The 57,671-nt window shown below is 62.7% G+C and carries 49 protein-coding genes and 1 tRNA gene (1 of these 50 running past the window's edge); 27 read left to right on the forward strand and 23 right to left on the reverse strand.

Translation table 11 applies throughout. The features are described from left to right. The 9 genes from NKG95_RS18555 to bglA all read left to right on the forward strand — a co-directional run. A protein-coding gene (locus tag NKG95_RS18555) for an ABC transporter permease (RefSeq protein WP_023718452.1) crosses the window boundary here: on the forward strand, positions 1-392 show its 3' portion. Its footprint begins 691 nt before the window's first position; the window shows 392 of its 1,083 coding nt (coding positions 692-1,083); the start codon falls outside the window, past its left edge; its stop codon occupies positions 390-392. Then, positions 389-1,177, forward strand: a complete 789-nt coding sequence (locus NKG95_RS18560; RefSeq protein WP_023718451.1) for an ATP-binding cassette domain-containing protein — start codon at positions 389-391, stop codon at positions 1,175-1,177. The genes NKG95_RS18555 and NKG95_RS18560 overlap by 4 nt, the downstream gene beginning before the upstream one ends. A 166-nt stretch (positions 1,178-1,343) precedes the next feature. Next, positions 1,344-3,812, forward strand: coding sequence for a glycogen/starch/alpha-glucan phosphorylase (locus tag NKG95_RS18565; RefSeq protein ID WP_023718450.1), 2,469 nt, complete (start codon positions 1,344-1,346; stop codon positions 3,810-3,812). A 145-nt stretch (positions 3,813-3,957) separates the two neighbouring features. After that, complete coding sequence (gene glgB / locus NKG95_RS18570; protein WP_353041829.1) at positions 3,958-6,171, forward strand: 1,4-alpha-glucan branching protein GlgB; 2,214 nt, start codon at positions 3,958-3,960, stop codon at positions 6,169-6,171. Positions 6,172-6,206: 35 nt separating this feature from the next. Further along, on the forward strand, positions 6,207-7,472 hold the full coding sequence (glgC, locus tag NKG95_RS18575; protein ID WP_352717089.1) for a glucose-1-phosphate adenylyltransferase: 1,266 nt from the start codon (positions 6,207-6,209) through the stop codon (positions 7,470-7,472). A gap of 3 nt (positions 7,473-7,475) precedes the next feature. Continuing rightward, the gene (glgA, locus tag NKG95_RS18580) at positions 7,476-8,921 is read left to right on the forward strand and encodes a glycogen synthase GlgA (protein WP_352814739.1); all 1,446 of its coding nucleotides are present in this window, start codon (positions 7,476-7,478) and stop codon (positions 8,919-8,921) included. A 3-nt stretch (positions 8,922-8,924) separates the two neighbouring features. Beyond that, entirely contained in the window at positions 8,925-10,553 is a 1,629-nt protein-coding gene (locus NKG95_RS18585; RefSeq protein ID WP_353041830.1) for an alpha-D-glucose phosphate-specific phosphoglucomutase, read from the forward strand. A gap of 253 nt (positions 10,554-10,806) precedes the next feature. After that, positions 10,807-12,813 carry a glycogen debranching protein GlgX gene (glgX, locus tag NKG95_RS18590; RefSeq protein WP_353041832.1) on the forward strand — a complete coding sequence of 669 codons (2,007 nt, stop codon included), beginning with the start codon at positions 10,807-10,809 and terminating at the stop codon, positions 12,811-12,813. After that, complete coding sequence (gene bglA / locus NKG95_RS18595) at positions 12,803-14,431, forward strand: beta-galactosidase BglA (protein WP_353041834.1); 1,629 nt, start codon at positions 12,803-12,805, stop codon at positions 14,429-14,431. The genes glgX and bglA overlap by 11 nt, the downstream gene beginning before the upstream one ends. 13 nt (positions 14,432-14,444) lie before the next feature. Here the strand turns inward: bglA and NKG95_RS18600 are convergent, their stop codons facing one another. Genes NKG95_RS18600 through NKG95_RS18610 form a run of 3 tightly spaced genes read right to left on the reverse strand, consistent with a single transcriptional unit; the run spans position 14,445 to position 16,882 of the window. Beyond that, positions 14,445-16,229 carry a pilus assembly protein TadG-related protein gene (locus NKG95_RS18600; protein WP_353041836.1) on the reverse strand — a complete coding sequence of 595 codons (1,785 nt, stop codon included), beginning with the start codon at positions 16,227-16,229 and terminating at the stop codon, positions 14,445-14,447. 1 nt (position 16,230) lies between these two features. Then, positions 16,231-16,710 carry a TadE/TadG family type IV pilus assembly protein gene (locus NKG95_RS18605; protein WP_353041838.1) on the reverse strand — a complete coding sequence of 160 codons (480 nt, stop codon included), beginning with the start codon at positions 16,708-16,710 and terminating at the stop codon, positions 16,231-16,233. After that, the gene (locus tag NKG95_RS18610) at positions 16,691-16,882 is read right to left on the reverse strand and encodes a hypothetical protein (protein ID WP_353041840.1); all 192 of its coding nucleotides are present in this window, start codon (positions 16,880-16,882) and stop codon (positions 16,691-16,693) included. The genes NKG95_RS18605 and NKG95_RS18610 overlap by 20 nt, the downstream gene beginning before the upstream one ends. Positions 16,883-17,090: 208 nt before the next feature. On the opposite strand from NKG95_RS18610, the gene NKG95_RS18615 reads away from it, so the two are divergent. The 4 genes from NKG95_RS18615 (at position 17,091) to NKG95_RS18630 (ending at position 22,505) form a co-directional block, all read left to right on the forward strand. Continuing rightward, entirely contained in the window at positions 17,091-18,683 is a 1,593-nt protein-coding gene (locus NKG95_RS18615; RefSeq protein WP_353023468.1) for a peptide ABC transporter substrate-binding protein, read from the forward strand. A gap of 166 nt (positions 18,684-18,849) precedes the next feature. After that, positions 18,850-19,773 carry an ABC transporter permease subunit gene (locus NKG95_RS18620; RefSeq protein WP_353041842.1) on the forward strand — a complete coding sequence of 308 codons (924 nt, stop codon included), beginning with the start codon at positions 18,850-18,852 and terminating at the stop codon, positions 19,771-19,773. Further along, positions 19,766-20,884 (forward strand): ABC transporter permease, encoded by a 1,119-nt coding sequence (locus NKG95_RS18625; protein WP_352814747.1) that lies wholly within the window; start codon positions 19,766-19,768, stop codon positions 20,882-20,884. The genes NKG95_RS18620 and NKG95_RS18625 overlap by 8 nt, the downstream gene beginning before the upstream one ends. A 1-nt stretch (position 20,885) precedes the next feature. Continuing rightward, a complete protein-coding gene (locus tag NKG95_RS18630) occupies positions 20,886-22,505 on the forward strand; it encodes an ABC transporter ATP-binding protein (protein WP_353041844.1) in 1,620 nt (539 codons plus the stop codon). Positions 22,506-22,575: 70 nt separating this feature from the next. Here the strand turns inward: NKG95_RS18630 and NKG95_RS18635 are convergent. Further along, a tRNA-Pro gene (locus NKG95_RS18635) sits at positions 22,576-22,652 on the reverse strand. 205 nt (positions 22,653-22,857) lie between these two features. On the opposite strand from NKG95_RS18635, the gene NKG95_RS18640 reads away from it, so the two are divergent. Then, positions 22,858-24,372, forward strand: coding sequence for a phosphomannomutase/phosphoglucomutase (locus NKG95_RS18640; protein ID WP_502905906.1), 1,515 nt, complete (start codon positions 22,858-22,860; stop codon positions 24,370-24,372). 15 nt (positions 24,373-24,387) lie between these two features. Beyond that, a complete protein-coding gene (locus NKG95_RS18645; protein ID WP_023718436.1) occupies positions 24,388-26,658 on the forward strand; it encodes an AGE family epimerase/isomerase in 2,271 nt (756 codons plus the stop codon). Here NKG95_RS18645 and betB read toward each other — a convergent pair. From betB to NKG95_RS18675, 6 genes are read right to left on the reverse strand one after another with little or no spacing between them, the layout of a single operon-like run. After that, positions 26,622-28,085: a betaine-aldehyde dehydrogenase gene (gene betB / locus NKG95_RS18650; RefSeq protein WP_023718435.1), complete on the reverse strand. Its 1,464-nt coding sequence runs from the start codon at positions 28,083-28,085 to the stop codon at positions 26,622-26,624. The two genes, NKG95_RS18645 and betB, sit on opposite strands and share 37 nt — an antisense overlap. Before the next feature lie 57 nt (positions 28,086-28,142). Beyond that, complete coding sequence (gene betA, locus NKG95_RS18655) at positions 28,143-29,795, reverse strand: choline dehydrogenase (RefSeq protein WP_353041847.1); 1,653 nt, start codon at positions 29,793-29,795, stop codon at positions 28,143-28,145. Positions 29,796-29,798: 3 nt separating this feature from the next. Then, a complete protein-coding gene (locus NKG95_RS18660) occupies positions 29,799-30,806 on the reverse strand; it encodes a pyridoxal-phosphate dependent enzyme (protein ID WP_502913966.1) in 1,008 nt (335 codons plus the stop codon). Beyond that, on the reverse strand, positions 30,806-32,335 hold the full coding sequence (gene betC / locus NKG95_RS18665) for a choline-sulfatase (RefSeq protein ID WP_353041851.1): 1,530 nt from the start codon (positions 32,333-32,335) through the stop codon (positions 30,806-30,808). The genes NKG95_RS18660 and betC overlap by 1 nt, the downstream gene beginning before the upstream one ends. Beyond that, on the reverse strand, positions 32,332-32,922 hold the full coding sequence (gene betI / locus NKG95_RS18670; RefSeq protein ID WP_023718431.1) for a choline-binding transcriptional repressor BetI: 591 nt from the start codon (positions 32,920-32,922) through the stop codon (positions 32,332-32,334). The genes betC and betI overlap by 4 nt, the downstream gene beginning before the upstream one ends. 43 nt (positions 32,923-32,965) lie before the next feature. After that, on the reverse strand, positions 32,966-33,145 hold the full coding sequence (locus tag NKG95_RS18675) for a hypothetical protein (protein WP_353041852.1): 180 nt from the start codon (positions 33,143-33,145) through the stop codon (positions 32,966-32,968). Between NKG95_RS18675 and NKG95_RS18680 the strand changes: the two genes are divergently transcribed. Both NKG95_RS18680 and NKG95_RS18685 read left to right on the forward strand, forming a co-directional pair. Then, complete coding sequence (locus tag NKG95_RS18680) at positions 33,144-34,310, forward strand: acetyl-CoA acetyltransferase (protein WP_353041854.1); 1,167 nt, start codon at positions 33,144-33,146, stop codon at positions 34,308-34,310. The genes NKG95_RS18675 and NKG95_RS18680 overlap by 2 nt on opposite strands. Before the next feature lie 130 nt (positions 34,311-34,440). After that, positions 34,441-35,445, forward strand: a complete 1,005-nt coding sequence (locus NKG95_RS18685; protein WP_353041856.1) for an asparaginase — start codon at positions 34,441-34,443, stop codon at positions 35,443-35,445. On the opposite strand, the gene NKG95_RS18690 is transcribed toward NKG95_RS18685, so the two are convergent. Beyond that, positions 35,438-36,814 carry a TIGR03808 family TAT-translocated repetitive protein gene (locus tag NKG95_RS18690; protein ID WP_353041857.1) on the reverse strand — a complete coding sequence of 459 codons (1,377 nt, stop codon included), beginning with the start codon at positions 36,812-36,814 and terminating at the stop codon, positions 35,438-35,440. The two genes, NKG95_RS18685 and NKG95_RS18690, sit on opposite strands and share 8 nt — an antisense overlap. Before the next feature lie 122 nt (positions 36,815-36,936). On the opposite strand from NKG95_RS18690, the gene NKG95_RS18695 reads away from it, so the two are divergent. Beyond that, positions 36,937-37,410, forward strand: a complete 474-nt coding sequence (locus tag NKG95_RS18695) for a GreA/GreB family elongation factor (protein WP_023718427.1) — start codon at positions 36,937-36,939, stop codon at positions 37,408-37,410. Here NKG95_RS18695 and NKG95_RS18700 read toward each other — a convergent pair. From NKG95_RS18700 to NKG95_RS18715, 4 genes are all read right to left on the reverse strand, one after another. Beyond that, positions 37,407-37,796, reverse strand: a complete 390-nt coding sequence (locus NKG95_RS18700) for a type II toxin-antitoxin system death-on-curing family toxin (protein WP_353041859.1) — start codon at positions 37,794-37,796, stop codon at positions 37,407-37,409. The genes NKG95_RS18695 and NKG95_RS18700 overlap by 4 nt on opposite strands. Next, positions 37,793-38,014 (reverse strand): AbrB/MazE/SpoVT family DNA-binding domain-containing protein, encoded by a 222-nt coding sequence (locus NKG95_RS18705; RefSeq protein ID WP_095496758.1) that lies wholly within the window; start codon positions 38,012-38,014, stop codon positions 37,793-37,795. The genes NKG95_RS18700 and NKG95_RS18705 overlap by 4 nt, the downstream gene beginning before the upstream one ends. Positions 38,015-38,087: 73 nt before the next feature. Further along, complete coding sequence (gene scpA, locus NKG95_RS18710) at positions 38,088-40,211, reverse strand: methylmalonyl-CoA mutase (RefSeq protein WP_353041861.1); 2,124 nt, start codon at positions 40,209-40,211, stop codon at positions 38,088-38,090. Then, complete coding sequence (locus NKG95_RS18715; RefSeq protein WP_353041863.1) at positions 40,208-41,650, reverse strand: methylmalonyl-CoA mutase subunit beta; 1,443 nt, start codon at positions 41,648-41,650, stop codon at positions 40,208-40,210. The genes scpA and NKG95_RS18715 overlap by 4 nt, the downstream gene beginning before the upstream one ends. 276 nt (positions 41,651-41,926) lie before the next feature. On the opposite strand from NKG95_RS18715, the gene NKG95_RS18720 reads away from it, so the two are divergent. Further along, complete coding sequence (locus tag NKG95_RS18720; protein ID WP_353041865.1) at positions 41,927-43,471, forward strand: helicase HerA-like C-terminal domain-containing protein; 1,545 nt, start codon at positions 41,927-41,929, stop codon at positions 43,469-43,471. A gap of 320 nt (positions 43,472-43,791) precedes the next feature. Here NKG95_RS18720 and NKG95_RS18725 read toward each other — a convergent pair whose 3' ends face one another. Next, on the reverse strand, positions 43,792-44,355 hold the full coding sequence (locus NKG95_RS18725; RefSeq protein WP_353041867.1) for a TetR/AcrR family transcriptional regulator: 564 nt from the start codon (positions 44,353-44,355) through the stop codon (positions 43,792-43,794). Positions 44,356-44,465: 110 nt separating this feature from the next. Here NKG95_RS18725 and NKG95_RS18730 point away from each other — a divergent pair, with 110 nt between their 5' ends. Both NKG95_RS18730 and NKG95_RS18735 read left to right on the forward strand, forming a co-directional pair. Next, positions 44,466-45,254, forward strand: coding sequence for an SDR family NAD(P)-dependent oxidoreductase (locus NKG95_RS18730; protein WP_352776311.1), 789 nt, complete (start codon positions 44,466-44,468; stop codon positions 45,252-45,254). Between the two features lie 61 nt (positions 45,255-45,315). Continuing rightward, the gene (locus NKG95_RS18735; protein ID WP_353041868.1) at positions 45,316-46,410 is read left to right on the forward strand and encodes an alkene reductase; all 1,095 of its coding nucleotides are present in this window, start codon (positions 45,316-45,318) and stop codon (positions 46,408-46,410) included. Between the two features lie 411 nt (positions 46,411-46,821). Here NKG95_RS18735 and NKG95_RS18740 read toward each other — a convergent pair whose 3' ends face one another. Together NKG95_RS18740 and NKG95_RS18745 are read right to left on the reverse strand one after the other, a co-directional pair. Beyond that, entirely contained in the window at positions 46,822-47,646 is an 825-nt protein-coding gene (locus NKG95_RS18740; RefSeq protein ID WP_352856192.1) for a L,D-transpeptidase, read from the reverse strand. Between the two features lie 174 nt (positions 47,647-47,820). Further along, complete coding sequence (locus NKG95_RS18745) at positions 47,821-48,483, reverse strand: haloacid dehalogenase type II (RefSeq protein ID WP_353041869.1); 663 nt, start codon at positions 48,481-48,483, stop codon at positions 47,821-47,823. Between the two features lie 151 nt (positions 48,484-48,634). Between NKG95_RS18745 and NKG95_RS18750 the strand changes: the two genes are divergently transcribed. From NKG95_RS18750 to NKG95_RS18765, 4 genes are all read left to right on the forward strand, one after another. After that, positions 48,635-49,513, forward strand: coding sequence for a branched-chain amino acid aminotransferase (locus NKG95_RS18750; RefSeq protein WP_353041870.1), 879 nt, complete (start codon positions 48,635-48,637; stop codon positions 49,511-49,513). Between the two features lie 108 nt (positions 49,514-49,621). Beyond that, positions 49,622-50,218 carry a superoxide dismutase gene (locus NKG95_RS18755; protein WP_023718413.1) on the forward strand — a complete coding sequence of 199 codons (597 nt, stop codon included), beginning with the start codon at positions 49,622-49,624 and terminating at the stop codon, positions 50,216-50,218. Positions 50,219-50,392: 174 nt separating this feature from the next. Further along, positions 50,393-50,836 carry a c-type cytochrome gene (locus NKG95_RS18760; RefSeq protein ID WP_353041871.1) on the forward strand — a complete coding sequence of 148 codons (444 nt, stop codon included), beginning with the start codon at positions 50,393-50,395 and terminating at the stop codon, positions 50,834-50,836. A 9-nt stretch (positions 50,837-50,845) separates the two neighbouring features. Beyond that, positions 50,846-51,796, forward strand: a complete 951-nt coding sequence (locus NKG95_RS18765) for a cytochrome c (RefSeq protein ID WP_353041872.1) — start codon at positions 50,846-50,848, stop codon at positions 51,794-51,796. 12 nt (positions 51,797-51,808) lie between these two features. Here NKG95_RS18765 and NKG95_RS18770 read toward each other — a convergent pair whose 3' ends face one another. The 3 genes from NKG95_RS18770 to NKG95_RS18780 all read right to left on the reverse strand — a co-directional run bounded on the left by NKG95_RS18770 (position 51,809) and on the right by NKG95_RS18780 (position 55,152). After that, positions 51,809-52,192 (reverse strand): SET domain-containing protein, encoded by a 384-nt coding sequence (locus NKG95_RS18770; RefSeq protein ID WP_023718410.1) that lies wholly within the window; start codon positions 52,190-52,192, stop codon positions 51,809-51,811. A gap of 142 nt (positions 52,193-52,334) precedes the next feature. Beyond that, complete coding sequence (locus NKG95_RS18775) at positions 52,335-52,961, reverse strand: LysE family translocator (RefSeq protein ID WP_352848204.1); 627 nt, start codon at positions 52,959-52,961, stop codon at positions 52,335-52,337. Between the two features lie 79 nt (positions 52,962-53,040). Beyond that, a complete protein-coding gene (locus tag NKG95_RS18780; RefSeq protein ID WP_353041874.1) occupies positions 53,041-55,152 on the reverse strand; it encodes a S9 family peptidase in 2,112 nt (703 codons plus the stop codon). 115 nt (positions 55,153-55,267) lie between these two features. On the opposite strand from NKG95_RS18780, the gene NKG95_RS18785 reads away from it, so the two are divergent. Beyond that, a complete protein-coding gene (locus NKG95_RS18785; RefSeq protein WP_023718408.1) occupies positions 55,268-55,639 on the forward strand; it encodes an SH3 domain-containing protein in 372 nt (123 codons plus the stop codon). Between the two features lie 413 nt (positions 55,640-56,052). Further along, complete coding sequence (locus NKG95_RS18790) at positions 56,053-56,478, forward strand: Ros/MucR family transcriptional regulator (RefSeq protein ID WP_023677844.1); 426 nt, start codon at positions 56,053-56,055, stop codon at positions 56,476-56,478. 113 nt (positions 56,479-56,591) lie between these two features. On the opposite strand, the gene NKG95_RS18795 is transcribed toward NKG95_RS18790, so the two are convergent. Further along, positions 56,592-57,020: a SufE family protein gene (locus NKG95_RS18795; RefSeq protein WP_023718407.1), complete on the reverse strand. Its 429-nt coding sequence runs from the start codon at positions 57,018-57,020 to the stop codon at positions 56,592-56,594. 113 nt (positions 57,021-57,133) lie between these two features. Further along, the gene (locus NKG95_RS18800) at positions 57,134-57,502 is read right to left on the reverse strand and encodes a DUF5330 domain-containing protein (RefSeq protein ID WP_023718406.1); all 369 of its coding nucleotides are present in this window, start codon (positions 57,500-57,502) and stop codon (positions 57,134-57,136) included. Positions 57,503-57,671: the final 169 nt, after the last annotated feature.

Raw genomic sequence — 57,671 nt, forward strand, 5'->3', positions numbered from 1 at the left:
GCCGGCATGTCTACGCAGTCGGCGACGACCCGGAAGCCGCGGAACTGTCGGGGGTGCGCGTCAGCCGGATGCTGGTCACGGTCTATACCCTGACCGGCATCATTTGTGCCATCGCCGGCTGGGCCTTGATCGGACGCATCGGATCGGTCTCGCCGCAGGCCGGGCAGTTCGAGAACATCAATTCGATTACCGCCGTGGTGATTGGCGGCACATCACTGTTCGGCGGCCGCGGTTCCATCCTCGGGACCATCTTCGGTGCGCTGATCGTCGGGGTGTTCGCGCTCGGCCTCAGGCTTTGGGGGACAGATCCCCAATGGACGCAATTGTCTGTCGGCGCCCTTATCATCATCGCTGTTGGTATTGACCAGTGGATCAGGAAGATCTCGGCATGAACCAGACTCAGGAACCGATCCTTACCGCCCGCAGCCTGGTCAAACGCTACGGTCGCGTCACCGCCCTCGACAATGCCGATTTCGATCTCTATCCGGGCGAAATCCTTGCTGTCATCGGCGACAACGGCGCCGGCAAGTCGTCGCTTATCAAGGCGATTTCCGGCGCGGTCGTGCCCGACGAAGGCGAGATCCGGCTTGAAGGCAAGCCTATTGCATTCAAATCGCCGATGGAGGCCCGCGAAGCCGGCATCGAGACCGTCTACCAGAACCTGGCGCTGTCGCCGGCGCTGTCCATCGCCGACAACATGTTTCTCGGCCGCGAGATCCGCAAGCCGGGCTTTCTTGGCAGCTGGCTGCGCATGCTCGACCGTCCGGCGATGGAAAAGCGCGCCCGCGACAAGCTGACCGAACTTGGCCTGATGACCATCCAGAACATCAGCCAGGCGGTGGAAACTCTCTCCGGCGGTCAACGCCAGGGCGTGGCGGTGGCGCGCGCCGCGGCCTTCGGCTCGAAGATGGTCATCATGGATGAGCCGACGGCCGCGCTCGGCGTCAAGGAGAGCCGCCGCGTGCTCGAACTGATACTCGACGTCAAACGCCGAGGCCTGCCGATCGTGCTGATTTCACACAATATGCCGCATGTCTTCGAGGTGGCGGACCGCATTCACATTCATCGGCTCGGCCGTCGCCTGTGCGTCATCGATCCGAAGCAGTATACGATGTCCGACGCGGTCGCCTTCATGACCGGCGCCAAGGTGCCGCCGGAGGCGGCGCTGGCGGCCTGAACAAGAACTTGAGGCCCGCCGCTGAGGGCGCGGTGTTTCAATGCCAAATTGCCGCAGGGCAACCCGGCTTGCGGTCGCCTGAATCCATTGAACATCCGGTGGGATGCATTAGCATTGGCGGAGATGGTGAAAGCCGCATGATCCTGGCAACGTCACGAGAGGCAGCATGACGCGCGCGATGACAACCGAAGCTCCTCTGCCCACCCTCGAAAACCCGGATCCCAAGACGCTCGCCGACGAAGTCTTGCAGGCCCTCAAATACAGGGTCGGCAAGGGCACCAACGTTGCAACCCAGTACGATTGGCTCACCGCCTCGATCAAGGTTGTGCGCGACCGCATCGTCGATCATTGGATGCAGGCGACCCAAGAGGCCTACGCCCAGCAGGAAAAGCGCGTCTATTACCTGTCACTGGAATTCCTCATCGGCCGCTTGATGCGCGATGCCTTCTCCAATCTCGGCCTGATGGACAATATGCGCGAGGCGCTGTCGTCGCTTGGCGTCGACCTCGACATCATTGCAGCGCTCGAACCGGACGCGGCCCTTGGCAATGGCGGTCTCGGCCGGCTCGCCGCCTGCTTCATGGAAAGCATGGCGACCGTCGACATCCCCGCGCACGGTTATGGCATTCGCTACGCCAACGGCATGTTCCGGCAGGAAATCCATGACGGCTGGCAGGTGGAGCTGCCCGAGACATGGCTCGATCACGGCAATCCCTGGGAGTTCGAACGCCGCGAACGCTCCTTCGAGGTCGGCTTCGGCGGCTCGGTGGAATCGATCACCTCGAAGGACGGCAGGCTCGAGCGCCACGTCTGGAAGCCGACCGAACATGTTCTGGCCGTTGCTTACGATACGCCAGTGGTTGGCTGGCGGGCCAACCGCGTCAACACGCTGCGTCTGTGGTCCGGCATGCCGGTCGATCCGATCCTGCTCGACAAGTTCAACGCCGGCGATCACATCGGCGCGCTCGCCGAGAGCAACAAGGCCGATGCGCTGTCGCGCGTCCTTTACCCGGCCGATTCCCACAAGGCAGGCCAGGAGTTGCGGCTCAGGCAGGAGTATTTCTTCTCCACCGCCTCGCTGCAGGACATCCTTCAGCGTCATCTCAGCCAGTATGGCGACCTGCAATCGCTGCCCGACAAGGCGGCGATCCATCTCAACGACACCCATCCGGCCATCGCCGTCCCCGAGCTGATGCGCCTGTTGATGGATGTCCACGGCATGGATTTCGACCAGGCGTGGAGCATCACCAAGCGCACCTTCGGCTACACCAACCACACGCTGCTGCCCGAAGCGCTGGAAAGCTGGCCCGTGCCGCTATTCGAGCGGCTGTTGCCGCGCCACATGCAGATCGTCTACGCCATCAACGCCGAGGTGCTGCTCGAGGCGCGCGTCTCCGACCAGTTCTCGGACGAGCAGATCAGCCGCATCTCGCTGATCCAGGAAAATGGCGATCGCCGCGTGCGTATGGGCAATCTGGCCTTTGTTGGCTCGCACTCGATCAACGGCGTCTCGGCACTGCATACGGAATTGATGAAGGAGACGGTGTTTGCCGACCTCCACAGGCTCTACCCGGATCGCATCAACAACAAGACCAACGGGATCACACCGCGGCGCTGGCTGATACAGTGCAATCCCGGCCTCACGGCACTCACCCGAGAGGCGATCGGCGACGGCTTCCTCGACGACATCGACGAGATAAAGCTGCTCGATCCTTTCGCCGAGGACGCTGCCTTCCGCGACAAGTTCGCCGCTGTCAAACGGGCGAACAAGACGAGGCTTGCCAATCTCGTTGCCGACCGGCTCGGCATCAAGGTGGACCCCTCGGCGCTGTTCGACATCCAGGTCAAGCGCATCCACGAATACAAGCGCCAGCTCTTGAACATTCTCGAAGCGGTCGCGCTTTACGACCAGATCCGCTCGCATCCGGAGCGCGACTGGATGCCCCGCGTCAAGTTCTTCGGCGGCAAGGCGGCGCCCAGCTATCACAACGCCAAGCTGATCATCAAACTTGCCAACGACGTCGCCCGGGTCATCAACCGCGACCCGGCGGTGCGCGGCTTGCTGAAAGTGGTGTTCGTGCCGAACTACAATGTCAGCCTAGCCGAGATCATGATGCCGGCCGCCGATCTTTCGGAGCAGATATCGACCGCCGGCATGGAAGCGTCCGGCACCGGCAACATGAAGTTCGCGCTGAACGGCGCGCTGACCATCGGCACGCTCGACGGCGCCAATGTCGAGATCAAGGAATGCGTCGGCGACGACAACATCTTCATCTTCGGCCTGACCACCGATGAGGTCGCCGAGCGGCGCAACAATGGTTACGATCCGCGCGCCGTAATCGAGGGATCGCCTGAATTGGCGCAGGCGCTTGCCGCGGTTTCGTCCGGGGTCTTTTCGCCTGACGATCCGGACCGTTATCGCGACCTGATCAACGGCCTTTACCAGAGCGACTGGTTCATGGTCGCTGCGGATTTCGATGCCTACGCCGCCACCCAGCGCGACGTCGATGCCGTCTGGCGCAACAGCCCGGACTGGTACGCCAGAGCCATCCGCAATGTCGCCCGCGTCGGCTGGTTCTCGTCCGACCGCACGATCCGCCAATATGCGAAAGACATCTGGCACGTGCCCGCCTGATGTGATTGCATGAGACCAGGAACAATGTGGCCCTAGTGGAGTGATTTGACCTTCGCATCCCTTGGAAGGTCAGGCGGCCTGCGACTGTCGAATTCAAAACTTCACTAGAAACACGCACTTGGTGCCCGAGGAGGGACACTGCCTGATGAGCAAGCCGCGCGCGACCGTTGCGACAAGCGGGCCGGACGGACTGGCGCCAGCCGGCGATGTCGCGGCGATTGTCGCCGGCACGCATGGCGACCCGTTCTCCGTGCTTGGCGTGCATGAGGCGGGGAAGGGCTTTGTCGGCCGCTGCTTCGTCCCTCATGCCGAGTCCGTCACCGCCTATACGCTGACCGGCAAGAAGGCCGGCGAGCTGTCGAGACGCGACGATCGCGGCTTCTTCGAGGGCAAACTGTCGCTGCGCAAACGCCAGCCGCTGCGCTATCACGCCAGGAACGCCGGCGGCGACTGGTGGCTGACCGATCCATATTCCTTCGGCCCCGTGCTCGGCCCGCTGGACGATTATTACATCGCCGAAGGATCGCATCTCAGGCTGTTCGACAAGCTCGGCGCTCATCTCATCGACCATGAGGGTGCATCGGGCGTACATTTTGCGGTGTGGGCGCCCAATGCAAGGCGTGTCTCGGTGGTCGGCGACTTCAACGAGTGGGACGGCCGCAGGCACACCATGCGCGACCGCCGCGATACCGGTATCTGGGAGCTGTTCATTCCCGACATCGGCGCCGGCCGCCCTTATAAATACGAGATCATCGGGCCGGATGGCGTGAGATTGCCGCTCAAGGCAGATCCGTTCGCCTTCAAATCCGAACTGCGCCCGGCTACCGCCTCGGTGACGGCGCTGCCGCCGGTGCATGAATGGGGCGACGAGGCGCACCGGAACTACTGGCGCAATGCCGACCACAGGCGCGAAGCCGTATCGATCTACGAGGTCCATGCCGGCTCATGGCGGCTTCACGACGACGGCAGCTTTCTGTCATGGGACGAGCTCGCCAACCGGCTGATCCCCTATGTGGTCGAGACGGGTTTCACCCATATCGAATTCATGCCGATCTCCGAACACCCCTATGACCCGTCCTGGGGCTACCAGACGACCGGTCTCTATGCGCCGAGCGCCCGCTTTGGCGATCCGGACGGTTTTGCCCGCTTCGTCGACGGTGCCCACCGCGCCGGCATCGGCGTCATCCTCGACTGGGTGCCGGCGCATTTCCCGGTTGACGAACACGGTCTGGCAAAGTTCGACGGCACCGCACTCTACGAACATGCCGATCCGCGCAAGGGCTTCCATCCCGACTGGAACACCGCGATCTACAATTTTGGTCGTCGCGAGGTGGTCTCGTTTCTTGTCAACAATGCGCTGTTCTGGGCAGAGAAATATCACGTCGACGGTCTGCGCGTCGATGCGGTCGCCTCGATGCTTTATCTCGATTATTCGCGCAAGGCTGGTGAATGGATTCCCAACGAGAAGGGCGGGCGCGAGAACCTGGAAGCGGTCAGCTTCCTGCAACGGATGAACAAGGAGGTCTACGGCCACCATCCGGGTGTGATGACCATCGCCGAGGAATCGACCTCGTGGCCGAAAGTCTCGCAGCCGGTGCACGAGGGCGGACTGGGCTTCGGTTTCAAGTGGAACATGGGCTTCATGCACGACACTCTGGAGTATTTCTCCAAGGAGCCGATCTTCCGCAAGCATCACCACAACGACATCACCTTCGGCCTGGTCTACGCCTTCAGCGAGAACTTCGTGCTGCCGCTGTCCCATGACGAGGTGGTGCACGGCAAGGGAACGCTGCTTAACAAGATGGCCGGCGACGACTGGCAGAAATTCGCGACGCTGCGCGCCTATTACGCCTTCATGTGGGGCTATCCCGGCAAGAAGCTGTTGTTCATGGGCCAGGAGTTCGCGCAACGCCGCGAGTGGAGCGAGGCGCGCGCGCTCGACTGGAACCTGCTCGATTTCCGGCTCCACCGTGGTGTCTGGCAGACGGTGCGCGATCTCAACTATCTCTACCGCTCGCGCCCGGCGCTGCATGCCCGCGACTGCGAGCCGGAGGGCTTTTCCTGGCTGATCGTCGATGACAGCGCGAATTCGGTGTTCGCTTGGCTGCGCAGCGCGCCGGGCGGCAACCCGGTCGCCGTCATTTCCAACTTCACGCCGGTGCCGCGCGACAATTACCGCGTGCCGTTGCCGCAGACCGGAAAATGGCGCGAGATCATCAACACCGACGCCACGGACTATGGCGGTTCCGGCAAGGGCAACAGCGGCCTCGTCGAGGCTCGGGCGGAAGGAGGAGGCATTTCGGCGACGATGCTTTTGCCGCCGCTGTCGACGATCATGCTCGAATTCGTCCCGGACTGAGCTATGTCTGGAGCATCTAACCTGGGAGGATAGGAATGGCTGAAATAAAACGAACACAGCCGCTGGCACGCGACGCCATGGCTTATGTGCTGGCCGGCGGCCGTGGCAGCCGGCTCAAGGAACTGACCGACCGCCGCGCCAAGCCGGCGGTCTATTTCGGCGGCAAGACCCGCATCATCGATTTCGCGCTGTCCAATGCGCTCAATTCCGGTATCCGCCGCCTCGGCGTCGCCACCCAGTACAAGGCGCATTCGCTGATCCGCCACCTGCAGCGCGGCTGGAACTTCCTGCGGCCCGAGCGCAACGAGAGTTTCGACATCTTGCCGGCCAGCCAGCGTGTGTCGGAAACACAGTGGTATGAGGGCACCGCCGACGCCGTGTACCAGAACATCGACATCATCGAGGCCTATGGGCCGGAATACATGGTCATCCTGGCCGGCGACCATGTCTACAAGATGGATTACGAATTGATGCTGCGCCAGCATGTAGAGGCCGGCGCCGATGTCACCGTCGGCTGCCTCGAAGTGCCGCGCATGGAAGCCACCGGCTTCGGCGTCATGCATGTCGACACCAAGGACACCATCATCTCCTTCATCGAAAAGCCCGCCGATCCGCCGGGCATTCCCGACAAGCCGGATTTTGCGCTGGCCTCGATGGGCATCTATGTGTTCAAGACCAAGTTCCTGATGGAGCAATTGCGTCGCGATGCGGCGGAGCCCGGCTCCAGCCGCGACTTCGGCAAGGACATCATCCCCTACATCGTCGAACACGGAAAGGCGATCGCGCATCGCTTCGCCAAATCATGCGTGCGCTCGACCGCCGAGAACGAGGCCTATTGGCGCGACGTCGGCACGGTCGATGCCTATTGGGAAGCCAATATCGACCTGACCGACATCACGCCGGAACTCGACCTCTACGACCGCGACTGGCCGATCTGGACCTACGCCGAGTTGAAGCCGCCGGCAAAGTTCGTGCATGACGAAGATGGCCGCCGCGGGTCGGCCGTGTCGTCTCTCGTGTCGGGCGATTGCATCGTTTCGGGCGCTTCGCTGAAGCGAAGCCTGATCTTCACCGGGGCGCGCATCAATTCCTATTCGACGCTGGAGGAGGTCGTCATGCTGCCCGACGTCCATGTCGGCCGCAACGCCAGGCTGAAGCGCGTGGTCATCGATCACGGCGTCAGGATCCCGGAGGGGCTGGTGGTCGGCGAGGATCCTGTCCTCGACGCCAAGCGTTTCCGCGTTTCGGAAAAAGGCATCTGCCTGGTCACGCAGGACATGGTCAACAGGCTGGGATCGTAGTGCATGCAGGTTCTGTCGGTGGCGCCCGAGATCTTTCCGCTGGTCAAAACCGGAGGGCTCGCCGACGTGACTGGCGCCTTGCCCGTGGCATTGGCCGGCAACGGCGTCAACATGCGCACGCTCGTCCCCGGCTATCCTCAGGTGATGGGCGCCTTCAGGAAAAAGAAGGCGGTTCAGCAATATCCATTGCTGCAGGGTGGGAAGGCTTCGGTGCATGCCGTCCAGATCGCCGGGCTCGACCTGTTTGTGCTCGACGCGCCGCATCTTTTCGACCGTCCCGGCGGCCCGTACGGCAACGCGACCGGCGCCGACTGGCCGGACAATTGGCGGCGGTTCGCGGCCTTGAGCCAGGTCGGCGGTGATATTGCTGCCGGCGCCATCTCCGGCTACCTGCCCGATATCGTCCATGCCCATGACTGGCAGTCGGCAATGACGCTCGCCTATATGCGCTACGGCAAGGCGGTCGGCACGCCGTCGATGATCACCGTCCATAACCTCGCCTTCCAGGGCCAGTTCGGCGCCGGCATCTTTGGCGAGCTTGGCCTGCCGGCGGCGGCGATGGCGCTCGACGGCGTCGAATATTATGGCGGCGTCGGCTTCCTCAAGGCCGGCCTGCAGGCCGCCTGGGCGATCACCACGGTCAGCCCGACCTATGCGCAGGAAATCCGCTTGCCCGAATTCGGCATGGGCCTCGACGGCCTGATCAACATGCGCTCCGTCGATCTCCATGGCATCGTCAACGGCATCGATACCGAGATATGGAACCCGGAAACCGACACGCATCTGGTCTCCAACTACACGGCAAAGACGCTTAAGGCGCGAATGCCCAACAAGGCCGCGGTCGAGGACCGTTTCAGCCTCGATCGCGACGATAGCCCGATCGTCTGCGTCGTCAGCCGGCTGACCTGGCAAAAGGGCATGGACATATTGGCGGCGGCCGTCGACGGTATCGTCGCGGCAGGTGCACGGCTGGCAGTCCTTGGGTCTGGCGACGCAGGGCTCGAAGGCGCGTTGCTTGCCGCCGCAGCCCGCCATCGTGGTCGCATCGGCGTCGTCGTCGGCTATGACGAGGGGCTCTCCCACACCATGCAGGGCGGCTGCGACGCCATCATTATCCCGTCGCGCTTCGAACCTTGCGGGCTGACGCAGCTTTACGGCCTGCGCTATGGCTGCGTGCCGGTCGTCGCGCGCACCGGCGGCCTTGCCGACACGGTTATCGATGCCAACGAAGCCGCCATCTCTGCCGGCGTGGCGACCGGCTTCCAGTTTGCGCCCGCCAATGCTGGCGCCCTGCTGCACGCCATCCGCCGCCTTGTCGAAGCGCATGCCAATTCCGCGGTGTGGGCGTCGATGCAGCGGCAAGGCATGAAGGCCGACGTGTCGTGGGACAAAAGCGCCGAAAAATATGTCCAACTCTATCGCTTGCTGCTTTCGAAAAGGGCTGCCTGACTGATGATCCGCACTGTCGCCACAAAACCCTATCCCGACCAGAAGCCCGGCACCTCCGGGCTGCGCAAGAAAGTCCCGGTGTTCCAGCAGGAGCACTATGCCGAGAACTTCATCCAGTCGATCTTCGACGCGCTGGACGGGTTCGAGGGCAAGACCCTGGTGATCGGCGGCGACGGCCGCTTTTATAACCGCGAGGTCATCCAGAAGGCCATCGCCATGGCCGCGGCAAACGGCTTCGGCAAGGTGATGGTCGGGCAGGGCGGTATCTTATCCACGCCGGCCGCTTCGCATGTCATCCGCAAATACAAGACCTTCGGCGGCATCATCCTGTCCGCCAGCCACAATCCGGGTGGCCCGCATGAGGATTTCGGCATCAAATACAATGCCGGCAATGGCGGCCCGGCGCCGGAAAAGCTGACCGACGCGATCTTCGAAAAAACCAAGGCGATTTCGAGCTTCAAGATCGCCGATATCGGACCGGTCGACATCGACACGATCGGCACGGTCAAGGCAGGAGACATGACCGTCGAAATCATCGATCCGGTCGCCGACTATGCCGAACTGATGGAAAGCCTGTTCGATTTCAATGCCTTGCGGGCGCTGTTCAAATCAGGCTTCCGCATGCGCTTCGACGCCATGCATGCGGTGACCGGCCCCTACGCCAAGGAGATCCTCGAAAACCGGCTAGGCGCGCCCAACGGCACCGCTCGCAATTTTATCCCGCTGCCGGATTTCGGCGGCCACCATCCCGATCCCAATCTGGTGCATGCAAAACACCTCTACGACGAGATGATGGGGCCGGATGCGCCCGACTTTGGCGCTGCCTCCGACGGCGACGGCGACCGCAACCTGATCATCGGCAAGGGCATTTTCATAACCCCGTCGGATTCGGTGGCGATGCTCGCTGCCAATGCCCATCTGGCTCCGGGCTACAAGGCCGGGCTGAAAGGCATCGCCCGTTCAATGCCGACCAGCGGTGCTGCCGACCGGGTCGCTGAAAAGCTCGGCATCGGCATCTATGAAACGCCAACCGGCTGGAAGTTCTTCGGCAATCTGCTGGATGCCGGCATGGCGACGATCTGCGGCGAGGAGAGTGCGGGGACCGGCTCCAACCATGTCCGCGAAAAGGACGGGCTGTGGGCCGTGCTTTTGTGGCTCAACATCCTTGCCGCGCGTGGTGAAAGCGCCAGGCAGATCGTCACCGAGCATTGGGCAGCCTATGGGCGCAACTACTATTCGCGCCACGATTACGAGGAGGTCGAGACCGATCGCGCCAATGCGCTTGTCGACGAGCTGCGCGGCAAACTTGGCTCGCTGCCGGGCACCAGCGTGCGCGGCATGACGATCGCCAGCGCCGACGATTTCGCCTATCACGATCCGGTCGACGGCTCGGTCAGCAAGAACCAGGGCATCAGAGTATTGTTCGAAGGCGGCTCGCGCGTCGTCTTCCGCCTGTCCGGCACCGGCACCTCGGGCGCGACGCTGCGCCTTTATGTCGAGCGCTACGAGCCGGACAACAGCCGCCACGATCTCGACACCCAGGAGGCGCTTGCCGATCTGATCGCGGCGGCCGACGACATTGCCGGGATTCGCAGCCATACCGGCCGCGCCAAGCCGAGCGTGATTACGTGAGCTTGGAGCGGCGCGCCTTTCCTTCTCCCCTTGTGGGGTCCGAAGGACGGGGCGAGACCCGTGGCTCGCCCCCGGGCGGTGGATCGGCGCGAAGCGCCGAGACGGATGAGGGGTGTTGGAAGGAATGCCGTCCGCGCCAAGCTGGAGCACCCCTCATCCGTCGCCTTCGGCGACACCTTCTCCCACAAGGGGAGAAGGGGGAGCTAACCTGGCAACGCCTCAAACTGTCTACGACCTGCTGCTGTGAGCGCGCGTGAGCCAACTCGGCGCAACCATCACCAAAGAAGGCATTCGCTTCGCCGTATGGTCCTCGTCGGCTCGGCGCATCTGGGTCTCGATTTTCGACGAGCGAGGAAGGCGCGAGATCGACCGGCTTGAACTGCAGCCCGAGGGCGACGGCGTGCATACGCTTTTTGTTGCCGGTCTCGCCGCCGGCACCCGATACGGGTTCCGCGCCGATGGCGACTACGCGCCGGAACAGGGGCTCTGGTTCGATCCCGACAAGCTGCTGGCCGATCCCTATGCCGTCGAGATCGACAGACCCTATGCCTATGACGGCCGGCTCGCCGCGCGCCGGGGCGAGGGGGGCGACACGGCGTCGCTGATGCCGAAGGCCATTGCCGGCGCCTTGCCGGAACCCTTGCCCGCCTTGCCGCCTCTGTTTAGGCCCGGCGGCCTCATCTACGAGGTGCAGGTGCGCGCCTTCACAAAGCTGCATCCCGACATTCCCGAGAAGCAACGCGGCACCATTGCAGCCCTCGCTCATCCTCCTGTTGTCGAGCATCTGCAAAAACTCGGCGTCGCAGCCGTCGAGTTGATGCCGGTGACTGCATCGATCGACGAACGGCATTTGCCGCCGCTCGGGCTGGGCAACGCCTGGGGCTACAATCCCGTGACCTTCATGGCGCTGGATCCGCGATTGGCGCCTGGCGGTCTGGCCGAGTTGCGCGGAACGGTCGTCGCGCTGCGCGACGCCGGCATCGGCACCATCCTCGATCTGGTGTTCAACCACACCGGCGAAAGCGACCGGCTTGGCCCGACATTGTCGCTGCGTGGGCTCGATAACCGCGCCTACTACCGGCACGAGGCCGACGGCAGGCTGGTCAATGACACCGGAACCGGCAATACCGTCGCCTGCGACCATCCGGTCGTCCGGGAAATGGTCCTCGACACGCTTCGCCACTTTGTCCAGCACGCCGGTGTCGACGGGTTCCGCTTTGACCTGGCGCCGATCCTTGGCCGCGTCGACGGCGTTTTCGACGCCGATGCGCCGCTGCTGAACGCCATTCGCAACGACCCAGTTCTTGCCGACCGGGTGCTGGTCGCTGAGCCCTGGGACATCGGACCGGATGGCTATCAGCTCGGCAATTTTCCGCCGCCCTTCCTCGAATGGAACGACAAATACCGTGATGATATCCGCCGCTTCTGGCGCGGCGACGGCGGCATGATCGGTGCGCTGGCGACGCGGCTTGCGGGGTCGTCCGATGTCTTTGCCAAACCAAGCCAGGCAACGGTCCGCAGCATCAATTTCATCGCCGCACATGACGGGATGACACTGGCCGACATCGTTGCCTATGAACACAAGCACAACGAGGCCAATGGCGAACAGAACCGCGACGGCCACGACGACAACCTGTCCTGGAACAATGGCGTCGAGGGCCAGACCGACGACCAGTCAATCGTTACGGCCCGTTTCGATGACCAACGCGCACTGCTGGCGACGCTCTTTGCCTCGCGCGGCACGATCATGCTGACGGCCGGCGACGAATTCGGCCGCACGCAGCGCGGCAACAACAACGCCTACGCGCAGGACAATGACATCACCTGGCTCGACTGGGCCGGGCGCGACCGGGCGCTGGAGCGGTACACGGCTCTGCTCGCCAAGATGCGTCGTGCCGCGCCGGCGCTTTTGGACGCAAGCTTTCTCACCGGCGAGCCTGCGGCCGGCTCGGAAATAGCTGACGTCGTCTGGCTGAGCGAAACCGGCGTGCCGCTCGACGAAGCAGCCTGGCACGATCCTAGGCGGCATCGGCTGGTCATGGTTCTCGGCGGCGATGAGGACGGTCGCCTTGCCGTGATCATCAATGGTGACCGTCGGGCCTGCATGTTCACGCTGCCGGAACGGGCGGGTTTTCATTGGTGCCCAGCCATCGAAACGGATAGTGGCGATATCTCACGGCCGGTTTTGGGGCGAACGGTCATATTCATGATCGAAAGCAGGGCCGCGCAGGCGGGCGCAGGGGAGAGCCATGATGGGTGACAATGCCGAATGGTGGCGCGGCTGCGTCATCTACCAGATCTACCCGCGCTCCTTCCAGGACACGACAGGCGACGGTAGCGGCGATCTCCTCGGCATCACCTCGAGGCTTGCCCATGTCGCATCGCTCGGTGTCGACGCCGTTTGGCTGTCGCCTTTCTTCAAGTCGCCAATGGCCGACATGGGCTACGACGTTTCGGATTACTGCGCCGTCGATCCGATGTTCGGCACATCAGAGGATTTCGACGCGCTGATTGCCGAGGCGCACCGGCTCGGCCTGAAGGTGATCATCGACCAGGTGTTGTCGCATTCGTCGGATCGGCACCAATGGTTCGTCGAAAGCCGCATGAGCCGTGACAACCCCAAGGCCGACTGGTACGTCTGGGCGGATGCGAAGCCCGACGGCACCGCTCCCAACAACTGGCTGTCGATCTTCGGCGGCCCGGCCTGGGAATGGGACGCGACCCGCCGGCAATATTACCTGCACAATTTCCTCGCCTCGCAGCCGGACCTGAATTTCCACAATCCGCAGGTGCAGGACGCCTTGCTGGAAACGGTACGGTTCTGGCTCGAACGCGGCGTCGACGGTTTCCGGCTGGATACCGTCAACTACTACGTCCACGACCGCTGGCTGCGCAGCAACCCGCCTTTGGCGGAAAGCGTCGCCGGCACCAATACGGCAACCAGCACCTATCTCTATCAGGAACATCTGTTCGACAAGAGCCAGCCGGAAAACCTGGCTTTCCTCAGGCGCTTCCGGGCGTTGCTCGACGAGTATGAAGGCCGCGCCGCCGTCGGCGAGATTGGTGACGAAACCCGTTCGTTGCTGACACTCGCCGCCTACACCGGCGGTGGCGACAAGCTCCAAATGTCCTACACGTTCGACCTGCTTGGCGCGCAATTCTCGGCGGCGCATGTGCGCGGCTGCGTCGAGGCGTTCGAGAGTACGGTGGTCGACGGCTGGGTTTGCTGGGCATTCTCCAACCACGATGTCGTGCGCCATGTCAGCCGCTGGACAAGGCCGGGTGGCGATCCGGACAGCGTGGCGAAATTCTCGATCGTGCTGCTTTCCTGCTTGCGCGGATCGATCTGCCTTTACCAGGGCGAAGAACTCGGGCTGGAGGAGGCCGAACTGGCGTTCGAGGATTTGCGCGATCCTTTCGGCATCCGCTTCTGGCCGGGAATTAAGGGGCGGGATGGGTGCCGCACGCCGATGGTCTGGGAGGCTGGCGCCGACAATGCCGGCTTTTCAACCGGCAAGCCGTGGCTTCCGGTCCCGGCAAGCCATCGCGCCCACGCGGTCGACGTCCAGGATGGCGAGCAAACCTCCGTCCTGGCGAGCTACCGGGCGATGCTGGCCTTGCGCAAGCAGCATCCGGCGCTGGTTCGAGGCTCGATCCGGTTTCTCGATGCCGAGGGCGACGTCCTTGCCTTCATTCGCGAAGGCGGTGACGAAAAGCTGCTCTGCGTCTTCAATTTCGCCGACGAGCCGGCCGGCTGGCAATTGCCGCCGGATCTGGATGTGATAGAGCCGATAGATCTTGGCAGTACTACCGGCGTCTTGCAGGAAGGAGCTCTATCCCAGCCGCCGCTCGGCTGCTTCCTCGGCCGGATCGGCTGATCTCTATTTGATCTTATTGAACGAGTACGGAGCGCCCGCAAGTCGCGCCGACAACCCGCACGTCGGCCTCGCCGACATGCACGCCAAGCGCTGCAAGAACGTTATAAACCAGTGCATCGACAGGCGCCGTCACGCCGTTCAGAACCGTTACCACCGCCGGCTTCACCGTTCCAAGCAGGGCCGTCACGTCCAGCCCGAGGCCCAGCGCATTGACCGAGAGCGACAGCCCGCTGACCAGTGACGTGGTGAGCGATTGCGTCAGGTTCTTCGTCGAAACCGTCTTTATCGTCTTGTTGGCGATATCGGTGCTGTCGAACGTCAATGTGGTCGGATCGTTGTTGGTGATCGCAAGTGCTGAAGAACCCTTCACATCGAGCAGATTGAGGGTGAGCAGCAGGAGCTTCACGCTTACCTGTGCAATCGTGGCATCGGAGAACGATTGCGGATTGCTGAAATCGGCGAAGGCCGATGGGTTGTTGTCGGCGTCGCTGGCGGCAAGGTGCAGCGAGGCCACGCCAGGCTGCGCGGCGATCGAGACCTTGATGCTATCCGGCCGGCCCGTCGGGCAGCTGATGTCGGTTAGTTTGGCTTCCGCATAGGCGACTTCGACATGCAGAGGCAGGTTGACGGACAGCAGACTGATGCCGCCGCCGAGATTGGAATTGCCGATGCCGACTGTGGTGACCAGCTTGATTCGTGTCTGCGCAGTGCGCACCACGGTGCCTTTTTCCCCGACGGCCAGCCAGGGTGAATATTGCATCGGTTCACCGATGGCGACGGCGAGCGTGGTGGAGGTAAGTCCCGGAATAGTGGCGCCGAGATCGACCTGGACCTGGTTTGAGCCATTGGCCAGCGAGGCGGCGGCACCCAGCATGCCCATCGCGCTTGCGTCGACGGAAAAGCCTGGAGACTTTTGTCCGAGGCCGAGCTTGCCGATCGAACCAAGGTCGACAAGATGATTGAGCGGTATCTTGGCCGTGTTGGTAGCCCTCGACGCGATTGTCTGTAGGACAAGTTTGCTGGCGCTGCCCGTCCCCGAAGCATTGGCCATGGCGGTCGCGATCTGGCCTACCGTCGCTTTCGAGGCCAGCACTTCGGAATAGCTGACGCCGGTCAGTTGCAACTGCACCGCAAGGGCATCGACGAACGAAAGCACGTTGACGTCGGCCGAAATCAGCGCGTTGTAGTCCATGACGCTGAGCGAGATGTTTCCGCCCAGCAGCTTACTGAGAAGCGCGTTGAGGATGCCGCCGTTGACGCTGAGAAGCCTGGATCCGACCGAGAACATCGCTTGCGGCGTCATGCTGGCAATGGCTTCGGTGCCGACAACCGGAGTAGGGATGAGCGAACTGGCGAAATACCGGGCGGGGATTTTGTGTAGAGTGACGCGAACGGCGTTGTAAGGCGTTTTACCGGCTTCGAAGCGCTTGTCGACACCGACGGAGGACACCGCTGAGTATCGGCCGCCGGTGACCGACACGACGGTCTTTCCAACCGTGGGAACGATTGTCTGACCTGGCTTTTGAACAATGATGCCGGGCATTCGGTTGTCGCTGAGCGTGGTTACTGCCGCGGCTTCCATATTGTTGATGTTCGACGCCGCGGTGATCGCCGCCAGATCGGTCATGGCCTGGGCTTCCCTGCGCTCCGTGTAGATCGAACCTTCGTCGACAGCGAAGGCCGCCAGCCCCAGCGCGAATGGCGCTATCAGCGCAGTCATGACGGCAAAGTTCGCCTTCTTGTCGCCAACGATGGAGCGAGCGATCCGCCCGATGCCCCTCAGCAAGAACTGCGACATTTCAAATGCCTCCAATCCTGATGGTAGACCTGCGCGAGATCGTGGTTTGCGGCATCGCAAGGCTGGGCAACAGGTTCCAGATCGGCAGGTTGCTGGCATCGTACTGGATCGACACGACGAACTGATTTCCGTCGGCCGTGCTGTCCGTCGCCTGATAGGTCAGCTTGCCGGAATCGACGAACGGGTATCCACTGGCATTGTTTTTGACGAAACTCGCCACCAGCGCCTGGCGCTCGGTTTGGTTCAATCCGGCAATCGCAGTGCGGGCGGCATCGGCGGCGATTTGCTGCAAGGAGTTGCTTGCACCAAAATAGATGCCATATGCAACCATTCCGAGTACGAGCAGGATAAAGATCGGCGAAAGCAGGGCGAACTCGACCGCGGAAGTTCCGGACTCATCTCCAACTTTGCGTAGATTTGTCCTTATTTGGCGCGATATTTTACGCTTTAATGTGACAGTATTACTGTCTATCTTGTTCATTGCCCTTGCCCGTTGGCCATAAAGGTCGATCTGCCGAACCCATCGAAATTTGTAACCCTTGGTTGCCTAAGAACCAATTAATACATTCCGGTAAACTGAAATGATCGGCCAGATTATTTCCAGGATCGGCGTTCTGGCCAGGAAACCCAGCCAAACTCATGGTTTCGATCATTGATTGGCGCTCGCAAAGCGACTGCCCCGGCCCCCTTACTTTGGGTGACCCCGAGAGTCTGTTGAAATAAAAAATCTCCACGTTACTGTTTGGCCACCAGCTGCCGGAAAGGGAACCGGCTGCGCGCTCGAAAGGAACCAACCAATCGGTTTCGGGGCGTCAACACTTAGAGACGTGGCCGAAGGGCGACGTCATTAGGGAGAACTCCATGCTGAAACATGTGCTGAAGGCGACGGTACTCGCCACGACCATGGTCTTGGCCGCCGGTACGTTCTACACGCCGGCTTTCGCCGAAACCGTCTACAACCGCGGAGCCGCCGCCGAAGCGGAGACGCTCGATCCGCACAAGACCTCGACGGTCTACGAAGCCGATATCATACGCGACCTGTTCCAGGGCCTCGTCATGCATGACCAGAAGACGAACCTCATTCCGGGCGCCGCCGAAAGCTGGACGGTGTCCGACGATGGCACTGTCTACACCTTCAAGCTGCGCAAGGACGGCCTCTGGTCGGATGGCAGCCCGGTGACGGCCGACGACTTCGTCTATTCGTTCCGTCGGCTGGAAGATCCGGCCACCGCTGCCGAATACGCTTCCATGCTCTATCCGGTGAAGGGTGCCGAGGAAGTCAACACCAAGAAAGGCAAGCCGGAGGATATGGGCGTCAAGGCGATTGACGCAAATACCCTCGAAGTCACGCTCAAGGCGCCAACGCCTTACTTCCTGGAGATGCTGACCCATCAGGCGACCTATCCGGTTAACAAGGCGTCCATCGAAAAGCTTGGCGCCGACTGGATCAAGGCAGGCAAGCTGGTCTCCAACGGGGCCTTTACAGCGGCGGAGTGGATTCCCAACGACCATCTCAAGCTGGTGAAGAATCCGAAATTCTGGGACGCCGCCAGCGTCAAGTTAGACGTGGTCAACTACATCCCGACCGAGGATCGCTCGTCTGCGATGAAGCGCTTCGAGGCCGGCGAATTCGACAGTTACGGTGACCTGCCGACGGAACAGCTCGCCGATCTCAAGACCAAATTCGGCGACCAGGTCCGTGTCGGGCCATATCTCGGCACCTACTATTATGCGATCAAGACCGACAAGGCGCCGTGGGACAATGTCGAACTGCGCAACGCCATCTCGATGGCGATCGATCGCGACTTTCTCGCCGAAAAAGTCTGGCAGAATTCGATGCTGCCCGGCTATTCGATGGTGCCTCCGGGCATCGAGGGCTACACGCCGGCACTGGCCAAATACGCTGACATGCCGCAGATCGACCGCGAGGATGAAGCCAAGAAAATCCTGGAGAAGCTCGGCTATACGCCCGAGCATCCGTTGAAGATGCAGATCCGCTACAACACCTCGGAAAACCACAAGAACACCGCTGTCGCCATCCAGGAACAGCTGAAGCCGCTTGGCGTCGAGGTCACGCTGCTCAACACCGATACCAAGACCCACTACTCCTTCCTTGAGCAGAAGGGCGACTATGATGTGGCGCGTGCCGCGTGGATCGCCGACTACAAGGATCCGGAAACCTTCCTTGGCATCACCCGCAAGGCCAGCGGCAACAACTATTCGAGCTACGTCAGCCCGAAATACGAAGAGGCCATGGACAAGGCCGCCGCCGCCGGCGGCAAGCCCGAAGAGCGCATGAAGGAACTCGCCAAGGCCGAGCGCATCCTCGTCGACGATGTCGGTAACATCCCGCTTCTCTACTACAGCTACCACGACATCGTTTCCTCGAAGCTGCACGGCTTCGACGACAATGTGATGGACATCCATCCGTCCCGCTTCATCAGCAAGGACTGATCCCTTAGCCAGGCCGCCGCGCAACTCGATGCGCGGCGGCGCTGGTTTGCCATCGCATCGGCCCGGGAACCGGATTCGATTTTCGACAATGTCGGTGCGAAGATTTGAAGGCTAGAGCGCAATCGTCCAGTTGGACGCGCGCTGCTCTGGATCAAGCGGGGCACCGATGCTGCGTTACGTATTTCGGCGGCTGCTGACCGCCATCCCGACGCTGTTCGTCATCGTGACCATAGCGTTCTTCCTGATACGCGTCGCGCCGGGCGGCCCGTTCAACCAGGAGCGGGGCCTGAGCCCCGAGATCAGGGCCAATCTCGAAGCCCAGTTCGGGCTCAACGACCCGCTCTGGCTGCAGTACCTCCATTATTTAGGCAATCTTCTGCGCGGCAATTTCGGCCCCAGCTACAACATGCCGGATTTCACCGTCGGCGAGTTGTTCAGGGAAGGCCTGCCTATCTCGATCCAACTCGGCGCTTCGGCGCTCGTTCTGGCGCTGCTTCTCGGCAGCGTGCTCGGCACTGTTGCCGCGCTCAACCAGAACAAGCTTGCCGACTATTCGGTGATCGCGTTGGCGACCGCCGGCAGCACCATTCCGACCTTCGTCATCGCTCCGGTGATCCAGCTTGTATTCGGATTGACCTGGAAGCTGCTGCCGATCGGCGGCTGGGGCGATGGAGCCGTCATCAATAAGGTCGGCCCGGTGCTGACGCTCGCTCTGCCGCAGATCGCCATCGTCGCTCGATTGATGCGCGGCTCGATGATCGAATCGCTGCACTCGCATCACATCCGCACCGCCCGCGCGCTTGGATTGTCGGAGTGGTCGGTCGTCGTCAAGCATGCGCTGCGCGGCGCCATCCTGCCGATCATCTCCTTCACCGGTCCGGCGGCCGCAGCCCTTCTCACCGGCTCGATCATCGTCGAGACCATCTTCTCTATCCCGGGCATCGGCCGCCATTTTGTCGTTGCCGCACTCAATCGCGACTACACACTGGTGATGGGGACGGTGGTGGTCATCGCGCTCTTCACCATTGTCTTCAACCTGATCGTCGACGTCCTCTATGGTGTCGTTGATCCGAGGGTGCGCTATGACTGATATCGCAGTTGCAGCACCGGTCGTCGGCCGATCCCTGTGGGGGGATGCGTGGGCGCGCCTCAAGGCCAACCGCGCGGCCATGTTCAGCCTCTATTATCTTGCCTTCATCGCCGTCATCAGCGTGTTTGGACCCTCTTTCGTGCCGCACCAATACACCACCATCTATGGCGACTATGTCCGCACGCCGCCGAGCTTCTCCGCCTATCCAAAGGCCGACATGATCGAAGGCGCTCTCGACGAGGCGATCAGGCGTATGCGCGTCGACATCAAGGACTGGCGGCAGGAGGGCAGCCGTGTGTTCGTTACCGTCAGATCGTCCAAGCCGATCGACGACCGCAACATTCGCTACCTTGATCGTTCCGATACCTTCGATGACACAAAGATCGAGAGCAAATCGCCGGACGGTCTCGAAATGGTGATGAGTGCCTCGATCAAGCAGCAATATTTCCTGTTCGGCACCGACAATACCGGGCGCGATCTCCTGTCGCGAACGCTGATGGCCGGGCGCATATCGCTGGCCATCGGCCTGCTTGCCGGCATTGTGGCCGTGGTCATCGGCGTGCTCTACGGCGCCACCGCCGGCCTTGCCGGCGGCAGGGTCGACGAGGTGATGATGCGTATCGTCGATGTGCTTTATTCCTTGCCGTTCATCTTCTTCGTCATCATGCTGGTGGTGTTCTTCGGCAGGAACTTCGTGCTGATGTTCCTGGCCGTCGGCGCCGTGCTGTGGCTCGACATGGCGCGCATCGTGCGCGGACAGGCACTGTCGATCCGCCGGCAGGAGTATGTCCAGGCGGCCGAAGCCATGGGCGTCGGCCAGCGCGGCATTCTGCTGCGCCATGTGATCCCCAATTTGCTCGGGCCGGTGGTGATCTACATGACGCTGCTCGTGCCGCAGGTCATCATCCTTGAGAGTTTTTTATCGTTCCTCGGGCTAGGCGTCCAGGAGCCGATGACCAGCTGGGGCGTGCTGATCTCGGTCGGCGCCCAGAACATCGGCTCGGCCAACTGGCTGCTTCTGTTCCCGGCCTTCTTTCTCGTCTCCACGCTGTTCGCGCTGAATTTCGTCGGCGATGGGCTGCGCGACGCGCTCGACCCGAAGGATCGTTGAGATGGCTGCTTCCGAAACCATCCTCAGCGTCAAAGACCTTCGCGTCCGCTTCCGCACCCTCGACGGTGTGGTGGACGCGGTGAAGGGCATCAACATCCACGTCAAATCAGGCGAAACCGTCGCCGTGGTCGGCGAATCCGGTTCCGGCAAGAGCCAGACGATGATGGCGGCGATGAGCCTGCTCGCCTCGAACGGCGAAGCCACCGGCACCGTCGATTATCGCGGCCGCAATCTTTTGACCTTGAGCAAGCCCGAGCTCAACAAAATCCGCGGCCGCAAGATCAGCATGATCTTCCAGGAGCCGATGACGTCGCTAGACCCGCTCTATTCGATCGGCAACCAACTGATCGAGCCGATCCGCAAGCATCGCGGACTTGGCGCCGTCGCCGCGCGCGAGGAGGCGCTGAAGCTGCTGCGGCTGGTCCATATTCCCGATCCGGAGCGGCGGATGAAATCCTATCCGCATGAGTTGTCGGGCGGCCAGCGCCAGCGCGTCATGATCGCCATGGCGCTGGCCAACGACCCCGACATATTGATCGCCGACGAGCCGACGACCGCGCTCGACGTGACCATCCAGGCGCAGATCCTCATGCTGCTCGCCGAACTGCAGCGCAAGCTCGGCATGGCGATCGTCTTCATCACCCACGATCTCGGCATCGTCAGGCGCTTTGCCGATCGGGTCTATGTGATGCGCTATGGCGAGGTGGTCGAGGAGGGCGAGGCGGAAGCAATCTTCGTCAACCCGCAGCACGCCTACACCAAGATGTTGCTTGCCGCCGAGCCGACCGGCACGAAGGCCCCGCCGCCTCCGAATGCCCCCGTCCTGCTCGAAGGCAGCAACGTCGAAGTGACCTTCAAGATCGGCGGCGGCTTTCTTGGTGGAGAACCGCTGATATTGCGCGCTGTCGATAGCATTTCGATCCGGCTGAAGCGCAACCAGACCATCGGCATCGTCGGCGAATCCGGTTCGGGAAAGTCGACGCTCGGCCGCGCCTTGCTGCGACTCCTGCCCAGCGACGGCATCATCCGGCTTGGCGACCGCGACATCTCCCACGCCGACCGCCAGGCGATGCGGCCGCTGCGGCGCGAATTGCAGCTGGTCTTCCAGGACCCGTTCGGCTCGCTGTCGCCGCGCATGACCGTCGGCCAGATCATCACCGAAGGGCTCCTGGTCCACGAGCCCAATCTGTCGGGCAGGCAGCGCGATCTCCGCGCCGTCGATGCCTTGCTCGAAGTCGGGCTCGACCCGAACACGCGCAACCGCTATCCGCACGAATTCTCCGGTGGTCAGCGGCAGCGCATCGCCATTGCGCGCGCCATGATACTGAAGCCGAAAGTGGTGGTGCTGGACGAGCCGACCTCGGCGCTGGACCGCTCCGTGCAGAAGCAGATCGTCGAATTGCTGCGCAAGCTGCAGGCCGACCACGAACTGTCCTATCTGTTCATCAGCCACGATCTCGCGGTCGTGCGCGCCATGGCCGACTACATCATCGTCATGAAGCAGGGCAAGATCGTCGAGGAGGGGCCGTCCGAGGCGATCTTCAGCAATCCGCAGGCAACCTATACGCAGACACTGATGGCCGCGGCCATCGATGTGACGCGATTTCGCCTGAGCGCATAGCGCGATTGGTCAGAACTGCGGCGGAAGGTGGTTGTTTCGGGAACAAGAACAGCTAAGCCGCTGTTTTTTCTGGTCGGAGTGGCAGGATTTGAACCTGCGACCCCATCGTCCCGAACGATGTGCGCTACCAGGCTGCGCTACACTCCGTGACCAGACCGCGGGCTTATAGCCGCCGCGTTTGGTTACTGCAAGCGCCAATGGCAGCGCTTCCGTCGCATTTCTTTCGCTTTAGCCGCTACGTCATACAGGTTTCAGTTTCCTGTCGCACAAACACGGCTTAAAGGGGCTTCTAGGTAACCGTCCACTTGCCTCGAAGCATCTGATTCAGCCGCCTGGAGTTGCAGCCTTGTCGATGAAGATCGTTAGCGATGTCAGACCAAACACTTTTGAGTTCGAAACCTCGGCGTTGATCAAGCCATCCGGGTTTCGCGAATATGATGCGCGCTGGTGGTTTGGCCATCCCGGCTCGAACGAGCCGCCGGAGCTCAATCTGATCGGCGTCCAGGCGCTCGGCATGGGGCTCGGCACGCTGATCCGCCGTCTGGGTGCCGGACCCGACATCGTCACCGGTCACGATTTCCGCTCTTATTCGCTTGCCATCAAGCTGGCGCTGGTTTCCGGGCTGATGGCCGCCGGCGCGCGGGTCAAGGATGTCGGGCTGGCCTTGTCGCCGATGGCCTATTTCGCCCAATTCGCGCTCGACACGCCGTCCGTCGCCATGGTCACCGCCTCGCATAACGAAAATGGCTGGACCGGCGTCAAGATGGGCGCGGCGCGCCCGCTGACTTTTGGTCCGGAGGAGATGAGCGCGCTGAAGGCGATCGTGCTCTCAGGCGATTTCGACCTTGTCGGTGGCGGCTCCTATGACTTCGTTGCGGATTTCCGCAAAACCTACCTCAACGATCTGACAGCGGGAAAACGTATCTCGAGGAAGCTCAAGGTGGTGGCCGCCTGCGGCAACGGCACCGCCGGGGCTTTCGCTCCCGAGGCACTGGAAAGGATCGGCTGCGAGGTGATCCCGCTCGACGTCGAACTCGATCATACGTTTCCGAATTATAATCCCAATCCCGAAGACATGAAGATGCTGCACGCCATTCGCGACAAGGTGCTGGAAACCGGGGCCGACGTCGGGCTCGGCTTCGACGGCGACGGCGACCGCTGCGGCGTGGTCGACAATGAAGGCAACGAGATCTTCGCCGACAAGGTCGGGGTCATGCTCGCGCGCGACATCTCACACCTCTATCCCGGCTCGACTTTCGTCGTCGACGTCAAGTCGACCGGATTGTTCATGACTGACAAGGTGTTGCAGGGAAATGGCGCGGTCACCGACTATTGGAAAACCGGTCATTCCTATATCAAACGGCGGGTCGCCGAACTCGGCGCTGTCGCCGGTTTTGAGAAATCGGGCCACTTCTTCTTCAATCCGCCGATTGGCCGCGGTTATGACGATGGCCTGGTCACGGCCATTGCTATATGCCAGATGCTGGATCGCAGCCCGCAAAGCAGCATGGCCGACCTCTACCGCGATCTGCCGCTGACGTTCGGCACGCCGACCATGTCGCCACACTGCGCCGACGAGCTCAAATACGGCGTCGTCGAGCGGGTCGTAGGCGATGTTCGCAAGATGAAGGACGAGGGCGCAGTCTTCGCCGGCCAGAAGATCGCCGAGCTGATCACCGTCAACGGCGTCAGGGTCGTGGCGGAGGATGGCACTTGGGGGCTGGTGCGGGCATCATCGAACAAGCCGGAGCTTGTGGTGGTGGTCGAAAGCCCGGTATCGTCCGAGCGGCGTCGCCAGATGTTCGAAGCCGTCGACGCGGTGCTGCGCCGCAGCCCGGAAGTCGGCGCCTACAATCAGACCTTTTGAGCGGGACTTATTTTCATGACCGAACGGATCGTCAGTTTTGTGATGAGCGGCGGCATCGGCTCGCGGCTGTGGCCGCTGTCGCGCGAGGACAATCCCAAGCAGTTCCATGATTTCTCCGGCGACGGCTCGATGCTGGCCAAGACGCTACGCCGGCTGACTGCGCGGCCGGAAGGCGAAACGCCGGTTTTCCTGATTGCCTCGGAAAGGCACGCCGACCGCGTTCATGCCGACATTGCCGGCCACGAGCTTTCCGGCGGCGGCCCGCTGTTCGAGCCGACCGGACGCAACACTGCCGCGGCCGTCGCTTTGGCAAGCCTGCGCACTTTGTCCGAATTCGGCGACAGCCTGGTGCTGGTGGTGCCGTCCGACCATGAGATCGCGACCGCGCAGCAATTCTGGCGGAGCGTCGAGGCCGGCACGGCGGCGGCGCGCGAAGGCAGGCTGGTGGTGTTCGGCATCAAGCCCACCCAACCGGAGACCGGGTATGGCTACATCGAGGTGGCCGGCGAGCGCGATGGCATCTGCGATGTCTCGCGTTTCGTCGAAAAACCCGATCTCGCCACCGCGCAGAGCTATCTTGAGGCCGGCAATTTCTACTGGAACACCGGCATCTTCCTGTTTCGCGCCAGTGCCATGCGCGACGCGTTCATGGCTTTCCAGCCAGACATCTGGAGCGCCACAGAGGCTGCCTACCAGGCTGCGACATCGGATCTTTCCGGCCTCTACATGCCTCTGGAGCTCTATGCCGCCATCCCTTCGACATCGATCGACTATGCGATCATGGAGCGCGCCAGCGGCATCGCCATGGTGCCGGCCGGCTTTCGCTGGAACGATCTCGGTTCCTGGCAATCGCTGCTCGATGTCGGGCCGTCCGACAAGCAGGGCAACGTCATTGTCGGCGACGTCGTCGCCATCGATTGCGAGAACTCCTATATCCGCAGCGACGGCCGCCTGCTGTCGGCCATTGGCCTGAAGGACGTCGCCATCGTCTCGACCGCCGACGCCACTTTCGTCGCGCCGGTCAGCCACAGCCAGAACGTCAAGAAGATCGTCGAGCAGCTCGAAAAGAGCGGCCGCCTGGAGACCAGGTTCACGCCCGCCGACGATCGCGTCATCGAAAGCGGCGCCTGGCAACGCCGCGTGCACCATTGGCTGTTCGAGGAGACGGTGCCGCTGTGGTCGACGATCGGCGTCGATGAGCGCCATGGCGGGTTCCATGAGGCGCTCGGTTTCGACGCCACCCCGCTGATGAAACCCAAGCGCATGCGCACGCAGGCCAGGCAGATCTATGCCTTCGCCGTCGCCAAGGCGCGCGGCTGGAACGGCCCGGCCGATCGGCTGATTAGCCACGGCCTCGAATTCATGGCCAGGAACGGCCGCACCGATAATGGCGGCTGGGTGCGCACGCTCAACGTCGACGGCACCGTCGCCGATGCCGCCGAGGATGCCTATGACCATTCCTGCGTGCTTCTGGCGCTGGCGCATGCCCATATGTGCGGCAATCCGGATGCATTGCGGCTTGGCGAGGAGACCTTTGCGTTCATCGACGCGCATCTCGAGGACGAACGCCTGACCGGCTTCCGCGAGACCTCGAGCGGCGAGGGCGAACGCCGCTCCAACCCGCACATGCATCTGCTCGAGGCGTTTTTGGCCTGGCATCAGGCGACCGGCGAGCGCGCCTATCTTCGCCGCGCCGCGCGCATCGTCGATCTGTTCCGCAGCCATTTCTTCGACCCGGAAAGCTGGACGCTGGGTGAGTATTTCGACAATGAATGGCGGCCAGCCCCTGGCGAGAAAGGCACGTGGACCGAACCGGGCCATCATTTCGAATGGGCCTCGCTGCTGGTCGACTTCGCGGGCCGCAGCGGCCAGAGCGGCTTGACCGGCCTCGCCAGGAAACTCTACGCGTCGGCGATTGCCAATGGCCTGAACCGCGCCACAGGCCTCGCCTACGGCGCCGTCTCGCGGCAAGGGCTGCCGCTCGACCGCGTCTCGCGCAGTTGGCCGCAGGCCGAAGCAATCAAGGCAGCGATCGCGCTGGACGGCTCGGGCGGTCCCGACCTGAAGCCGGAAATCGAGGCGCGTGTCGGCCGGCTGTTCCGCTGGCACATCAATCCGGCACCGCTCGGCCTGTGGATCGACCGCATCGACGAGCGTGGCCGCTCGCTGGCAAGCGAGGTGCCGGCCAGCATCTTCTACCATCTGGTCTGTGCGCTGACGCAGTATCTGGACGGTACGGCCCGCAAGGATCAGTACGGGCTGGCGACATCACCGGTCTCGACGTAGACCGACTTTAGCTGCGAATAGAGTGCCAATGCCGCGAGCGAATTCTCGCGGCCGATGCCGGACTGCTTGAAGCCGCCGAACGGGATTTCGACCGGCGTCAGATTGTAGGCGTTGATCCAGCAGGTGCCGGCCTGCAATTCGGCGATGACACGGTGGGCGCGCGCCAGGTCGCGCGTGAACACGCCTGCAGCGAGGCCGAATTCGGTGTCGTTGGCGCGCTCGATCACCTCGTCCTCGCTGTCGAACTTCAGCACGCTCATGACAGGCCCGAAAATCTCCTCGCGGGCGATGCGCATCGTGTCGGTGACACCGGTGAACACCGTCGGCTCGACGAAGAAGCCGCCCTGAAAACCCTGCAGCGAAGGCACATTGCCGCCGCAGGCGAGCACCGCACCATCCTGCTTGCCGGCCTCGATGTATGAGACGACCTTGTCGTGCTGCGCCTTCGAGACCAGCGGCCCCATCTGCGTGTCCTGGTCGAGCGGGTCGCCGATGCGGATTTTCTTGGTCCGCTCGGTCAGCCTTTCGACGAAACGGTCATGGATGCTGCGCTGCACGAAGACCCGTGTGCCGTTGGAGCAGATCTGACCGGTCGAATAGAAATTGCCGAGCATCGCGCCGCCGATGGCGTTTTCGAGGTTGGCGTCTTCGAAGACGATCAGCGGCGACTTGCCGCCGAGCTCCATCGTCGCGTGCTTCATCTTCGAGCCGGCGAGCGACAGCACCTTGCGGCCGGTCGGCACTGAGCCGGTCACCGAGACTTTGGCGACGACCTCATGGCCGACAAGGCCGGCGCCGACATCGCCAAAACCTTGCACGACATTGAACAGCCCGTCGGGCAGCCCGGCCTCGGTGTAGATTTCGGCGAGCGCCAGCGCTGAAAGCGGCGTGTTTTCCGACGGTTTGAACACCATCGCATTGCCCATGGCGAGGGCGGGTGCGGATTTCCAGCCGGCGATCTGGATCGGGTAGTTCCACGCGCCGATGCCGACGCAGACGCCGAGCGCCTCGCGCCTGGTATAGGCAAAGGGACCGCCGAGATCGACGGCCTCGCCATTAAAGGCGGCGACCGCGCCGCCGAAATATTCGAGGCAATCCGCCGCTGAAGGGGCGTCCGCAACCAGCGTCTCCTGGATCGGCTTGCCGGTGTCGAGCGTCTCGATACGCGCCAAATCGGCATTGCGGGCGCGCAAAATGTCGGCGGCACGGCGCAGTATGCGGCCGCGCTCGACCGGCTTCAGCCGTGCCCAGGCCGGCTGTGCCGCACGCGCGGCTTCGATCGCGAGTTCAAGCACGTTCGGCGTCGCCGAGCGCAGCATGGCAATGGTCTCGCCGGTCGCCGGATAGATGACCGGCAGCGGCGCGCCGCGCTCGTCGTCGATATAGCGGCCGTTGACATAATGCGATGCCGTTGGCTGGGCGCGCATGACTGTTCTCCAATCGTCTTTCGCGGCAGGCGGAATGTGCGTCCGCCGGATCATGGCCTATCTGTCCGACGCCTGCCAGCGCGGATTGATCCATGGTTCCTGGTTGGACGGCGCCAGCGGCGAGCGCCCGAGAACGTGGTCGGCGGCCTTCTCGCCGGTCATGATCGACGGCGCGTTGAGATTGCCATTGGTGACGCGCGGGAAGATCGAGGAATCGGCGACCCGCAGCCCTTCGACGCCGATGACGCGGCATTCCGGATCGACGACGCTCATCGCATCGTCGGCACGGCCCATCTTGCAGGTGCCGCAAGGGTGATAGGCGCTTTCGGCGTGGTCGCGGATGAAGGCGTCGAGCTCGTCGTCCGATTGTACGTGCGAACCCGGCGACAGTTCCTTGCCGCGGTAAGGATCGAAGGCCGCTTGCCCGAAGATCTCACGGGTCAACCGGATGCAGTGGCGGAACTCCGTCCAGTCGTCCGGATGCGCCATGTAGTTGAAGCGGATCACCGGCTTCGATTTGGGATCGGGCGAGCGCAGCGTGACCGAACCGCGCGACTTCGACCGCATCGGCCCGACATGCGCCTGGAAGCCATGCGCCTTCGCCGCCGCCTTGCCGTCATAGCGGACTGCTGCCGGTATGAAGTGATACTGGATATCGGGATAATCGACGCCGGCGCGCGAGCGCACGAAGGCGGCCGCCTCGAAATGATTGGTGGCGCCGAGGCCGGACTTGAAGAACAGCCACTGCGCGCCGATCAATGCCTTCGAGAACGGGTTCAAGATGGAGTTCAGCGTGATCGGCTTTGTCGATTCCTGCTGGATGTAGAGTTCCATGTGGTCCTGCAGATTGCGGCCGACGCCGGGCCGGTCGACAATCACCGGAATGCCGTTCTCTTTGAGGTGCTGGCCGGGGCCGATGCCGGACAGCATCAGGATCTTGGGCGAGTTGATCGAGGACGCGGCAACGATCACCTCACGCCGCGCTCTGACCACCTGAATCCGCTTGCGCGCTTCGATTTCGACTCCGGTGGCGCGTTGATTCTCGATGATTACCCGTCGGGCGAACCCCTTGACCAAGCTGACATTTTTCCGCCTGAGTGCCGGCCTGAGATAGGCGCTCGCCGCCGACCAGCGGCGACCGCCGCGAATGGTCTGCTCCATCGGCCCAAAACCTTCCTGCTTCGCGCCGTTGTAATCATCGGTCAGCTCGAAACCGGCCTGACGGCCTGCCTCGACAAAGGCGCCGTAGAGTGGATTGGTCCGCGAGCCGCGCTGCACAGTCAGCGGGCCGCCATGGCCGCGCCAGCCATTCTCGCCGCCATTGCTGTCCTCCATTCGCTTGAAGTACGGGAGCACGTCTGCGAAGCCCCAGCCGGCCGCGCCCTGTTCGGCCCAATGGTCGAAGTCGCGGGCATGGCCGCGCACATAGACCATGCCGTTGATCGAGGATGAGCCGCCGATGACCTTGCCGCGAGGCGTTGCTAGCACGCGGCCGCCGAGATGCGGCTCCGGCTCGCTGGCAAAGCCCCAGTCGTAGAGGCTCATGTTGAGCGGGATCGACAGCGCCGACGGCATCTGGATCAGCGGCCCGATATCGCTGCCGCCATATTCGATGACGATCACCGAATGCTTGCCGTCCTCCGACAGCCGGTAGGCCATGGCCGAGCCGGCCGAGCCGGAGCCGATGATGACGAAATCCGCTTCAAGCATGGTTCATGCGCGCCCATGGTTTATATGCGCAATGAAATCGGCCAGCGAGACGTTGCCGCCGGTTGCCACTACGAGAACGGTCTTGCCGGTCACGTCGACCTTGCCGCCGAGCAACGCCGCGAGCGAAGCAGCGCCCGAAGGCTCGAGCACCAGCTTCAGCCGCTCGAAGGCGATCCGCATAGCGCGCCGCACCGAAGCATCGTCGACGGTGACGCCGCGAACGCCGGCGGCCTTCGCAGCTGCGAACGGCGCGTCGCCCGGCCGCCGCGACATCAGCCCGTCGCAGATCGATTTCGGCCCGATCGGCATGGTTTCGATGGCGCCATGTGCCAGCGACGAGCCCATGCCGTCAAAACCTTCCGGCTCGACGCCGATGATCTTCGTGGCTGGCGACAGGTAGTGGAAGGCCAGCGAAACACCGCCGATCAGGCCGCCGCCGCCGACCGAGCAGAACAAAAGATCGGCCTCGGTTTGCCTGGCGGCGAGCTGGTCGAGTGCCTCCAGCCCGGCACCGGCCTGGCCGGCGACGATCTCCGGATCGTCGAACGGGTGCAGCAGCGCCAGGCCTTCGCTCGCGGCGATCTCGCGCGCCCTGGCGGCAGCGACTTCCTCACGCGCGCGCTCGCCATGGTCGGTCAGCACGACGTGCGCGCCGTAGCCCGATGTGGCGTCGCGCTTGGCGGCCGGCGCGTCGATCGGCATGACGATGGTGACGGGAATGCCGAGCGCTTGGCCAGCCGCCGCCAGACCTTGCGCGAAATTGCCGGAGGAATAGGCGACGACGCCCTTTTTGGCTTCATCGGGCGACAGCCGCTTCAGCCGCCAATAGGCGCCGCGCACCTTGAACGATCCGGCCCATTGCAGCGACTCGGCCTTGACGAAGACGCGGGCGGCGCCCGTCTCGCGGGCGAGTGCCGCCGATTCCAGCAACGGCGTGATCTGCGTCGCCTTGGAGGTGGCGGCATAGGCCTGCCTGAGATGGTCGAGCGAGGGGACGAGACTGTCTGCCATCATTTGCCTCGCGGAAAGCGCTTCTGCTCTTCGAGCAGGTCGAGGTTCATGTGATTGCGCATGTAGCGCTCCGATGCTTTCTGCAGCGGCTGGAATTCCCAAGGGTAATGGGTGCCGTTGCGCAGCGCCGGGTAGACCACCCAGCGGCGTGCCTGGCTGGCACGCACCGCGGCATCGAACGCCGCCATGTCCCAGCGCTCCCGTACCTTGTCGGTGAAAGCGGCCACCAAAGCCGCATTGGCCGGATCGGCGGCGAGGTTGGTCAATTCCAGCGGATCCGATTCAAGATCAAACAGTTGCGTCGGATCGATCTCGCAATGGATGAATTTGTAGCGGCCCTCGCGCATCGCCACCATCGGCGCGTTCGAGCCTTCGGCTGCATATTCCATCAGCACCGGCGCGGAGCGTTTCCTTCCGTTCAGCAGCGGCAGTAGCGACTGGCCGTCGGTCCACGGCGCAATCGCGCTGATGTCGATGCCGGCGAGATCGCAAAGCGTCGGCGTCACGTCGAGGTTGGAGACCGGCGTGTCGATCAGCCCGGTGTGTATGCTCTTGCCGGCGATCATCAGCGGCACCCGCGCCGAACCTTCGAAGAAGCACATCTTGAACCACAGGCCGCGCTCGCCGAGCATGTCGCCGTGGTCCGAGCAGAACAGGATGACCGTGTCGTCGAGCATGTGCGTGCGCTCGAGCACCGACAGCAACTCGCCGAGCTTGTCGTCGAGATAGGAGATATTGGCGAAATAGCCGCGCCGCGCGCGGCGGATCTGCTCCGCGGTGATGTCAAAGCTATCATAGTCGCTGGCGCGGTAGAGCCGCTGCGAATGCGGGTCCTGCCTGTCGTAGGGAATGAAGCCGATCTCGGGCTCGAGCGCCGGGCAATCCTCGTAGAGGTCCCAGTAGCGCCGCCGTGCGACGTAGGGATCGTGCGGATGGGTGAAGGAAACCGTCAAGCACCAGGGCCGATGTGCGACGTCGTCGGAGACGCGGGCAAGATCGTAGAGCTTCTGCACCGCATGGAAGGCGACCTCGTCGTCATATTCCAGCTGGTTGGTGATTTCGGCAGTTCCGGCACCGCTCACTGAGCCCAGATTGTGATACCACCAGTCGATCCGCTCGCCGGGCTTGCGATAGTCCGGCGTCCAGCCGAAATCGGCCGGATAGATGTCGGTGGTCAGCCGTTCCTCGAAGCCGTGCAACTGGTCCGGCCCGACGAAATGCATCTTGCCAGAGAGGCAGGTGTGATAGCCGGCGGCGCGCAGATGATGGGCAAAGGTCGGGATCGACGAGGTGAATTCGGCGGCGTTGTCATAGACCCCGGTGCGTGACGGCAATTGGCCGCTCATGAATGCGGCCCGGCCCGGCGCGCAGAGCGGCGAGGCGGTGTAGTTGTTGCAAAAACGCGCCGAACGCGCGGCGAGCGCCTTCAGATGTGGCGCGTGCAGGAAGTCTGCCGGCCCGTCTGGAAACAGCGTTCCGTTGAGCTGATCGACCATGACGATCAGGATGTTGGGTCGCTTGGATGTCACTGCTTCTGCCGTCCGCTAAGCTTCATTTCGAGATAGTCCTCAACCAGTGCGATCGCGGTCGCGGCATCGGGCACGCCGTCCTTCAGCGCGCGCCTGATATAGAGCCCGTCGATCAGCGCCGCCGTCGCTTCGGCAACCCGGTCGGCCTCGCTTCTCGGCAGGATGCCGGTCAGCCCGCTGAGCAGATTGGAATGCAGCCGCCGCGCATAGACCTTGAGCAGCCGGCGAAGTGCTGCCGATTTCTGCGCCTCGACATAGAAGGCGAGCCAGGCGGCGATCGTTTCCGGCTGGAACTGGACGTCGGAGAAATTGACCGCGACCACTGCCGAGACGCGCTGGCGCGCCGTGCCGGCCGTGCGAAGCGCGCGCCGCGTATCGGCGGTGAGCCCGCTCAGGATGTGCCGCATCGTCGCCAACAGCAATTCGTCCTTGGCGCCGAAATAATGGTGGGCAAGCGCCGAGGACACGCCGGCGCGCCCGGCGATTTCCGACATCGTGACATCAAGCGAACCGCGCTCGCCGATCGCCGAGATCGTTGCGTCGATGAGCGCCTTGCGGCGCAACGGCTCCATTCCGAGTTTCGGCATTCTTGCTCCGGCCTGTTGGGCAAGTTTATTTTTTATTGACGCATCAATCAACAAAAAATTCAGCCTGATTTGCTGGCAAATGCCAGGCGTTATGACCAGATATCAAGATCAAGCGATTGTGCGGTTCTGGCCCCTTCACGAAACCGGCGGAACGGTTCATCCTTGAACAATGCCGAGCGGCCTCGACATCGCGCAGCCGGGCCTGCAGGATGGAGATCGCCATGACAGCATGCATCGTCGGTTGGGCGCATTCGCGCTTCGGCAAGCTCGAAGGCGAGACGCTGGAGGGCCTGATCACCAAGGTGGCGGTCGAGGCGCTCGATCATGCCGGCATCGGTCCAGATGACGTCGACGAGATCGTGCTCGGCCACTTCAACGCCGGGTTTTCCGCCCAGGATTTCACCGCGAGCCTGGTCCTCCAGGCCGACGACCGGCTGCGCTTCAAGCCTGCGACCCGCGTCGAGAATGCCTGCGCCACCGGCTCGGCGGCGGTCAGGCTAGGCATCCGCGCCATCGACGCCAATGCCGCCCGTATCGTGCTGGTGGTCGGCGCCGAACAGATGACGACGACGCCCGGTCCCGAGATCGGCAAGAACCTGCTCAAGGCCTCGTATCTGCCGGAGGACGGTGACACGCCGGCTGGCTTTGCCGGCGTCTTCGGCAAGATCGCCCAAGCCTATTTCCAGCGCTACGGCGACCAGTCGGACGCGCTGGCGATGATCGCCGCCAAGAACCACAAGAACGGCGTCGACAACCCCTACGCGCAGATGCGCAAGGATTTCGGCTACGAGTTCTGCCGGCAGGAAAGCGAAAAAAACCCCTTCGTCGCCGGTCCGCTGAAGCGCACAGACTGCTCGCTGGTTTCGGACGGCGCCGCGGCTCTTGTCCTCGCCGACACGGCGACGGCGCTGAAGATGCGCCGCGCCGTCGCCTTCCGCGCCAATGAGCATGTGCAGGATTTCCTGCCGATGTCGAAGCGCGACATCCTCGCGTTCGAAGGTTGCGAGCAGGCCTGGAATCAGGCGCTGAAGCAGGCCGGCGTGACGCTCGGCGACCTGTCCTTCGTCGAGACGCATGACTGTTTCACCATCGCCGAGCTGATCGAGTATGAGGCGATGGGCCTGGCCAAGCCGGGCGAGGGCGCCAAGCTGGCCTTGGATGGCGATACGGCGAAAGACGGAAGGCTGCCGGTCAATCCGTCCGGCGGGCTGAAGGCCAAGGGCCACCCGATCGGTGCCACCGGCGTATCGATGCATGTGCTTACCGCCATGCAACTCGTCGGCGAGGCGGGCGGCATCCAGGTGCCGGGAGCAAAGCTCGGCGGCATCTTCAACATGGGCGGCGCGGCGGTCGCCAACTACGTTTCCATTCTCGACCGGATCAGATAAAAGCGGCCCCGCATTACAGCGCGCGCGCCGCTTCGCGCGCGCAAAAGGGCGCTATATCGCTTTGATTTTGCGCATGATCCTTTTGGAAAATTGATTCCGAGTTTCGAGATCATGCGCTAGCGGGGAATTCATGACAAATCCGGTTCTGGTCGAAGTTTTGCGCGGCGCTATCGTCGAGAGCGCGCATCGCGGCGCTGTTGCCGTCTTCGACGCCGACGGCAAGCCTGTCTGGGAGATCGGCGACACGGCACAACCGGTGTTCCCGCGTTCGGCGGTCAAGGCGATCCAGGCGTTGCCGCTGGTCGAGAGCGGCGCTGCCGATGGCTACGGCTTCGGTGACCGGGAGCTGGCACTGGCCTGCGCCTCGCATTCCGGCGAGCCGCCACATGTCGAGCTCGCGAGGGCTATGCTGGCGAAGGCCGGCCTGGACGAGACGGCACTCGAATGCGGCGCGCATTGGCCGTCGAGCCATGGGGCGACGCTGGCGCTTGCCCGCGCCGGCAGCGTGCCGAACGCGCTGCACAACAATTGTTCCGGCAAGCACTCAGGCTTCCTATGCACCTGCGTTCACAGCGGCATCGCCCATCGCGGTTACGTCAAGGCTGGCCATGCTTCGCAGGAGATGGTGCGCGAAGCGATGCAGGCGGTGACCGGTGCTGCCCATGACGCCGATCACCGTCGCACTGACGGTTGCTCGATTCCGACCTATGCCGTGCCGCTGCGCAGCTTTGCGCTTGGCTTTGCCCGCATGGCGACAGGCGCCAGCTTCGAGCCGGTGCGCGCCCGGGCGGCGAAGCGGCTGCTTTCCGCCTGCATGGCCGAGCCGTTTTTCGTCGCCGGCACTGGCAGGTCCGACGTCGCGATGATGGAGGCCGCGCCTGGCCGGATCTTTGCCAAGGGGGGCGCCGAGGGCGTCCATTGTGCCGCCCTTCCAGAGCTTGGCCTTGGCATCGCGCTGAAATGCGACGACGGCGCCGGCCGCGCAACTGAAGTCATGCTCGCGGCCGTGCTGTTAAAGCTTTTGCACGCAGACCAGCCGCTGGCGGCAAAGCTGATCGAACAGGCAAATCCGCCTATCGAAAGCCGGATCGGCGCCAAAGTCGGCGCGCTCCGGCCCACCGCCGCCCTCAACTGACGTGATTGCGCTCGACGGTCAAATGCGCATAGCCGGCATTGCCTGACGCGGCGAGGTCGCCGGTCACCGGCTCGGCCCAGCGCTGGCCGACGATCGCGCCGTTCTGGACTCCGTCGATGACATTGTCGGAGATGATTGCCGTCCCGGCACCTTCGACCACGGTGACGACGATGCCGGTCCCCGCCTTGCGGATGATGTTTCCCGTGGCGATCACATTGCGCATGAACGGTCCCCAGCCGATCTGCATGCCGTAGAGCGGCGCATTCTCAACGACATTGCCGGAAACGGTGGTGTCTGCCTCGACGCTGATGCCCACGCCGAAGCCGGGCGCATCGGCAGGGTAGGGGCCGCTGGTCGACAGGTTGCGGACGATGTTGCCGGAGCAGACCCCCATGCGGCCGCCTTCGTTGAAATTGACGATCGAAATACCGTTCGCAGCACTATCGACGATGTTGTTGCTGATGATGGCGCCTTCGAATGAGAATTCGGAATACACGGCCGTTTCGCCCGAGCGCGAGCAGGTGTTGCCGGTGATCTGCAAATTGCTGGCACTGTTGGCGCGGATAGCCGAAAACGCGCAATCCGAAACAATATTGCCGGAGATGATGACATTGCCGGCGCGGAAGGCATTGATGCCGTTGCCGTTCTGGCCGGTTCCGCCGTTGCGTGCCTGGATGCGTTCGACGCGGTTGCCGCTGACGATGGTACCATCTTCCGCCACCTGCCAGCGGTGCACCAGAATGCCGCCATTGGCGCAGTCGGAGACGCTATTGCCTGATATTTCCAGGCCATCGGCCTCGACCGAATAGATGCCGGCATCGGCCGCACCGGATATCTCCGAGCGCTGGATACGACCCGAGGCGTGTTCGAGTGCCAGACCATTCTTGCCGCTGCCGTTAAGCTGGCAATTGTCGACGACCAGATGGGCGATGCGGCGCAGATCGAGCAGGCCTTGCGTATAATCGCCCATCCAGTGCTTGCTGCCGTCGAACACCAGTCCACTGAGTTCGATATGCTCGGCCTGTTCCGCCATGATGAGATGGCCGTTGCCGCCATAGACGATCCGCGATGCGCCCGCCACGCCGGACAGGCGCACGCGGCCGGGCAGCGACAGGTTGGAAACGATATACGTCCCCGGCGGCAGGAACACCGGCATGTCGCGAACGTGCGCTTCGCGCAGCAGCTTGGTGAAAGCCTTGCTCTGGTCCTCAAGCGCGCCGGGCCGGACGCCGAGATCGGTCGCATTGATCGCCCCGCGCATCGCGGCTTTGTCGATGCCGGCCAGGTTTTCCGCCGCTGCCTTGCCGAGCGAAAGCCCCATGACTGCAAAGCCAGCGGTCTGCGTAAGCAGCGTTCGTCTGTTCAACATCGGCACAGATCCCTGGCGTTCAAAGATCATGTCGCAGGATTCGTGCCAGACGGGATCGGCCCCGAGGTCGGGTTTGCCGGCTATGGCTTGTGGAGTCGTCGCGCCGGGCCTAAGTTCATCGGATGAGCAGGGCCTTCACCCGCGAGGAAGACAGCGAAAACGCCATTGCCGGCATCGGCGAGCGGCCGATCAGCCATCACCGCAATCTGGTGACGGAACACGGCCTGGCGCTGATCGATGCGGAGGTGGCCGCTCTGCGCGACGAACTGGGCAGAGCCGAAAAGAGGGCCGACCGCGAGCGCATCGCGCTGGTGTCGCGTGATCTCCGCTATTGGACGGCGCGGCGTGAAAGCGCCGAGCTTTCGGTGCCGGAACCGGGCAGCGACATGGTTCGCTTCGGTATGGGCGTCACACTGGAGAGCGACGACGGCAAGAAGGTGCACTGGAAGATCGTCGGCGAGGATGAGGCCAACCCGGCCAAAGGGTCAATTTCCCATATGTCGCCGATGGCGATGGCGCTGTTCGGCAAGAAGGTCGGCGAAATTGCCGTGGTTAACGGCAAGGAATGGGAGATCGTCAAGCTCTCCGATAGTTAGTCTTCGAGCTTGACGACATGGTCGCGGAAGAACGCCGCGGCACCGGCCTCGTCGATTTCGCCGGCGGCGACGCCCATGACGAATTCGTAAAGCATGCCGTCATTGGCCGTCAGGCCGCAACCGTTCACAATCAGAAATGCGCCGGCCGCGACGATGGCGGTGCGTTTGTTGCCGTCGACAAAGGCATGATTTCGGGAGATGCCGAAGACATAAGTGGCTGCGAGTTCTTCAACCGACGGGTCTCGGTAGTTCGCCTTGTTCTCGGCGCGGGCGAGCGCCGATTCAAGGGCATTTTCATCCCTCAAGCCTTGTGCTCCGCCGTGTCGGCGCAACTGCTCGGCGTGCATCGCTTCGACTGCACGCCGCGTCAGAAACTCCCAGCTCATTCGGCGAGCTTCTGAAGCGCGACCTTGTATTTGTCCATGACCTCGCGGGCAGCTTTCATTTGCCGCTCGAAGCTGTCGTCCACCGGCTTCAGCGCAAGACCGTCACCTGTTTCAACGATTTGAAGCTGGTCGCCGGCCTTCAGGTTCAGACGATCGAGAAGCTCCCTCGGTAGGATCACGCCTTCGGAATTGCCGATCTTGCGAATGGTCGTGTTCATGGTGAGACATCCTGTTGCAACGCTGATTATAACTCAGCGTGTCGGTCGTTGCAACGGGCATTATAACAAAGCGTCAGCCCGCCTGCAGCAGCCGGTCCATCAGCCGCTCCGCCGCTTCCGGGATGACCGTGCCGGGCGGGAAGATCTCCGCTGCGCCTGCCTGCCGGACTGCATCGTAATCCTTCGGTGGAATGACGCCGCCGGCGACGATCAGCATGTCGTCGCGGCCGAGCTTCTTCAGCGCCTGTTTGAGTTCGGGAATGAGCGTCAAATGGCCTGCCGCCAACGACGAGACGCCGACGATGTGCACGTCATGCTCGACCGCCAGCTTGGCGATCTCGTCCGGCGTCTGGAACATCGGCCCAACGGTGACGTCGAAGCCGAGATCGGCAAAGGCGGTGGCGATCACTTTCTGGCCGCGATCATGGCCGTCTTGCCCCATCTTGGCGACCAGAATACGCGGCTTGCCGCCGGACTTCTCCTCGAACGCTACGACCTTGTCCTGCAACCGGTCGACCACCGGATTGTCGCCAAGCGCGTTGCGATAGACGCCGGAGATCGTCTGCACCGAGGCGACATGGCGGCCGAAGACCTTTTCCAGCGCCAGCGAAATCTCGCCGACCGTGGCATTGGCGCGCGCCGCCCGGATGGCGAATTCCAGCAGGTTTTCGTTACTCCCGGCAGCACGGGTCAGCGCATCGAGCGCGCTCTCGACGGCGGCGACGTCACGCGTGCCTTTCAGCCGCTGCAGCTTCGACAATTGCCGCGCCCTGACTTCCGCGTTGTCGATCCTCAGCACGTCGACTTCGATGTCCGTGCCGGGACGGTGGGCATTGACGCCGACCACGATCTGTTCGCCGGAATCGATGCGCGCCTGGGTGCGCGCGGCAGCCTCTTCGATGCGCAGCTTCGGTAGGCCCTTTTCGATCGCCGCGGCCATGCCCCCGAGGCTCTCGACCTCCTCGATATGGGCGAGCGCGCGCGCCGCCAGATCATGCGTCAGCCGCTCGACATAGGCCGAGCCGCCCCACGGGTCGATGCTCCGGGTCGTGCCGGATTCCTTCTGCAGGATGAGCTGTGTGTTGCGGGCGATGCGGGCCGAATGATCGGTCGGCAGCGCCATTGCCTCGTCGAGGGAATTGGTGTGCAGCGACTGCGTGTGGCCTTGAGTCGCCGCCATCGCCTCTATCATGGTGCGGATGATGTTGTTGTAGGGGTCCTGCGCCGTCAGCGACCAGCCCGAAGTCTGGCAATGGGTGCGCAGCGACAGCGAGCGCTCGTCCTTCGGCGAAAAGTTCTTCAGCATCAGGCTGGCCCACAAAAGGCGCGCTGCTCTCAGCTTCGCGACTTCCATGAAGAAATTCATGCCGATCGCCCAGAAAAACGAGAGGCGCGGCGCGAAACGGTCGATGTCGAGGCCGGCCGCGACGCCGGCGCGGGCATATTCGATACCGTCGGCAATCGTGTAGGCGAGCTCGAGATCCGCCGTCGCACCCGCCTCCTGCATATGGTAGCCGGAGATCGAGATCGAATTGAACTTCGGCATATGCTTCGACGTGTAGGAAAAAATGTCCGACACGATCCGCATCGAAGGTTTTGGCGGATAGATGTAGGTGTTGCGCACCATGAACTCTTTCAGGATGTCGTTCTGAATGGTCCCAGTGAGGTCCTTCTGCGCGACGCCCTGTTCCTCCGCCGCCACGATATAGAGCGCCATGATCGGCAGCACCGCGCCGTTCATCGTCATCGATACCGTCATCTCGTTAAGCGGGATGCCCTCGAACAGCTGGCGCATGTCGAGAATGGAATCGATGGCGACGCCGGCCATTCCGACATCGCCGGCGACGCGCGGATGGTCGCTGTCGTAGCCGCGATGCGTGGCGAGATCGAAGGCGACCGACAGGCCTTTCTGGCCGGCGGCAAGGTTGCGCCGGTAGAAGGCGTTGGACTCTTCGGCCGTCGAGAAGCCGGCATATTGCCGGATCGTCCAGGGTTGCTGGACATACATCGTCGGATAGGGGCCGCGCACGAAGGGCGGCAGGCCCGGATAGGTATCGAGATGCGGCAAGCCCTTGAGATCGCCCTGGTTGTAGAGATGCTTGACGGCGATGCCTTCCGGCGTCATCCGCTGGCCTTTGACCTCGACCGGCGCCCGCCGTGGCGGCGACCAGCCGATCTGGCTGAAATCGGGGATCATGGTACGGCTCCGATCGACTGATCGATGCGGATCGGAAACAGCGGCTCGCACACCGCAACGCCTTCGGTGAAGGCTGGCCGCCGCTCCGCCGCCAGCGTCTCGACCGGACGCTCGGTTTTCGACGGGTGCAGCGTCGTGCCGACGATCGCCCGTTCGCCCGCCTGGTAGGCAGCGTTGCGGCGGGCGGAAGCTGCCTGCACGCGTCTCTGGACGTGGCCTTGTTCGAGGCTGGTCAGCACGCCGCCTTCCGCCTCGATCTGCTGGAACTCCTGCCAGGCCGCCGCGCAGAGCTCCGCAGTCAGGGTTTCGACGGCGCCCGAACCGCAAGCCGGATCGGCGACGTGCTCGATGTGGCTTTCATTGGCCATGATCAGTTGCGCGTTGCGGGCAACGCGGCGGGCAAAACCCGCGGGCAGGCCGTGCGCGATGGTATGCGGCAGGATGGCGATCGAATCCGCCCCGCCGGCGGCAGCGGCAAAAGCGGCGATGGTGGTGCGCAGGATGTTGGTTTCCGGGTCGGCCGCCGTCATCATCCTGAAGGAGGTTTCGGCATGGATGCTGGCGGTGGAGGGCGGTATCGAGCAGGCCTCCTGGACACGCGCCCACAGTCTCCGCAACGCCCTGACCTTGGCCGTCGACACGAACTGGTCCTGGTCGACGCTGAGCGCAAAACCGATATGCGGCGCCGCATAGACAAGCGGCTGGCGCGCCTTCTCGAACAGCCTCAAATAGGAGACTGCCGAGGCGAGCATCGTGCCAAGCTCCTGCGCCTCGGTGGCGCCGGCATTGTGGAACACCCGCCCGTCGGCTTCCAGCAGCACGCCGGGCACCCCCATCGAAAAGAAATGTGCGAGCGACTGCGGCATCGATGCCTGCAAAGCTTCGATCGACATGCGCAGCCTGCCGGTCCCGGCAAATATCGCCGCCGGATCGATGCCGAAGGAGAGGTTGAGCTTTGCCGGGTCGGAGCGGCGCTTGGTCAAGAACGCCACTAGCCAGTCGGCCACGGCGCGGCTCCAGGGATGGGCATCGATGCGGATCTGGATGCGGTTGAGCGGCACGCCGTCGAGCACGCTCTCCAGCGCCTCGGCCGTCCTCGGCAAGCCATAGCCGAAGGCGTTCGGCGCGCCTTCGAAGACAAGCGACAGTCCGGTAGCACCCTGCGCGACGTCTTCCAGCGCCTGCGCCCTGGCGCGGCCTATGTCCGGATCGTCGATACGCTGGCTGACGATCCACGGTGATCCAGGGTTGGCGCGCACGACAGGCTCGACGGTCACCGAACGCTCGTAGAGCGGCTCGATGCGGATGGCGTCGTCCGTATGCGAGACGAGCTTTTCCTCGAAGGAACCGCCGGCCAGCGCTTTCTCCGCCAGCGCCAGCCATCGTTGCCGGTCGGCGTTCGGAAGGTCGGCATCATGGGTCAAGGCACCGGCGCCCATCCGTTCTCCTCGTTCTAGTGGCCGTGTCAGCCTACTATGTCAGTCTACGGTCCCCGGTCCCATATCACAATGCAGCACACATGCCGTGCAACTCGCCTTCCGTGACGGTGACCGTCAACCGATTGCCAAACATGGGCAGGTTCCGCAAGCTCCAAAAGCCATTTTCGACGATGCCCATTGTCGCTGCGCAATGGCCTCACTATACCTGCGGCGGGCCTCCCTTTTCTTCAAGGGGATCAGGGCATTCAACCCTATAGGTTTGCGGAGACCGGACACATGGCCGACGACACCAGTATCTTCATGGGAGCCAGCCGCAAGCCGGACGACAGCTATCAGCGGCCGGAACGGCTTTTGCTGCAATATGGCAATCGTCACGGCCTGGTCACCGGCGCGACCGGCACCGGCAAGACGGTGACCCTGCAGATATTGGCCGAGGGTTTCTCCAATGCCGGCGTGCCGGTATTCTGCGCCGACATCAAGGGCGATCTGTCGGGTATCGCCATGATGGGCACAGCGCAGGATTTTCTGGTCAAGCGGGCCGAGCAGGTCAAGCTCGATCCCTATGAGTTCCAGGAATTTCCGGTCATCTTCTGGGATCTGTTCGGCGAGCAGGGTCACCCGATCCGCGCCACCATCTCGGAGATGGGGCCGCTGCTTCTGTCGCGGCTGATGAACCTCTCCGAGGCGCAGGAAGGCATTATGAACATCGCCTTCCGCATCGCCGACGAGGAAGGCCTTTTGCTGCTCGACTTGAAGGACCTGCAGTCACTGCTTGCCAACATCGCCGACCGCGCCGAAGAGATCGGCGCCCGCTACGGCAATGTGACGAAACCTTCGGTCGGCGCGATCCAGCGCACGCTGCTGGTCCTGGAGCAGCAGGGCGCTGCCAATTTCTTCGGCGAGCCGGCATTGCGGATCGCCGACATCATGCGCACCACGCGCGATGGACGCGGCGCCATCAGCGTGCTCGCCGCCGACAAACTGATGATGAATCCGCGGCTCTATGCGACGTTCCTTCTGTGGCTGATGTCGGAACTGTTCGAGGAACTGCCCGAGGTCGGCGACCCGGACAAGCCGAAGCTGGTCTTCTTCTTCGACGAGGCGCATCTTCTGTTCGACGACGCGCCGAAGGTGCTGATCGACCGCGTCGAACAGGTGGTCCGGCTGATCCGTTCGAAGGGCGTCGGCGTTTATTTCGTCACGCAAAATCCGCTGGATATCCCTGAAACGGTGCTGGCGCAGTTGGGCAACCGCGTGCAGCACGCACTGCGTGCCTATACGCCGCGCGAACAGAAGGCCGTCAAGACGGCGGCCGAGACGTTCAGGCCCAATCCCGATTTCGACTGTGCAACCGTGATCACGCAACTCGGCACCGGCGAGGCACTCGTCTCCACGCTGGAAGCCAAGGGCGTGCCGTCCATGGTACAGCGCACGCTGATCCGCCCGCCATCCTCGCGGCTTGGCCCGATCACGCCCGAAGAGCGCAGCAAGCTGATCACTGAGAGCCCGGTTTCGGGACAGTACGACCAGACCGTCGATCGCGAATCGGCTTTCGAGATGCTGCAAAAAAAGGCCAAGGACGCCCAGGAGGCGCAGGCCCAGCAACAGGACAGCGGCCGTTCGCGCTGGACCATTCCCGGTTTCGGCAATGACGAGCCCGCTCCTCAGCCCAGCGGTGGCCGGCGGGCGCCGGCGCCGCGGCCCTCCAACCGTCAGACGGTGGCGGAGGCGGCAATCAAGTCGGTGGTGCGCTCGGTCGGTTCGTCGGTCGGACGGGCGATCGTCCGCGGCATTCTGGGGAGCTTGTCCAGGGGCAGGTGAGGGGCATCGGACCGAAGGGCGGGCATCGGTGTTGGCAAATTCTGTCTTGGCATCAAGCGCCAGTAGCCAGATCTGGAGGACAGCGGACGGCGGCTATGCGCCAGGAGCGGTCATTCGATGTTCTGCCGTTGAACGGCTTCATTCGCCAGTTTAGCGGAAATTGGGCGACAGCATGGTTGCCTCAACAGAGAAGTTCGAAACCCTCTTGGTCCGCGAATCCCGCTGATTGCACGCTGCGGTGCGATATTCTGCAAGATAGCCACCCAACCACCGACGATAGCCGCATTGCTCTCGACAAGAGCACTCCTGCCGCAGACGACCTAGCTGGCAGACACTTGGCTGATCCCGGCATCGACCCAGGCACGCGTCTGCTCAAGCACTTCATCCGAGAGCGCGGGATCGTCGATCGCCCGGGCGAGGATTACTGCCCCCACCATCGCTGCCCAGCTTCCGATCGCCGCGCGGCGTCTGTCTGCCGGATCCAACTCCGGGAGCGCCTTGCCAATACGGTCGATCTGCGATCGTAGGCCTTCCGTCATGGCCGAGCGTGCAGCCGGGGTCTGATGGCGGATGGCTGCGGCAAGACCCGCCGTCGGACAGCCACCGGCGCAGTTGTCGCGATGCCGGGGCGAAAGATAGGAACCTACATAAGTGCGAAGATCGCCCCCTCCGCCTGAGTCCGCGGCGAGGACGTGGGCAAGGGTCTGCGCGATCAGGTCGTCCTTCGAACTGAAATGACCATAGAAACCGCCATGGGTGAGCCCGGCGGCTTTCATCACTTCCGCCACGCTGACCGCGTCGAACCCCTTCTCGCGAAACAGCCGGCTGGCCGCATCCAATATCCGGTGACGGTTCTCCGCCATCTGCTCTCGACTGACCTTCATTTCAAAATTCTCCGTCGGCCCCGTTGACATTTACATGATGCCCATCATATTTAGCCGCAATCATGATGATCGTCATGAATATAGGTTCCATCAGAGAAAAGAGCAATGCCATGACCACCATTCCATCAGTCCTCATCACCGGCGCCTCCACGGGCATCGGAGCTTCCTATGCCGAACGGTTCGCCCGCCGCGGACACGACCTCGTGCTGGTTGCCCGTGACGTGGCACGAATGGAGGCACTGGGAGCCCGGCTCCGTCAGGAAACTGGCGTTGCGATCGACATCATCCAGGCTGATCTTACGCAGCCTGCCGAGCTTGCAACGGTAGAGACGAGGCTGCGCGATGACGCCCGCATCGGGATTCTCGTCAACAATGCCGGAACAGCCATCGGCGGAAGCTTCATCGAGCAGAGTACCAATGACGTCGCCCGGCTCGTTGCGCTCAACACGACCGCGCTTCTGCGGCTTGCCAGCGCCATCGCCCCGCGACTTGCGAAGGCGGGTGCAGGGGCGATCGTCAACATCGGTTCCGTGGTCGGGCTGGCGCCCGAGTTCGGCATGACGGTTTACGGCGCGACCAAGGCCTTCGTGCTGTTTCTGTCGCAGGGGCTCAGCCTCGAGCTTGAGCCGAAGGGCGTCTACGTCCAAGCCGTGCTGCCCGCCACGACGCGAACCGAGATCTGGGGCCACGTCGGCGCCGACGTCAACGCGCTCTCCAACGTCATGGAGGTGGACGATCTGGTTGACGCGGCGCTGGTCGGCTTCGACCGCCGCGAACCGGTGACCATCCCGCCACTCCCCGATGCCGGTCAGTGGGACGCGCTTCAGGCCGCGCGCCAGGCCATGCTTCCGAACTATCGGAACGAACACCCCGCCGAGCGATACCGCACGGTCGCCTGAGCACCAACGAAACCACTTCGATAAACGACCCCGCCGCGGCGGGGACAGACAAAGGTGACCCATGACCAACAAAACGCTGTTCCAGCCCTATACCCTCGGCTCGCTGATCCTCTCCAATCGTATCCTCATGGCGCCCCTGACGCGCAATCGCGCTGGCCCGGGCTTCGTTCCAGGCGATCTCGCCGCGGAGTACTACGGCCAGCGCGCATCGGCAGGCCTGCTGATTTCCGAGGCCACGCAGATCTCGCAGCAGGGGCAGGGCTACCAGGACACGCCCGGCATCTACACCCAGGACCAGATCGACGGCTGGCGCAAGGTCACCGACGCCGTGCACGCAAAGGGCGGGCGAATCTTCCTACAGCTCTGGCACGTCGGCCGCGTCTCGCACGTCGATCTGCAGGAGAACGGCGCCGCGCCCGTGGCGCCCTCGGCAATCCGGGCCGCGACCAAGACGTTCGTGAACAACGGCTTTGTCGAGGTTTCGGGGCCCCGCGCGCTGGCGCTCGACGAGCTTGCGGGGATCGTCAACGATTTCCGGCAAGCAGCCGCGAACGCCATTGAGGCCGGCTTCGATGGCGTCGAGATTCATGGCGCCAACGGCTATCTGCTGGACCAGTTCGCCAAGGACGGTGCCAATGTCCGCACGGATGCTTATGGCGGATCGGTCGAGAACCGCGCCCGGCTGATGCTGGAGGTTACCGCTGCGGTGATCGAGGAGATCGGTGCCGAGCGAACCGGGATCCGGATTTCGCCCGTCTCGCCCGCCAACGGCGTCTCGAGCAGCGCCCCCCAGGCGCAGTTCGACTATATCGTCGATCAACTCGACGCTTTGGGCATCGTCTATATCCATGTCGTCGAGGGCGCCACGGGCGGATCGCGCGATGTCGCGCCGTTCGACTTCGGATCGCTCCGCCGGCGCTTCAACAATACCTATATCGCCAATAACGGCTATGACCTCGAACTCGCGGCGTCGCGGCTCGCCGAGGGCAAAGCGGACCTCTTCGCCTTCGGGCGCCCGTTCATCGCCAATCCCGACCTTGTGGAACGGCTGAAGACGCGTATGCCGCTGACGGAGTTCAACTCGGCGACGCTCTATGGCGGCGGCTCCGCTGGCTATACCGACTATCCCGCGATCGCCGCCTCAAGCCGCCCATGAGCTATCGGAGGGCGGCGCCTGCGAGGCAGCCATCCCACGTGACAGCAGCGCCTCAGGGCATCTCTCTGGCGCTCCGCTCGAACTGGCGTCCAAACCTAGGGATTCAGGAGGGCCGTGGAGGGCTATGCATAGACGTTAGTTTCCTCTGGTTCGCCCAGGGCCAGCCAGACGAGATTCGTAGCACGATTTTGCGTCGTACGTTCGCTTTACAGGCGCAAGCGGACCATTCACCGTGATTTCGACTGTCGTGAATGGGTCATGAGCTGTCCACCGGCGGCATCTGCACACAGCGCGGCAAAATCCGCTGCTCGGCGTAAGCATCGGACCTAAAGGCGGGCACCGATACGGGCACGCCGACGCGCAGCAAAACCACCAGGAGCGAGGAAGATCCCGCCCGCGCTTTCGACCAGCTCAGAAGATCGAGTTTGTGATCGATTTTATCGGGCCGAGCAGGATCGATCCTTCCGGCACGCCGGCGTCGATCGGAATGGCTTTGCGGTTTGCGGTCGCCACCATCGGCTGGCCGATATCGGCCGTCACCACGACCGGGGTCTTGTTCGGCACACGGTCGTAGAGATCGATAATGTCCTGGTTCATCAGGCGAACACAGCCCGATGACACCGACTTGCCGATCGACCGCCATTCCGGCGAACCGTGCAAGCGGTAGAGCGTGTCCTGGTTGCCCTGGAAGAGATAGAGCGCCCGCGCGCCAAGCGGGTTCTTGAGCCCGCCGGGCATGCCGCCATTATCGGCGCTGTACGGCTTCAACTCCGGCTGCCGGGAGATCATTTCATCCGGCGGCGTCCATTTCGGCCATTTCTGCTTCCATTGGACCACGGCATCGCCCGACCATTCGAAGCCGGCGCGGCCGAGGCCGACGCCGTAGCGGATAGCCTGGCCGCCCGGGCGCACCAAGTAGAGGAAGTGATTGGTGGTGTCGACGACGATGGTGCCCGGCTGCTGCCCGGTCGGATCGTCCACGATCTGGCGCAGGAACTGCGGGTCGATTTTGTCGACCGGTATGGCCGGCAGCTCGAAGCCGCCATCAGACATCGGCCCATACATCGTCATATAGTCGCCGAGCGCCGGCTCGACATAGGTCGGCGGCGGTGGCTCGACCGGCTGTTGCGACAGCGTGGTGCAACTGGAGACCGCGACCGAGGCGGCGCCAAGGGCTGCGGCGTTGAGGAAACCGCGACGGCTAAGGCGCAGAGAGGACGATGGAGGTGTGAACATGATTGCCTTTTTTAAGTCTCAAATCGCAACAAAGCATGAATGCGTCCGGTTGTGCGCAGGTGCTCGAGCAATGCTCGGCGCGATAGGCGGTTCCAATTCTGGCCGCAGGGTGGACAAACAAAGGCAAAGCTGTGACTGGATCGCCACTGTTGCGCCGACGCAACGTTTCCGGTGTCAAACCGCGGCAACCAGACCTTCAAGGGACGGCAGGATCAGGGCCGGTGGGAAATCCCGGTATTCCTCTGGGTGATTGGCGCGGTTGATCCACACCGTCCGGAAGCCGAATTTGGTGGCGCCGGCAACGTCCCAGCGGTTGGAGGACTGGAAAGAGACAGCGCCTGGATAGAGGCGCCAGCCCGTGGTGACTATGTCGTAGACCGACGGGTCGGTCTTGAAGCGCCTGACGCTGTCGACGGAAAAGACGTCGTCCAGGACCTGGTCGAGCGCGGCGGACTTGACGGCCGCCTCCAGCATTTCAGGCGAACCGTTGGACAGGATCGCCAGCCTTGCCCCCGATGCCTTGAGCGCCTTGAGCACGGCCGGCACCTCCGGATAGCAGTCCAGCCGCCAATAGGCCTCGAGCAACTTCGCCTTCAGCCCGGCATCGGCGGACGGAATCTTGCGCAGGGCGAAATCGAGTGCCTGCTCGGTGAGCTGCCAGAAATCGGCATAGGCCCCCATCAGCGTCCGCACCCAGGAATATTCCAGCTGCTTGGCGCGCCAGATCTCGGACAGCAACTGGCCGTCCGGCCCGATCTGGTCGGCGTGACGGCGCACGGCCGCGTGCACGTCGAACAGCGTGCCATAGGCGTCGAAAACGTAAGCTGCATGGTGCATGCGACAGTTTTGAGGCTGCGCAAGGCAAGGCGCAAGCGCTGATTGCAGTCCGCCAGCCCGCTGGCCTCAACAAATCTCAGCCAAACCGGTTGACGGCGGCCGCCAAAGCATCTTCCAATGCGCCGCAACAAGCATCGAACGGAACCTGGCAATGACACTGGCGACTGCGGCGCAATCCGCGACATGGACCTTCGTCGACGGCGACTGGTATGAGGGCAACGTCGCCATCCTCGGGCCGCGCAGCCATGCCATGTGGCTCGGCACCAGCGTGTTCGACGGCGCCCGTTGGTTCGAGGGCGTCGCTCCCGACCTCGATCGCCATGCAGCAAGGGTGAACGCCTCGGCGATCGCGCTCGGCCTGAAACCGACGATGAGCACCGACAAGATCGTCGGCCTGACCTGGGACGGGCTGAAGAAGTTCGACGGCAACACAGCGGTCTACATCAGGCCGATGTATTGGGCCGAGCATGGCGGCTATATGGGCGTGCCGGCCGACCCGGCCTCGACGCGTTTCTGCCTTTGCCTCTATGAATCGCCGATGATCTCGCCAGTGGGTTTTTCGGTGACGGTGTCGCCGTTCCGCCGCCCGACAATCGAAACCATGCCGACTAACGCCAAGGCCGGCTGCCTTTATCCCAACAACGGCCGGGCCATCCTCGAAGCCAAGATGCGCGGCTTCGACAATGCGCTCGTGCTCGACATGCTGGGCAATGTCGCCGAGACCGGGACCTCGAATATTTTCCTGGTCAAGGACGGCCATGTCCTGACGCCGGCGCCGAACGGCACCTTCCTGTCCGGCATCACTCGCGCGCGCACCATGGCCCTGCTTGGCGAGTACGGTTTCACGACGACGGAAAAGACGCTGTCGATCCGCGATTTCCTGGAGGCGGACGAAATCTTCTCGACCGGAAACCACTCGAAAGTCGTGCCGGTCACCCGTATCGAGGATCGCAATCTGCAGCCCGGGCCGGTGGCCAAGAAGGCGCGCGAACTCTATTGGGAATGGGCGCATTCGACTTCGCCCGGCTGACCCGCTAAAAAGCGGCCCGGCGCTTCGTTTCCGGAGTTGTTCCAGACCAATCCAGTCCTATGTTAGTCCGGTATCGACACCGGATTTTTCCACGAGGGAGTACGACCGATGGCTTTTGAATTGCCCGCCTTGCCCTATGATTACGAGGCTTTGCAGCCTTATATGTCCAAGGAAACGCTGGAATATCATCACGACAAGCACCACAAGGCCTACGTCGACAACGGCAACAAGCTGGCCGCCGAGGCGGGCCTGGGCGATTTGTCGGTCGAAGAGGCCGTCAAACAGTCCTTCGGCAAGAATGCGGGGCTCTTCAACAATGCCGCCCAGCACTACAATCATATCCATTTCTGGAAATGGATGAAGAAGGGCGGCGGCGGCAACAAGCTGCCGGGCGCCTTGCAAAAAGCGGTCGACAGCGATCTTGGCGGCTACGACAAGTTCAAGGCCGACTTCATCGCCGCCGGCACCACCCAGTTCGGTTCGGGCTGGGCCTGGGTCTCGGTCAAGGACGGCAAGCTGGCGATCTCGAAGACGCCGAATGGCGAGAACCCGCTCGTCCATGGCGCGACGCCGATCCTTGGCGTCGATGTCTGGGAACATTCCTACTACATCGATTATCGCAACGCCCGGCCGAAATATCTCGAAGCCTTCGTCGACAGTCTCATCAACTGGGACTATGTGCTCGAACTCTACGAAAAGGCCTGATCCGTTCCAGAAAGCCCCGGCAGAACCGGGGCTTTTCTTTTTCAGCATCAGAACGACAGTTGCAAAAATTTCACGCAAGCGTGAGGCGAAGCGTCGGAATTTTTAAGCCATCCTTGCCGTTTGTCATCGGGGTGGGACCGCACCCTGAATTGCCTTCAACATGGAGCCAAGTGAATGAGAAAGCTTATCCTCGCCATCTCGATGCTCGCCTTCGCCGGTTCGGCGGCATTTGCCGAACCGGTCGCTGACCGGCAGGCCCTGATGAAGGAACGTGGCAAGATCGCCGCCGGCTTGTCGAAAGTGGTCAAGGGCGAGACGCCCTACGACGCAGCTTCGGTGCTGACGGCGTTGCAGGCACTGCAGGCCAATGCCGAGAAATTCCATGCCGGCGTCGACGCGCTGTTCCCGGCGGGCAGCGACACCGGCGACACCACGGCGTCTCCCAAGATCTGGCAGGACATGGCCGGCTTCAAGACGGCTGAAGGCAAGTACCTCGCCGACGTCAAGGCGGCGGTCGCCGCGGCACCTGCGGATGCCGACGCGTTGAAGGCACAGTTCAACACCATCGGCGGCGGCTGCGGCAACTGTCATCAAAGCTACAGGGTGAAAAAAGGCTGATAGCGGGCAATGCCCTTGCTGAAGAAACTCGTCGGCGCCGCCCTCGTTCTGGGCGGCGTCGCCGCGATTGCCGGCTGGTTCCTGTCGGCTCCGGTCAGGCTCGGTGCCGCCACGCTGGCGCAGCTTGGCCCCGGTGACGCTGACAGGGGCAAGCGCATCTTCTACGCTGGCGGCTGCACATCCTGTCATGCCAAGCCTGGCTCGCAAGGCGACGCTCGCCTTCAGCTGGTCGGCGGCCTCGAGCTCAAGACGCCATTCGGCACCTTCGTGCCGCCGAATATCTCGCAGGATACCAAGGACGGCATCGGCGCCTGGTCGGTCGAAGACTTTGCCAACGCCATGCTGAAGGGCGTGTCGCCGTCGGGCGAGCATCTTTATCCAGCATTTCCCTATATTTCATACGCGCGCATGAAGCCGGCCGACATTGCCGATCTCTATGCGTTCCTGAAGACCTTGCCCGCGGTCGCCGGCAAGGCACCCGCCAATTCGCTGGGGTTTCCCTTCAACGTCCGACGCGGCCTTGGTCTGTGGAAATTGCTCTATCTGAGCGACAAGCCGGTCGTTTCCTTTCCCGAAGGCACGCCGCAGCCGGTGCAGGCCGGCCGCTATTTGGTCGAAGGCCCCGGCCATTGCGGCGAATGCCACACGCCGCGGGACCTTACCGGCGGTACCAGGAAGAGCCAGTGGCTGGCAGGCGCCGCGGCCGCGGAAGGCAGCGGCATCGTGCCCAACATCACGTCGGGCGAGGGCGGCATCGCGGACTGGTCGGAGGCCGACATCGCCAACTATCTCGAAACCGGCTTCACGCCGGACTTCGATACGGTCGGCGGCGCGATGGTCGACGTGCAACGGAACATGGCCGTGCTGACCCGGGAGGACCGCGCGGCGATCGCCGCCTATCTGAAAGCCGTGCCGCCGCATCCCAACGGCTATCCGGCGCACAAGAAGCCGGCGAGCTGACGGGCCGTTGGGTCAGCGGTCGCCGAGGAAGTCGAAGCCGGTTTCGAAGAAGTGATTGTAGTCGCAGGTCATTTCCTCGCCGGGCGCAATGTCGCGCAAGGCATAGGTCTCCTCCGGCTGCGAGACGTCGCAATTCGGGCTGTCGGCATGGTTCATGTAGCGCGCATCGTCGGCTTCGAAGACGATGTAATTCGGGTCGCGCCGGTCCGGATAGGCGTAGCGGTCGAGATAGGTTTTGACCGGCCCGGTTTCCCGCTCGTAGGTCTCCACCTCGATGCGCCGGTCGTATTTCGGGTCGAGCTTCCAGACCAGCGTGCCGCGGGCAATGTGGTTTTTGGCAAAGACGCCGATGCCCTGGATGGGCGATTTGTCGAGATAGACATCGACGAGCAACATGGCAGATCCCTGGGTGATTGTGTGTTGGCGCGGCTGTGAAAAGCCGCGCACTGGGTAGCGCGCGGCCTTTGCAATTGCGAGCGGAAAATCAGCTGTGCCTGCCCATTATCCGAAGCCTCATACGGCGTCGCCTGTCGAGGTCCTAGCGCTGTTGCAGCGCCAGCCGGATGCCCAAGGCGCAATAGATGCCGCCGACAGCCTTGCCTTGCCATCTCAGCACCGTCGGGTTTCGGCGCAGGAATGCACCGAGGCCGCCCGCACCCACGGCGAAAACCAGCGTGCTGATGAGGCCCAACAGAACAAAGATCACGCCCAATGTCGCCAGTTGAAGCATCACCGATCCGTTTTCAGGCCGCACGAACTGCGGAAGAAATGCAAGGAAGAAAAGCGCGGTCTTGGGGTTGAGAACCTCGGTCAAAACAGCCTGCCGAAATGCTTTGGCAGCGGGGATCGCAAGTGCGCCGGCGGCCGGATAGGCAGGCGTTTTCTCGATGATCGCGCGAATGCCGAGATAAATGAGGTAGGCTGCGCCGATGTATTTCACGATGCTGAAAAGCGCCGCCGACGTGGCAATGATCGCCGAAATGCCGACGATCGCCATGAAGGTGTGAACCACGTCGCCGGCCGCGATCCCCGCGCCGGTCGCGATGCCAACCCTGGTTCCGGAACTGGTAGCCCGCGCCACGGTCAGAAGGGTGGCCGGACCGGGGATGAAGACAAAGCCAAGCACAACCGCGACATACGCAATCAATGTGGTGAGATCGATCATTGGTGGGCGTCTCCGCAACTCTCACCGCGAATGAAAGCCACGTCTTGGAACGGAAGGCAATGACCGCTCTCCCCCGACTTCACGCGGCTGGTTCGGCTTTGCCTGTCACCTTGAGCGCGAAGGCGTAGGTGAAGGCGATTTCCTCCAGCCTGGAAAACCGGCCGGAGGCGCCGGCATGGCCTGAATCCATGTTGATCTTGAACAGAACCGGATTCCCACCTTTCTTGCGGTCGCGCAACCGCGCCACCCATTTGGCCGGCTCCCAATAGGTGACACGCGGGTCGGTCAGGCCGGCCAGCGCCAGGATCGGCGGATAGTCGAGTGCGGCGATATTGTCGTAGGGCGAGTAGGCAGCGATGGTCCGGTAATCCTCCGCCGAGGCGATCGGGTTGCCCCATTCCGGCCATTCCGGCGGCGTCAGCGGCAAGCTGGCGTCGAGCATGGTGGTGAGCACGTCGACGAAGGGAACCTCGGCGACGATGCCGCCGAAGCATTGCGGCGCCATGTTGGCGACCGCGCCCATCAGCATGCCGCCGGCCGAACCGCCTTGCGCAACGATGCGGTCATGCTGCGTATAGCGTTCGGCGACGAGGTGGTGGGCGGCAGCGACAAAATCGGTGAACGTATTCATCTTGTTCGCCCGCTTGCCGTCGTCGTACCAGCCATAACCCTTGTCCTTGCCGCCGCGGACATGGGCAATCGCGTAGACAAAGCCGCGGTCGACCAGCGAAAACAAATTGGTGTTGAACGCGGACGGCACGGCTATGCCGTAAGAGCCGTAGCCGTAAAGCAGGCAAGGCGCCGACCCGTCGAGCGGCGTGTCGCGGTGATGGAGGAGCGAGATCGGCACCAGTTCGCCGTCGGCGGCAGGCGCCATCAGCCGGCGCGTGACATAGTGCTCCGGGTCATGGCCGGACGGCACTTCCTGGGTCTTGAGCAGCACGCGCTCGCGGGTGCGCATGTTGTAATCGAAGACCTGCGCCGGGGTCGTCATCGACGAATAGGAAAAGCGCATGATTTCGGTGTCGTATTCGTAGGAGCCGGACAGGCCGAGCGAGAAGGCTTCCTCGTCGAAGGAGGTCAGGTGCTCTTCGCCGCTCTTGCGATCGCGCACGACGATGCGTGGCAGGCCTTCCTTGCGCTCCAGCCGGACCATGTGGTCCTTGAAGCCGATTACCGAAAGGATCAGGCGGCCCGCTTCGTGCGGCACCAGTTCCTGCCAGTTGGCGCGCACCGGATCATCGGCCGGCGCCGTCATGATCTTGAAGTCCTTGGCGCCGTCGGCATTGGTGAGGATGAAGAAGACGTCGCCGCCTTCCTCGAGGTCGTACTGCAAGCCGGTTTCGCGCGCTGCAACCAGCTTCGGCTCTACGAACGGGTCGTTGGCGATCATGATGCGGTATTCCGACGTCTCATGGTCGTTGATTCCGATCATGATCCACTCGTTGGAGCGTGTGCCGCCGACATCCATGAAGAAGCCCGGATCGGTTTCCTCATAGATCAGCCGGTCGTTTTCAGGACCATCGCCAAGCGCATGGAACAGCACTTTGGAGGGACGGTGGTTGGGGTCGAGGCGGGTGTAGAAAAAACCGTCATTACCGGCATCCCACACACCGCCGCCGCCGGTGTCCGGGACCCTGTCCGCCAGATCGTTGCCGCCGGCGAGATCGCGGACGCGCAGCGTGTAGAATTCGGAACCCTTGTCGTCGAAGGCCCAGAGCAGTTTGTGGTGGTCGTCCGAATGATCGACGCCGCCCAGGCGGAAATAGGGCTTGCCCTCGGCCTCGGCATCGCCGTCGAGCAAGATCTGCTTGTCGCCGCCGTCGCGCGAGGTACGGAAATAACGCGGCTGCTGGCCGCCAAGCTTGAAGGAGGAGCCGTAGGCGTAGGGCCCGTCCTTCATCGGCACGGAAGAATCGTCTTCCTTGATACGTCCCTTCATTTCCGCGAAAAGCTGCTTCTGCAGCCGGGCTGTATCGGCCATCAGCGCCGCCTGATAAGCGTTCTCGGCTTCAAGGTGGGCGCGGATCTCGCCGTCGAGCAGGGACGGATCCCTGAACATCTCTTGCCAATTCACGGCCCTCAGCCAGGCATAGTCGTCCGTCCGCGTCATGCCGTGATGCGTGTCGAAGATCGGCCGCTTCTCCGGCTGTGGCGGGGTGGCGGTCGGAAACACTGGAGTTCTGGTCATTGCGTCTCGCTGTGGAAGTTACTTGAATGGCGAATGAACACGCCGATCAGCGCGGGTTCAAGGGCTACGATCTATTGTCGTGGTGGCTCAAGAGGACGGGCTGGAGGAGAGGACAATGAATATTTTTTCTCGGACTGCCGCGGCCCTCGCCGTCGCTGCGATGACCCTGGCCAATGCCGGTCAATCTCATGCAACTGCCTTTGCGGCTTGGCAAGTGGCCAATGTGCCGTTCGGCGACACGCTCAATGTGCGCAAATATCCTTCAGGAACTTCGCAGAAGCAGGCCGCCTATCCCAACGGGACGGTTCTGCAGATGACCGGCAAATGCACCGGTGGGATAAACCTGCTCGACATGACCAGCCAAACCTACTGGCAGCAGAAACAGAAGATCCGCCATCGCTGGTGCGAAGTCTGGCACGATCCGGCACAGAGCGGCCAGTTCGTCACCGGCTGGGTCTACGGAAAATACATCACCCCGTTTCAGTGACGCAGCACGCCGCTCCGGCCGACGGCTCACGAGCAACAGTAACGCTTCGCAACCTATGATTTTACTGAATCCGCCGATCGGCCAGGCTGTAATGCTGCCGGCAGGATCAAGCATTGAGCTCTATTTACCTGCTGCCGTCTGTGTAATGGCTGCTTGCCGCGGCGTCAGTCGATGCTGGTCTGACCAGAAAAAACGGCAAAGTTACACTCTGCACGAAAGAGTGAAGCTGAATATGAAAGATTTGACTTGTATCGCTGAATAGAGCGCAAGAAGCGAATTGACTTACTTGACGCTCAGGCCCATTAAGATGCCGCGACGCGAATCGCGGAGGCTTTTTCCTGCACAAGTTCGCGCGATGCCCAACTATCGAAACGGGCGCAAACAGAAACAATTCTCGTTGGGGCCTGAACGCCATGGATATTACCGAAACACCTTCCAGAAACAGTGACGCGCTGATCGAGCTCACCGCCGATGTGGTGGCCGCCTATGTCAGCAACAATCCCGTGCCGGTCGGCGAATTGCCGAACCTCATCGCCGATGTCCATGCCGCTCTCGGGCGCGTCGGCGGGGCCGCCGAGCAGCCGCCTGCCGACAAGCAGAAGCCGGCGGTAAATCCGAAGCGTTCGGTGCATGACGACTACATCATCTGTCTCGAAGACGGCAAGAAGTTCAAGTCGCTCAAGCGTCACTTGATGACCCACTATGATCTGACGCCCGACCAGTATCGCGAAAAGTGGAACCTGGACCCGAGCTATCCGATGGTTGCGCCCAATTATGCGGCCGCCCGTTCGCAGCTCGCCAAGAAGATGGGTCTCGGTCGCAAGCGCAAGGGACGCTGACAAGCGGCTCTTCCGGTTTGACACTCAAGCGGCGCCTTCGGGCGCCGTTTTGTATTGTGGGGAGACCAAGCTCGGGCCGCCAGTTCTTCATACTGCCGGTAATTGCCGTCCGGTCAGGCGGTCTGCTTCAGCGCTGCCTCGGCGTCACGCTTGATACGCTTGACCATCGAGCGAAGACCATTGGCGCGCTGCGGCGACAGGTGCTCGTCAAGTCCGAGTGCCTTTAGCGTTGCCTCTGCGTCGGTCCTCTGGATTTCGCTGGCGGGCCGTCCCGAAAACAGCGCCAGCATGATGGCAACCAGGCCGCGCACGATATGGGCGTCGGAATCGCCCTTGAAGGTGATAACGGGATTGGCACCCTCGCCTTGCTCGGTGGTCAGCCAGACCTGGCTGACGCAGCCGGGCACCTTGTTGGCTTGTATGCGTTGCTCGTCGGGAAATGGCGGCAGCGCTTCACCCAGTTCAATCACATAGCGATAGCGGTCTTCCCACTCGTCGAGCAGGGAAAAGTCGTCGCGGATGGTCTGGATCGTCGTGGTCATTTCCCCGGATATAGTCATCCGGCGCGGCCGCGTCACGGAAAAAGAGGAGAAACGCCGCAGGCGCCGAGAGCGGGGCGCCCTGCGGTTTAGCGATGGATTCGGCCGAAACAGTCTCAGTTCTTTGCCGGCAAGTGCACTTTCGCCGGCAAATCGACTTTCGCCGGCAAGACGATTTCCTCGGGCACGCTGCCGGTGGTCGTCACCGTATCGGGTTCAGCGGCCTTGTCGTCCAGCATGGCGGCCGCGATCTTGGCGGTCTCCTTTGCCCGGGCGGTGATGGTGTGCATTGCCGATTTGCCGGTCTCGCAGACGTCCGGCTTGCGCTCGCAGATGCCGGCGATGTCGCCGACGGCTTCGCGCGCGGCAAACAGCGCCTGGAGCGGCCCGACGCTTTCACGGCCCGCATCATCGGAGCCGACACCCAGCGGCAGCGCCAGAAGCACCAGCGAAAACCAGAAAGCCGCTCTTATCAGAAAGCCCATCTGTCTGTCCTTTATGACGGTCATGCATCCGAACCGCACAACCCTTGTACCGCGATATTGGCATAGACGCGCAAAGGACGGCTTGTCCCGAAAGCAACAGTTTTCCTCAAATTTTAGGCAGATTCGAAACGAAGCGTTTTGAAATTCATTTGCCTCGAACGACTTAGAT

This window comes from Mesorhizobium sp. M1423 (genome assembly GCF_040317575.1).
Classification (GTDB): domain Bacteria; phylum Pseudomonadota; class Alphaproteobacteria; order Rhizobiales; family Rhizobiaceae; genus Mesorhizobium.

Bases quoted from the DNA above. Each gene is read 5' to 3' on its own strand.
- NKG95_RS18600 (WP_353041836.1), bottom strand. From the start codon at position 16,229: ATGTCGCAGTTCTTGCTGAGGGGCATCGGGCGGATCGCTCGCTCCATC.
- glgC (WP_352717089.1), top strand. From the start codon at position 6,207: ATGGCTGAAATAAAACGAACACAGCCGCTGGCACGCGACGCCATGGCT.
- NKG95_RS18780 (WP_353041874.1), bottom strand. From the start codon at position 55,152: ATGACCAGAACTCCAGTGTTTCCGACCGCCACCCCGCCACAGCCGGAG.
- NKG95_RS18705 (WP_095496758.1), bottom strand. From the start codon at position 38,014: ATGAACACGACCATTCGCAAGATCGGCAATTCCGAAGGCGTGATCCTA.
- NKG95_RS18725 (WP_353041867.1), bottom strand. From the start codon at position 44,355: ATGAAGGTCAGTCGAGAGCAGATGGCGGAGAACCGTCACCGGATATTG.
- NKG95_RS18680 (WP_353041854.1), top strand. From the start codon at position 33,144: ATGACAGCATGCATCGTCGGTTGGGCGCATTCGCGCTTCGGCAAGCTC.
- NKG95_RS18795 (WP_023718407.1), bottom strand. From the start codon at position 57,020: ATGACCACGACGATCCAGACCATCCGCGACGACTTTTCCCTGCTCGAC.
- NKG95_RS18605 (WP_353041838.1), bottom strand. From the start codon at position 16,710: ATGAACAAGATAGACAGTAATACTGTCACATTAAAGCGTAAAATATCG.
- NKG95_RS18625 (WP_352814747.1), top strand. From the start codon at position 19,766: ATGACTGATATCGCAGTTGCAGCACCGGTCGTCGGCCGATCCCTGTGG.
- NKG95_RS18620 (WP_353041842.1), top strand. From the start codon at position 18,850: ATGCTGCGTTACGTATTTCGGCGGCTGCTGACCGCCATCCCGACGCTG.
- NKG95_RS18750 (WP_353041870.1), top strand. From the start codon at position 48,635: ATGACACTGGCGACTGCGGCGCAATCCGCGACATGGACCTTCGTCGAC.
- NKG95_RS18685 (WP_353041856.1), top strand. From the start codon at position 34,441: ATGACAAATCCGGTTCTGGTCGAAGTTTTGCGCGGCGCTATCGTCGAG.
- NKG95_RS18790 (WP_023677844.1), top strand. From the start codon at position 56,053: ATGGATATTACCGAAACACCTTCCAGAAACAGTGACGCGCTGATCGAG.
- NKG95_RS18800 (WP_023718406.1), bottom strand. From the start codon at position 57,502: ATGGGCTTTCTGATAAGAGCGGCTTTCTGGTTTTCGCTGGTGCTTCTG.
- glgB (WP_353041829.1), top strand. From the start codon at position 3,958: ATGAGCAAGCCGCGCGCGACCGTTGCGACAAGCGGGCCGGACGGACTG.
- NKG95_RS18675 (WP_353041852.1), bottom strand. From the start codon at position 33,145: ATGGCGATCTCCATCCTGCAGGCCCGGCTGCGCGATGTCGAGGCCGCT.
- NKG95_RS18695 (WP_023718427.1), top strand. From the start codon at position 36,937: ATGAGCAGGGCCTTCACCCGCGAGGAAGACAGCGAAAACGCCATTGCC.
- NKG95_RS18785 (WP_023718408.1), top strand. From the start codon at position 55,268: ATGAATATTTTTTCTCGGACTGCCGCGGCCCTCGCCGTCGCTGCGATG.
- NKG95_RS18735 (WP_353041868.1), top strand. From the start codon at position 45,316: ATGACCAACAAAACGCTGTTCCAGCCCTATACCCTCGGCTCGCTGATC.
- NKG95_RS18610 (WP_353041840.1), bottom strand. From the start codon at position 16,882: ATGATCGAAACCATGAGTTTGGCTGGGTTTCCTGGCCAGAACGCCGAT.
- NKG95_RS18740 (WP_352856192.1), bottom strand. From the start codon at position 47,646: ATGTTCACACCTCCATCGTCCTCTCTGCGCCTTAGCCGTCGCGGTTTC.
- NKG95_RS18615 (WP_353023468.1), top strand. From the start codon at position 17,091: ATGCTGAAACATGTGCTGAAGGCGACGGTACTCGCCACGACCATGGTC.
- NKG95_RS18715 (WP_353041863.1), bottom strand. From the start codon at position 41,650: ATGGGCGCCGGTGCCTTGACCCATGATGCCGACCTTCCGAACGCCGAC.
- NKG95_RS18660 (WP_502913966.1), bottom strand. From the start codon at position 30,806: ATGGCAGACAGTCTCGTCCCCTCGCTCGACCATCTCAGGCAGGCCTAT.
- NKG95_RS18720 (WP_353041865.1), top strand. From the start codon at position 41,927: ATGGCCGACGACACCAGTATCTTCATGGGAGCCAGCCGCAAGCCGGAC.
- NKG95_RS18560 (WP_023718451.1), top strand. From the start codon at position 389: ATGAACCAGACTCAGGAACCGATCCTTACCGCCCGCAGCCTGGTCAAA.
- bglA (WP_353041834.1), top strand. From the start codon at position 12,803: ATGATGGGTGACAATGCCGAATGGTGGCGCGGCTGCGTCATCTACCAG.
- glgA (WP_352814739.1), top strand. From the start codon at position 7,476: ATGCAGGTTCTGTCGGTGGCGCCCGAGATCTTTCCGCTGGTCAAAACC.
- betI (WP_023718431.1), bottom strand. From the start codon at position 32,922: ATGCCGAAACTCGGAATGGAGCCGTTGCGCCGCAAGGCGCTCATCGAC.
- NKG95_RS18700 (WP_353041859.1), bottom strand. From the start codon at position 37,796: ATGAGCTGGGAGTTTCTGACGCGGCGTGCAGTCGAAGCGATGCACGCC.
- betA (WP_353041847.1), bottom strand. From the start codon at position 29,795: ATGCTTGAAGCGGATTTCGTCATCATCGGCTCCGGCTCGGCCGGCTCG.
- NKG95_RS18585 (WP_353041830.1), top strand. From the start codon at position 8,925: ATGATCCGCACTGTCGCCACAAAACCCTATCCCGACCAGAAGCCCGGC.
- NKG95_RS18630 (WP_353041844.1), top strand. From the start codon at position 20,886: ATGGCTGCTTCCGAAACCATCCTCAGCGTCAAAGACCTTCGCGTCCGC.
- NKG95_RS18730 (WP_352776311.1), top strand. From the start codon at position 44,466: ATGACCACCATTCCATCAGTCCTCATCACCGGCGCCTCCACGGGCATC.
- NKG95_RS18745 (WP_353041869.1), bottom strand. From the start codon at position 48,483: ATGCACCATGCAGCTTACGTTTTCGACGCCTATGGCACGCTGTTCGAC.
- NKG95_RS18640 (WP_502905906.1), top strand. From the start codon at position 22,858: ATGAAGATCGTTAGCGATGTCAGACCAAACACTTTTGAGTTCGAAACC.
- NKG95_RS18690 (WP_353041857.1), bottom strand. From the start codon at position 36,814: ATGTTGAACAGACGAACGCTGCTTACGCAGACCGCTGGCTTTGCAGTC.
- NKG95_RS18760 (WP_353041871.1), top strand. From the start codon at position 50,393: ATGAGAAAGCTTATCCTCGCCATCTCGATGCTCGCCTTCGCCGGTTCG.
- NKG95_RS18775 (WP_352848204.1), bottom strand. From the start codon at position 52,961: ATGATCGATCTCACCACATTGATTGCGTATGTCGCGGTTGTGCTTGGC.
- betB (WP_023718435.1), bottom strand. From the start codon at position 28,085: ATGCGCGCCCAGCCAACGGCATCGCATTATGTCAACGGCCGCTATATC.
- NKG95_RS18755 (WP_023718413.1), top strand. From the start codon at position 49,622: ATGGCTTTTGAATTGCCCGCCTTGCCCTATGATTACGAGGCTTTGCAG.
- NKG95_RS18565 (WP_023718450.1), top strand. From the start codon at position 1,344: ATGACGCGCGCGATGACAACCGAAGCTCCTCTGCCCACCCTCGAAAAC.
- NKG95_RS18765 (WP_353041872.1), top strand. From the start codon at position 50,846: ATGCCCTTGCTGAAGAAACTCGTCGGCGCCGCCCTCGTTCTGGGCGGC.
- NKG95_RS18770 (WP_023718410.1), bottom strand. From the start codon at position 52,192: ATGTTGCTCGTCGATGTCTATCTCGACAAATCGCCCATCCAGGGCATC.
- scpA (WP_353041861.1), bottom strand. From the start codon at position 40,211: ATGATCCCCGATTTCAGCCAGATCGGCTGGTCGCCGCCACGGCGGGCG.
- NKG95_RS18645 (WP_023718436.1), top strand. From the start codon at position 24,388: ATGACCGAACGGATCGTCAGTTTTGTGATGAGCGGCGGCATCGGCTCG.